56 protein-coding genes (2 of these 56 only partly in view) are annotated in these 57,671 nt (G+C 41.9%); 47 read left to right on the forward strand and 9 right to left on the reverse strand.

Annotated elements, in window-relative coordinates; translation table 11 throughout:
• The 23 genes from iolD to BMW45_RS08800 all read left to right on the forward strand — a co-directional run.
• Window positions 1-201: the end of a 3D-(3,5/4)-trihydroxycyclohexane-1,2-dione acylhydrolase (decyclizing) gene (iolD, locus tag BMW45_RS08690; RefSeq protein WP_092242311.1), read on the forward strand. It extends 1,731 nt beyond the left edge of the window; only the last 201 of its 1,932 coding nucleotides appear in the window; the start codon falls outside the window, past its left edge; it ends in the stop codon at window positions 199-201.
• A 54-nt stretch (window positions 202-255) separates the two neighbouring features.
• The gene (iolE, locus tag BMW45_RS08695; protein WP_092242314.1) at window positions 256-1,155 is read left to right on the forward strand and encodes a myo-inosose-2 dehydratase; all 900 of its coding nucleotides are present in this window, start codon (window positions 256-258) and stop codon (window positions 1,153-1,155) included.
• 29 nt (window positions 1,156-1,184) lie between these two features.
• The gene (gene iolG / locus BMW45_RS08700; RefSeq protein WP_025230220.1) at window positions 1,185-2,198 is read left to right on the forward strand and encodes an inositol 2-dehydrogenase; all 1,014 of its coding nucleotides are present in this window, start codon (window positions 1,185-1,187) and stop codon (window positions 2,196-2,198) included.
• A 220-nt stretch (window positions 2,199-2,418) separates the two neighbouring features.
• Entirely contained in the window at window positions 2,419-3,195 is a 777-nt protein-coding gene (locus BMW45_RS08705; RefSeq protein ID WP_092242317.1) for a 5-deoxy-glucuronate isomerase, read from the forward strand.
• 175 nt (window positions 3,196-3,370) lie between these two features.
• Entirely contained in the window at window positions 3,371-4,063 is a 693-nt protein-coding gene (locus BMW45_RS08710; RefSeq protein ID WP_092242320.1) for an MgtC/SapB family protein, read from the forward strand.
• Window positions 4,064-4,222: 159 nt separating this feature from the next.
• On the forward strand, window positions 4,223-5,848 hold the full coding sequence (locus BMW45_RS08715; protein ID WP_092242322.1) for an ABC transporter substrate-binding protein: 1,626 nt from the start codon (window positions 4,223-4,225) through the stop codon (window positions 5,846-5,848).
• A 123-nt stretch (window positions 5,849-5,971) separates the two neighbouring features.
• The gene (locus BMW45_RS08720) at window positions 5,972-6,925 is read left to right on the forward strand and encodes an ABC transporter permease (protein WP_025230216.1); all 954 of its coding nucleotides are present in this window, start codon (window positions 5,972-5,974) and stop codon (window positions 6,923-6,925) included.
• Window positions 6,926-6,931: 6 nt separating this feature from the next.
• Window positions 6,932-7,816 carry an ABC transporter permease gene (locus tag BMW45_RS08725; RefSeq protein ID WP_207649064.1) on the forward strand — a complete coding sequence of 295 codons (885 nt, stop codon included), beginning with the start codon at window positions 6,932-6,934 and terminating at the stop codon, window positions 7,814-7,816.
• 16 nt (window positions 7,817-7,832) lie between these two features.
• Window positions 7,833-8,852, forward strand: coding sequence for an ABC transporter ATP-binding protein (locus tag BMW45_RS08730; protein ID WP_092242325.1), 1,020 nt, complete (start codon window positions 7,833-7,835; stop codon window positions 8,850-8,852).
• 1 nt (window position 8,853) lies between these two features.
• Window positions 8,854-9,846, forward strand: coding sequence for an ABC transporter ATP-binding protein (locus BMW45_RS08735; protein WP_092242328.1), 993 nt, complete (start codon window positions 8,854-8,856; stop codon window positions 9,844-9,846).
• 185 nt (window positions 9,847-10,031) lie between these two features.
• Window positions 10,032-10,763: an amino acid ABC transporter ATP-binding protein gene (locus BMW45_RS08740; protein WP_024345981.1), complete on the forward strand. Its 732-nt coding sequence runs from the start codon at window positions 10,032-10,034 to the stop codon at window positions 10,761-10,763.
• Between the two features lie 39 nt (window positions 10,764-10,802).
• On the forward strand, window positions 10,803-11,693 hold the full coding sequence (locus BMW45_RS08745) for a transporter substrate-binding domain-containing protein (RefSeq protein ID WP_092242331.1): 891 nt from the start codon (window positions 10,803-10,805) through the stop codon (window positions 11,691-11,693).
• 24 nt (window positions 11,694-11,717) lie between these two features.
• Window positions 11,718-12,452: an amino acid ABC transporter permease gene (locus tag BMW45_RS08750; protein ID WP_092242335.1), complete on the forward strand. Its 735-nt coding sequence runs from the start codon at window positions 11,718-11,720 to the stop codon at window positions 12,450-12,452.
• The gene (locus BMW45_RS08755; protein ID WP_092242338.1) at window positions 12,446-13,108 is read left to right on the forward strand and encodes an amino acid ABC transporter permease; all 663 of its coding nucleotides are present in this window, start codon (window positions 12,446-12,448) and stop codon (window positions 13,106-13,108) included. The genes BMW45_RS08750 and BMW45_RS08755 overlap by 7 nt, the downstream gene beginning before the upstream one ends.
• A 16-nt stretch (window positions 13,109-13,124) precedes the next feature.
• Window positions 13,125-13,721 (forward strand): cytidylate kinase-like family protein, encoded by a 597-nt coding sequence (locus tag BMW45_RS08760; protein ID WP_092242340.1) that lies wholly within the window; start codon window positions 13,125-13,127, stop codon window positions 13,719-13,721.
• Window positions 13,722-13,904: 183 nt separating this feature from the next.
• Window positions 13,905-14,834, forward strand: a complete 930-nt coding sequence (locus BMW45_RS08765) for a magnesium transporter CorA family protein (protein ID WP_092242343.1) — start codon at window positions 13,905-13,907, stop codon at window positions 14,832-14,834.
• 224 nt (window positions 14,835-15,058) lie between these two features.
• Window positions 15,059-16,741 carry a DEAD/DEAH box helicase gene (locus BMW45_RS08770; RefSeq protein WP_092242346.1) on the forward strand — a complete coding sequence of 561 codons (1,683 nt, stop codon included), beginning with the start codon at window positions 15,059-15,061 and terminating at the stop codon, window positions 16,739-16,741.
• Window positions 16,683-16,997, forward strand: a complete 315-nt coding sequence (locus BMW45_RS08775; protein WP_092242349.1) for a hypothetical protein — start codon at window positions 16,683-16,685, stop codon at window positions 16,995-16,997. Before BMW45_RS08770 ends, BMW45_RS08775 begins: the two co-directional genes overlap by 59 nt.
• Window positions 16,954-18,345, forward strand: coding sequence for a 23S rRNA (uracil(1939)-C(5))-methyltransferase RlmD (rlmD, locus tag BMW45_RS08780; protein ID WP_242882956.1), 1,392 nt, complete (start codon window positions 16,954-16,956; stop codon window positions 18,343-18,345). Before BMW45_RS08775 ends, rlmD begins: the two co-directional genes overlap by 44 nt.
• Before the next feature lie 18 nt (window positions 18,346-18,363).
• Window positions 18,364-19,233: a PhzF family phenazine biosynthesis protein gene (locus tag BMW45_RS08785; protein WP_025230204.1), complete on the forward strand. Its 870-nt coding sequence runs from the start codon at window positions 18,364-18,366 to the stop codon at window positions 19,231-19,233.
• Between the two features lie 131 nt (window positions 19,234-19,364).
• Complete coding sequence (locus tag BMW45_RS08790; RefSeq protein ID WP_092242355.1) at window positions 19,365-19,814, forward strand: YaiI/YqxD family protein; 450 nt, start codon at window positions 19,365-19,367, stop codon at window positions 19,812-19,814.
• A gap of 35 nt (window positions 19,815-19,849) precedes the next feature.
• Window positions 19,850-20,413: a GNAT family N-acetyltransferase gene (locus BMW45_RS08795; protein WP_092242358.1), complete on the forward strand. Its 564-nt coding sequence runs from the start codon at window positions 19,850-19,852 to the stop codon at window positions 20,411-20,413.
• Window positions 20,414-20,492: 79 nt separating this feature from the next.
• Window positions 20,493-21,806, forward strand: coding sequence for an MFS transporter (locus BMW45_RS08800; protein ID WP_092242361.1), 1,314 nt, complete (start codon window positions 20,493-20,495; stop codon window positions 21,804-21,806).
• A gap of 156 nt (window positions 21,807-21,962) precedes the next feature.
• Here BMW45_RS08800 and BMW45_RS08805 read toward each other — a convergent pair whose 3' ends face one another.
• Entirely contained in the window at window positions 21,963-22,355 is a 393-nt protein-coding gene (locus BMW45_RS08805) for a RidA family protein (RefSeq protein ID WP_092242363.1), read from the reverse strand.
• A gap of 109 nt (window positions 22,356-22,464) precedes the next feature.
• Here BMW45_RS08805 and BMW45_RS08810 point away from each other — a divergent pair, with 109 nt between their 5' ends.
• Both BMW45_RS08810 and BMW45_RS08815 read left to right on the forward strand, forming a co-directional pair.
• Window positions 22,465-22,806, forward strand: a complete 342-nt coding sequence (locus BMW45_RS08810; protein WP_092242366.1) for a winged helix-turn-helix transcriptional regulator — start codon at window positions 22,465-22,467, stop codon at window positions 22,804-22,806.
• A 91-nt stretch (window positions 22,807-22,897) separates the two neighbouring features.
• Window positions 22,898-24,244 (forward strand): DEAD/DEAH box helicase, encoded by a 1,347-nt coding sequence (locus BMW45_RS08815; RefSeq protein WP_092242368.1) that lies wholly within the window; start codon window positions 22,898-22,900, stop codon window positions 24,242-24,244.
• Between the two features lie 127 nt (window positions 24,245-24,371).
• On the opposite strand, the gene BMW45_RS08820 is transcribed toward BMW45_RS08815, so the two are convergent.
• Window positions 24,372-24,713, reverse strand: coding sequence for a winged helix-turn-helix transcriptional regulator (locus tag BMW45_RS08820; RefSeq protein WP_054791353.1), 342 nt, complete (start codon window positions 24,711-24,713; stop codon window positions 24,372-24,374).
• A gap of 186 nt (window positions 24,714-24,899) precedes the next feature.
• Here BMW45_RS08820 and BMW45_RS08825 point away from each other — a divergent pair, with 186 nt between their 5' ends.
• Together BMW45_RS08825 and BMW45_RS08830 are read left to right on the forward strand one after the other, a co-directional pair.
• Complete coding sequence (locus BMW45_RS08825) at window positions 24,900-25,226, forward strand: cupin domain-containing protein (protein ID WP_092242370.1); 327 nt, start codon at window positions 24,900-24,902, stop codon at window positions 25,224-25,226.
• A 46-nt stretch (window positions 25,227-25,272) separates the two neighbouring features.
• Entirely contained in the window at window positions 25,273-25,653 is a 381-nt protein-coding gene (locus BMW45_RS08830) for a VOC family protein (RefSeq protein WP_092242372.1), read from the forward strand.
• A gap of 79 nt (window positions 25,654-25,732) precedes the next feature.
• On the opposite strand, the gene BMW45_RS28935 is transcribed toward BMW45_RS08830, so the two are convergent.
• Window positions 25,733-25,948 (reverse strand): hypothetical protein, encoded by a 216-nt coding sequence (locus BMW45_RS28935; protein ID WP_416388663.1) that lies wholly within the window; start codon window positions 25,946-25,948, stop codon window positions 25,733-25,735.
• 130 nt (window positions 25,949-26,078) lie between these two features.
• Between BMW45_RS28935 and BMW45_RS08840 the strand changes: the two genes are divergently transcribed.
• From BMW45_RS08840 to BMW45_RS08875, 9 genes are all read left to right on the forward strand, one after another.
• Window positions 26,079-27,407 carry an FAD-binding oxidoreductase gene (locus tag BMW45_RS08840; RefSeq protein WP_092242374.1) on the forward strand — a complete coding sequence of 443 codons (1,329 nt, stop codon included), beginning with the start codon at window positions 26,079-26,081 and terminating at the stop codon, window positions 27,405-27,407.
• A gap of 232 nt (window positions 27,408-27,639) precedes the next feature.
• Window positions 27,640-28,236 (forward strand): TetR/AcrR family transcriptional regulator, encoded by a 597-nt coding sequence (locus tag BMW45_RS08845; RefSeq protein WP_092242376.1) that lies wholly within the window; start codon window positions 27,640-27,642, stop codon window positions 28,234-28,236.
• 13 nt (window positions 28,237-28,249) lie between these two features.
• Window positions 28,250-28,783 (forward strand): GNAT family N-acetyltransferase, encoded by a 534-nt coding sequence (locus BMW45_RS08850; protein ID WP_092242378.1) that lies wholly within the window; start codon window positions 28,250-28,252, stop codon window positions 28,781-28,783.
• Window positions 28,784-28,962: 179 nt separating this feature from the next.
• Entirely contained in the window at window positions 28,963-29,433 is a 471-nt protein-coding gene (locus BMW45_RS08855) for a MarR family winged helix-turn-helix transcriptional regulator (RefSeq protein ID WP_092242382.1), read from the forward strand.
• A gap of 22 nt (window positions 29,434-29,455) precedes the next feature.
• A complete protein-coding gene (locus tag BMW45_RS08860) occupies window positions 29,456-30,808 on the forward strand; it encodes a serine hydrolase (protein ID WP_092242385.1) in 1,353 nt (450 codons plus the stop codon).
• A gap of 46 nt (window positions 30,809-30,854) precedes the next feature.
• A complete protein-coding gene (locus BMW45_RS08865; protein ID WP_166433306.1) occupies window positions 30,855-31,355 on the forward strand; it encodes a C39 family peptidase in 501 nt (166 codons plus the stop codon).
• On the forward strand, window positions 31,337-31,459 hold the full coding sequence (locus BMW45_RS28715; RefSeq protein ID WP_278320781.1) for a hypothetical protein: 123 nt from the start codon (window positions 31,337-31,339) through the stop codon (window positions 31,457-31,459). The genes BMW45_RS08865 and BMW45_RS28715 overlap by 19 nt, the downstream gene beginning before the upstream one ends.
• 71 nt (window positions 31,460-31,530) lie before the next feature.
• Window positions 31,531-32,514 (forward strand): hypothetical protein, encoded by a 984-nt coding sequence (locus BMW45_RS08870; RefSeq protein ID WP_242882958.1) that lies wholly within the window; start codon window positions 31,531-31,533, stop codon window positions 32,512-32,514.
• 217 nt (window positions 32,515-32,731) lie between these two features.
• Window positions 32,732-36,460 (forward strand): DUF11 domain-containing protein, encoded by a 3,729-nt coding sequence (locus tag BMW45_RS08875; RefSeq protein ID WP_092242393.1) that lies wholly within the window; start codon window positions 32,732-32,734, stop codon window positions 36,458-36,460.
• Between the two features lie 58 nt (window positions 36,461-36,518).
• On the opposite strand, the gene BMW45_RS08880 is transcribed toward BMW45_RS08875, so the two are convergent.
• The 4 genes from BMW45_RS08880 to BMW45_RS08895 form a co-directional block, all read right to left on the reverse strand.
• A complete protein-coding gene (locus BMW45_RS08880) occupies window positions 36,519-36,731 on the reverse strand; it encodes an acyl-CoA thioesterase family protein (protein ID WP_092242396.1) in 213 nt (70 codons plus the stop codon).
• A 37-nt stretch (window positions 36,732-36,768) separates the two neighbouring features.
• Window positions 36,769-38,184, reverse strand: a complete 1,416-nt coding sequence (locus tag BMW45_RS08885) for a PQQ-dependent sugar dehydrogenase (protein ID WP_092242399.1) — start codon at window positions 38,182-38,184, stop codon at window positions 36,769-36,771.
• A 142-nt stretch (window positions 38,185-38,326) separates the two neighbouring features.
• Window positions 38,327-39,628, reverse strand: a complete 1,302-nt coding sequence (locus BMW45_RS08890) for an aminotransferase class V-fold PLP-dependent enzyme (RefSeq protein ID WP_092242401.1) — start codon at window positions 39,626-39,628, stop codon at window positions 38,327-38,329.
• Window positions 39,629-39,717: 89 nt separating this feature from the next.
• The gene (locus BMW45_RS08895) at window positions 39,718-40,140 is read right to left on the reverse strand and encodes a MerR family transcriptional regulator (protein WP_092242404.1); all 423 of its coding nucleotides are present in this window, start codon (window positions 40,138-40,140) and stop codon (window positions 39,718-39,720) included.
• Between the two features lie 198 nt (window positions 40,141-40,338).
• Between BMW45_RS08895 and BMW45_RS08900 the strand changes: the two genes are divergently transcribed.
• The 8 genes from BMW45_RS08900 (at window position 40,339) to BMW45_RS08935 (ending at window position 52,148) form a co-directional block, all read left to right on the forward strand.
• Window positions 40,339-41,679, forward strand: coding sequence for an IS30 family transposase (locus tag BMW45_RS08900; protein WP_092240044.1), 1,341 nt, complete (start codon window positions 40,339-40,341; stop codon window positions 41,677-41,679).
• A gap of 375 nt (window positions 41,680-42,054) precedes the next feature.
• The gene (locus BMW45_RS08905; RefSeq protein ID WP_025230186.1) at window positions 42,055-42,681 is read left to right on the forward strand and encodes a flavodoxin family protein; all 627 of its coding nucleotides are present in this window, start codon (window positions 42,055-42,057) and stop codon (window positions 42,679-42,681) included.
• Between the two features lie 142 nt (window positions 42,682-42,823).
• The gene (locus BMW45_RS08910) at window positions 42,824-43,144 is read left to right on the forward strand and encodes a class I SAM-dependent methyltransferase (protein ID WP_242882960.1); all 321 of its coding nucleotides are present in this window, start codon (window positions 42,824-42,826) and stop codon (window positions 43,142-43,144) included.
• A 226-nt stretch (window positions 43,145-43,370) separates the two neighbouring features.
• Window positions 43,371-45,551 carry a HelD family protein gene (locus BMW45_RS08915; RefSeq protein ID WP_092242409.1) on the forward strand — a complete coding sequence of 727 codons (2,181 nt, stop codon included), beginning with the start codon at window positions 43,371-43,373 and terminating at the stop codon, window positions 45,549-45,551.
• 15 nt (window positions 45,552-45,566) lie between these two features.
• Complete coding sequence (locus BMW45_RS08920) at window positions 45,567-46,109, forward strand: DUF4256 domain-containing protein (RefSeq protein ID WP_092242411.1); 543 nt, start codon at window positions 45,567-45,569, stop codon at window positions 46,107-46,109.
• Between the two features lie 115 nt (window positions 46,110-46,224).
• Complete coding sequence (locus tag BMW45_RS08925) at window positions 46,225-46,932, forward strand: MBL fold metallo-hydrolase (protein WP_092242415.1); 708 nt, start codon at window positions 46,225-46,227, stop codon at window positions 46,930-46,932.
• A 589-nt stretch (window positions 46,933-47,521) separates the two neighbouring features.
• The gene (locus BMW45_RS08930; protein WP_166433307.1) at window positions 47,522-50,077 is read left to right on the forward strand and encodes a bifunctional diguanylate cyclase/phosphodiesterase; all 2,556 of its coding nucleotides are present in this window, start codon (window positions 47,522-47,524) and stop codon (window positions 50,075-50,077) included.
• 409 nt (window positions 50,078-50,486) lie between these two features.
• Complete coding sequence (locus tag BMW45_RS08935) at window positions 50,487-52,148, forward strand: GGDEF domain-containing protein (protein ID WP_242882962.1); 1,662 nt, start codon at window positions 50,487-50,489, stop codon at window positions 52,146-52,148.
• Between the two features lie 207 nt (window positions 52,149-52,355).
• Here the strand turns inward: BMW45_RS08935 and BMW45_RS08940 are convergent, their stop codons facing one another.
• Window positions 52,356-54,527 carry a glycoside hydrolase family 88/105 protein gene (locus tag BMW45_RS08940; protein WP_092242421.1) on the reverse strand — a complete coding sequence of 724 codons (2,172 nt, stop codon included), beginning with the start codon at window positions 54,525-54,527 and terminating at the stop codon, window positions 52,356-52,358.
• A gap of 302 nt (window positions 54,528-54,829) precedes the next feature.
• On the opposite strand from BMW45_RS08940, the gene BMW45_RS08945 reads away from it, so the two are divergent.
• Window positions 54,830-55,192, forward strand: a complete 363-nt coding sequence (locus BMW45_RS08945; protein ID WP_092242424.1) for a VOC family protein — start codon at window positions 54,830-54,832, stop codon at window positions 55,190-55,192.
• 51 nt (window positions 55,193-55,243) lie between these two features.
• Window positions 55,244-56,281 (forward strand): [FeFe] hydrogenase H-cluster radical SAM maturase HydE, encoded by a 1,038-nt coding sequence (gene hydE, locus BMW45_RS08950; protein ID WP_092242428.1) that lies wholly within the window; start codon window positions 55,244-55,246, stop codon window positions 56,279-56,281.
• A gap of 268 nt (window positions 56,282-56,549) precedes the next feature.
• Here hydE and BMW45_RS08955 read toward each other — a convergent pair whose 3' ends face one another.
• The gene (locus BMW45_RS08955; protein WP_092242431.1) at window positions 56,550-57,146 is read right to left on the reverse strand and encodes a hypothetical protein; all 597 of its coding nucleotides are present in this window, start codon (window positions 57,144-57,146) and stop codon (window positions 56,550-56,552) included.
• A 359-nt stretch (window positions 57,147-57,505) separates the two neighbouring features.
• Here BMW45_RS08955 and BMW45_RS08960 point away from each other — a divergent pair, with 359 nt between their 5' ends.
• A protein-coding gene (locus BMW45_RS08960) for a nucleoside triphosphate pyrophosphohydrolase (protein WP_330390717.1) crosses the window boundary here: on the forward strand, window positions 57,506-57,671 show its 5' portion. The gene runs 47 nt beyond the window's last position; only the first 166 of its 213 coding nucleotides appear in the window; it begins with the start codon at window positions 57,506-57,508; the stop codon falls past the right edge of the window.

Consider the following 57,671-nt stretch of genomic DNA (forward strand, 5'->3'; position numbering starts at 1 on the left):
AAAGAGCTGGAAGAGGCTCTGGAAGATGCCAAAAAACAGGAAAGGGCCTGCCTGTTTGATTTAAAGGTGATCCCCAAAACCATGACGGATGGTTATGAATCCTGGTGGAACGTAGGAATAGCCACAACCTCGGAAAAGAGCAGTGTGAGAGAGGCGTGGGAAAAAGTCTTAGAAGGAAGAAATGAAGCCAGAAAGTATTAATCTGCTGCAATGCCGGCGGAATAAAAAATTATATGACAGGGAAGGGATGCAAATATGTTAAACAAGGAGAAAGTGAAATTAGGAATTGCACCGATTGCATGGACCAATGATGATTTGCCGGATCTGGGGAAAGAAAACACCTTTGAACAGTGTGTCAGCGAAATGGCTCTGGCAGGCTTTACCGGTTCCGAGGTGGGCAACAAATATCCAAGAGATGTGGAAGGTTTAAAAAAGGCTTTGGACCTTCGGGGCGTAGAGATCTGCAACGCATGGTTTTCCACCTTTTTAATCAGCAGGCCCTATGAGGAGACGGAAGAAGGATTTGAAAAGCATGTGGCGTTCCTTGCATCAATGGGAGCTAAGGTTGTAGGCGTTTCCGAGCAGAGCTACAGCACACAGGGGATTTTAGACCAGCCGGTGTTTGAAGGAAAGCATGAGATGGATGACAGAGAATGGGAGCTGCTTTGTGAAGGCTTAAACCGCCTTGGAAAGCTTTCCAAAGAAAAATACGGGGTGGCTTTAACCTTCCATCATCATATGGGAACCGTTGTTCAGAGTGCTGCAGAGGTGGAACGCATGATGGCGAACACGGACCCGGAATATGTAAGCCTTTTGTTTGACAGCGGCCATTTTGCATACTGCGGTGAGGACCCGGTTGCTATGGTGGAAAAATATGTGGGACGCATCAAGCATGTTCATTTAAAAGATATCCGTTCAGAGATTGTAAAAAAAGTAAGAGAAGAAAAGTTGAGCTTCCTGGCAGGGGTACGGGCAGGTGCATTCACCATTCCAGGAGACGGCTGCGTAAACTTTGATCCTATTTTCAAGGTGCTGGAGGATGCTTCCTATGAGGGTTACATGGTAGTGGAAGCAGAACAGGATCCTGCAAAGGCAAATCCTCTGGAATATGCTATACGCGCAAGAAAATTCATTACTGAAAAAACCGGTCTTTAAGAATAAGAAAAGAGAAGGAGAAGAAAATTATGGTAACTGTAGGAATTATCGGAGCAGGAAGAATCGGAAAGGTACATACAACCAGCATCTGCAACCTTGTAAAGAACGGAAGGATCAAGACCATTGCCGATCCATTCATGAATGAGGAAACAGACAAATGGGCAAAAAGCATGGGAGTTCCTAATACTACCAAGGATTATAAGGAGATTTTAGCAGATCCGGAGATCGACGCCGTATTGATCTGCTCTTCCACCAACACCCATTCCCCCATTTCAGTTGAGGCCATTAAAGCAGGAAAGCATGTATTCTGTGAAAAACCAATTGACCACGACATTGATAAGATCAAAGAAGTGATTGAAGCCTTAGAGGGCAGTAAGATAAAATATCAGGTAGGCTTTAACCGCCGCTTTGACCACAACTTTGAGGCAGTTAGAAATGCGGTTGCAGCCGGAAGGATCGGAGAGCCTCACATCATCAAAGTGACATCCAGAGATCCAGAGCCGCCCAGCGCAGAGTATGCGGCAGTATCCGGCGGCATGTTTTTAGACATGACCATTCATGATTTTGATATGGTCCGTTATCTGGCAGGCTGTGATGCAGAGGAAATCTACGTTCAGTCCGCAGTGCTTGTGGACCCGGCCATCGGAGAAGCAGGGGATGTGGATACCGCAGTCATTACCTTAAAGATGGAGAACGGAAGCCTGGCAGTTATTGATAATTCCAGAAAGGCCGCTTATGGCTATGACCAGAGAGCAGAGGTATTCGGCTCCAAGGGAATGGTGGCAACCTCCAATGATACCGAATCCAGCGCAGTATTAAGCACTGCCGATGGCGTTACCGGTGAAAAGCCCCTTTACTTCTTCTTAGAGCGCTATATGCAGTCCTTTGCAAAGGAAGTGAACTGCTTTATTGAGGCCATTGAGAATGATACCGATACTCCTCTTGGCGTAGTGGATGGATTAAAACCTGTATTAATGGGCATTGCTGCCAAAAAGTCTGTACAGGAGCACAGACCTGTGAGAATTTCTGAAATCATGATGTAATGAACGCAAGAGAGCGAAGATGAGCTCGCTCATCGGCGCGAACGGTGAATGCCGCTTAGGGACCGAAGGTTCCTAAGATATGAACGCAAGAGAGCGAAGATGAGCTCGCTCATCGGCGCGAACGGTGAATGCCGCTTAGGGACCGAAGGTTCCTAAGATAATGAACGCAAGAGAGCGAAGATGAGCTCGCTCATCGGCGCGAAGGTCGAAAGGAGCTGCCATGAGCGAATTATTCAGTTACCCGGAATTTGATCCCAAGGGAGTAAAACTCCTCACAAATGCAGGGGATAGGGAAAATGATATGTTAATGGACATTGCCGTTTACGAGATGAAGGCAGGAGAGGAGCGGTCCTTCTCCAGCCAGTCGGATGAGATGGCGGTCCTTCTCCTTACCGGGGATATCCTGTTTTCCTGGGAAGACAGGAAGGAGCGGGGAAACCGGAGCAGCCTGACGGAAGAAGGACCCTATTGTCTTCACGTTTCAAAGGGCGTTATGGTAAACGTGGCGGCAAAAGAATACAGTCAGGTTCTGGTCCAGTGCACCAGAAATGACAGGGAGTTTGACAGCGTATTCTATAAGCCGGAAGACTGTACCAATGATATTTTCGGGGAAGGTCTTTTGGATGGTAAGATGAAGCGGACGGTCCGCACCGTCTTCGACTACAACAATGCTCCCTATTCCAATATGGTAAACGGGGAAGTGATCAATCATCAGGGAGGCTGGTCCAGCTACACCCCTCATGAGCATCCTCAGCCTGAGGTTTATTATTACCGGTTTGAACGGCCGGAAGGTTTTGGCGCCTGCTTTATCGGAGAGGATGTCTTTAAAATCAAGGATGGAAGCTGTGCTGCCATTCCCGGCGGCAGAACTCATCCCCAGGTAACCGCCCCAGGGTTTCCCATGTACTATTGTTGGATGATCCGGCACCTTCCGGATAACCCATGGACAACACGGGTAGATGATCCCAGATACAACTGGATCAAAGAATTAAAATAAATTGATCGGCTAGAAAGCGTGGTGTTTTATTCCGGATAAAACACCGCGCTTCTGTCGTTTCCTGCAGATCCGGACAAACAGATTCCCTGCAGGGCTTTTTGCAAACATGATATACTTTGGCAGCATACTTTATAAGATATTGATGGATAATTGATATCAGAAAAGAGGAGTAATCATGAGCCAGGTTTGGAAAGTGCTGGGAAGCCTTGTGGAAAGGTATGACCTTATCTACCAGACGGGTTTGTTTTTTAGAATTGTTGTTGCAGGATTTTTAGGATATTTAATCGGATATGAGAGAACGAATCGATACAAAGGAGCAGGGATGAGAACCCATGCCATTGTGGCCATGGGAGCCGCTTTAATGATGGTGATTTCCAAGTACGGGTTCCGGGATGTCCCAAATTTTGATGCTTCCAGAATCGCCTCCCAGATCGTATCAGGAATCGGTTTTCTAGGAGCAGGGGTCATCTTTGTTAAGAATCATTCCGTCAGTGGTTTAACCACTGCAGCAGGCATCTGGGCAACTGCAGGAGTGGGGATGGCAATCGGTGCAGGCGACTACTTTATGGGATGCGGAGCAGGCCTTTTTCTTATTTTCACCCAGATCCTCCTCCATGATGTACCTTTTTTGTCCAGGGAGCCATTCCAAGGAGTCTTAAAAATAACTACGAACCAATATGACATCGTTATAATAGAACTGCTTCATTATCTAAATGAGGAAAAAATCAAGGTTTTAAACATTAAAGTGGGTAAATCTAAGGATTATACCAAGGTGGAGCTTGATCTCCTTTATCCTGCGGGATACGGGAAAAATGACCTGATCGTCAAATGGTCAAATGATAAGAGGATCAATTCCATCAGTGGGTAATATAATTTTAATCACCTTAAAGCATATAGAAAAAGTAGGAAATAATTTAAAAACAGTTGCAAAAGTTCCGGAAATATGTTTATAATGAATCTGACTTTTCCGTCTGATAACCGGTCACGGTATTAGGCATAATTATAGGAAAACTGAAAGGAGAAATGTATGAAAAGATTTATGAAGAGTGCAGCATTCCTGTTAGCATCTGTCTTGGTGCTGGGAGGCCTTACTGCCTGCGGAGGAAAGGACCCGGTTGCAGAAAGTACCACAGCTGCGAATGCCAGTTCAGCAGGCGGATCTAATGACGGAGCCGGACAAACGGCTGCAGGAGGGGAAAGCACATTTACTTATGCAATTGCAGGGGATCCGGGCGCTAATGTAAATGTAATTACAACCAGCGACCGTTTCGGCCTTATGACTATTAAAATGATCTATTCCCCGTTGTATATGTACAATGCAGATGGAATCAATTATTTCCTGGCAAAGAGCATTGACACCTCCGATGACAAACTGACCTATACCATGCATCTTAGGGATGATGTAAAATGGTCTGACGGAGAGAAATTCACTGCCGATGACGTTGTATTTACCTTTGAAGCCATGGCAGATGAGAAAAACGCAGGCTGGGCATATTCTCAGCTGGTATTCCCTGAAGGAGCAGTTAAAATCGAAAAGATCGACGACTATACGGTTTCCCTCACCATGCCTTTTGTTAACTCCGCTGCAGTGGAAATGTTTTCCCAGATATTCATTATGCCAAAGCATATCTATGAAAACGTGGAGAACTTTGAAAACAATGACGTAAACACCAAGCCGGTCGGTACAGGACCTTATGTAATGGCAGAATACTCCCCAGGTTCCTATGTGAAATTCACAAAGAATGAGAGTTACTTCTTAGGTGCTCCTTCTATTGATAATTTTGTATACCGGATCATTGAAAATGAAAATACAGCGATGACAGCCATTCAGAGTGGGGAAGTAAACGCCTGGATCGGTACTCCTGCGCAGGTGGCACAGATGAACCTGGATGCAGCCAATCTGACGGTTTACCCATACCAGGAAGGCCGTGTGGGATATATGATGATAAATGCAAACCGCATAAAGGATGAAAACTTCAGGAAAGCGATCTTCTATGCACTGGATAAAAAGGCCATTGCAGACGCAGCACTCCTGGATCCCCAGTATTATGATCTTCCATGGAGCTTCATGCCTCCCAACAGCCAGTATTTTACAGAGGATGTGGAGAAATACGAACAGAATCTGGATAAATCCAAAGAGCTTCTTGCGACATCCGGCGTAACAAATCCGGAACTGACACTTGCCTATAACGCTTCCGACAGCCTCCAGTCCACCTCAGCCATCATGATACAGGAACAGCTTCAGAAGGCAGGAATTAAGGTGAACTTAACCGGCGTGGATTCGACGGCTCTCAGCCAGCAGATGAAGCAGGCTGATAATCCTTATGATATGTACTTTGGCGGATATATCATGGGCATTGACCCGGATACGTTTTCAAGTTTATTTGAATCAGGTGCACCATACAATTATATGCATTACGACTATCCTGAGATGAATGACCTTTTTGCCCAGGGCCGTAAGGAAACAGATGATGCAAAGCGTAAAGAAATCTATACAACGATCCAGCAGAAACTGCAGGATACCGCATGCTTCTATCCATTGTATTCCAATAAACGCCTTCTTGTAGTATCCAAAAATGCATCAGGGATTGAAGAGTCAAAGCTGGTTCCTGTTTATACCTTTGAAGATACTTCCAAACTACAGATGAAGTAATGATGACAGCAGATGCGTAAGCAACAGAAATGGCGGGTTGTGGATCAGCTGTGAAGAGGAAAGGGTGTTCTGCTGCTGGAATCCTGCGGCAGACACCTCTTTCTATATATAAGGAGAAACCATATGGCGAAATATATATTAAGACGGATATTGACAGCCATACCCATGGTCCTTTTAATCACAATTCTATGTTTTGCTTTGATGCATTTTGCACCGTATAATGCCATTGATGCAATGACAACACCAAAGATGTCTCCGGAAACAATTGAATTGATTAAGGCCAAATATGGGTACGACAAGCCTCTGTTCATCCAGTATTTACGCTGGCTGAACGGGATATTGAACGGGAATTTCGGATATTCCATCGTAACCAAGCAAAGCATTGCCGGGGATCTTGCTGTGAGGATTCCAAACACCATAAAACTGGTACTACCGGCCTATGGAACCGCTTATATCCTGGCAATCATACTGGGACTTTTGGCAGGCTCCCACAAGAATAAGGCAGCAGACAAAGTGATAGACGGATTCTCTTCCGTAGCGATCGCCGTTCCTTCCTTCTGGTTTTCCATGCTTTTGATTTTTGTCCTGGGTTATAAGCTTAAGCTTCTTCCCATCGTAGGAATGCATTCCGTAGGAAAGGAAGCTTCTATGGCGGATTTTCTAAGGCATTTTATTATGCCTTTTATCACCCTTACCTTTGCATTTTTACCGGCTAATGTTAAGTTTGTCCGTTCTTCCACAGTCACCCAGTTTTCTGAGGACTATGTGCTGGTTCAGCGGGCCTTTGGCGCTTCCAGAGGGGAAATTATGTTTAAGCATGTCTGTAAGAACGTCCTGCTTCCCATTATTACCAGGCTTGGCATGGCTCTTCAGCTTCTGGTAACAGGTGCCATCATTACGGAGACCGTATTTGGGTGGCCGGGTGTCGGACCTTATTTTATCAAGGCGATCCAGGGCATGGATTATCCCATCGTCATGATCGTTCTGGTTCTGTCCTCTTCCCTCGTTATTCTTGGTAACCTTCTGTCGGATATCCTATACTGTATCACGGATCCGCGAATCAGGGAAATGGGGTGACAGAAGATGATAAGAAACGAAGTGAACAAAAAGAAAAACAGATCCGTGAGAGTGGACAGCGTATTCCTGGCATTAAAGCATGATAAGGCGGCAGTCATTTCCCTGATTCTTTTGGGATTAATCATTTTATTTGCACTCATTGCGCCCCTTCTTCCTGTGGAGCCTAATGCCACCAACATTGCAAACCGACTTCAGCCTCCGTCTGCCGGACACTGGTTCGGGACCGATGAAGTTGGACGGGATTATTTTGCCAGAGTTATCTACGGCGGCCGTGTTTCCCTGCTGGTGGGATTTTTGGCCATGCTAACAAGCCTTACCATTGGCGTGGCAGTGGGAACCATTTCCGGCTTCTGCGGCGGGCTGGTGGATATGGTTCTTATGCGTATCGTAGATGTCCTGTATTCAATTCCTTGGATGATCCTGGTAACCGTTGTCAGCATCTTTTTAAGGCCAGGATTAAAGTCCATCATTCTGGTTATCGGCTTTTTTACCTGGATGGAGATTGCCAGGCTGGTGCGGGCCGAGACTCTCTCCCTTAAGGAAAGAGAATTCATCCTTTATGCGGAGTTTTCCGGCGTGGGTATCTGGAAGATCATTATTAGTCATATCATACCTTCCGTATTTCCTACGATCATTGTATCGGCGACCACAAGCATGGCCAATGCAATTATGACAGAGTCTTCCTTAAGTTTCCTGGGAGTTGGTGTCCAACAGCCGATGTCTTCCTGGGGAAGTCTTTTGCAAAATGCTCAGGGAACCATGCAGAATACCTTTTACATGGCGCTGATCCCAGGACTTTTGATCATCATTACGATATTTGCTTTTAATAAGCTGGGAAATCTGCTCCGGGTTTTCGTGGAACCTAAAATTATGAACGACGAAAAAGAGTAAAGCGAGGAAACAGGAATTGGAAGAGATAAAGAAAAACGATGATAAAATCCTGTCCGTCCAAAATGTGCATACCACCTTCCACACCCACGGGAAATCGGTAAAGGCGGTTCGCGGCGTAAGCTTTTATGCAGGCTATCAGGAAATCCTGGCCGTTGTGGGGGAATCCGGCAGCGGTAAAAGTGTTCTGATGAAATCCATCATGGGCCTGATGCCGGAGAATGCAGAGGTCACCGCGGACCAGATTTTATTTATGGATAAGAACATACTTGAAATGACACCGGAGCAGCAAAGAAAGATGAGGGGAAAAGAGATCGCCATGGTTTTCCAGGACCCCATGACGGCTTTGAACCCATTAAGAACCATTGGCTTTCATCTGACAGAGGTGCTGAAACGCCATAGGGGGATGGATAAGCGTGCTGCTCAGAAGGAAGCGGTTGCAGTTTTGGAACAGGTGGGAATCCCATCTCCCGAAAAGAGGCTCAATCAGTATCCTCATGAATTTTCCGGAGGTATGAGACAGAGGGTGTTAATTGCCATGGCCCTTTGCTGCCGGCCGAAGTTACTGATTGCAGATGAGCCGACTACGGCTCTTGATGTTACCATTCAGGCCCAGATCCTGGAACTTTTGAAAAAGCTGCAGGATGAAACGGGAATGAGTATCATACTCATCACTCATGATCTTGGAGTGGTGGCAAGCTTAAGCCGCCGGATCATGGTTATGTATGGCGGACTTATGATGGAAGAGGGGCTTACCGAAGAAATCTTTTATTCGCCTAAGCATCCCTATACCAGGGCCCTTCTTCAGGCAATTCCCAAACCTCAGACAGGGGACCGGAAGCGGCTGGAACCAATCCCGGGAATGGCTCCGTCCTTAATCGATCCCCCGGATGGCTGTCCCTTTGCTGAGCGGTGTAAATTTGCCTGTGAACAGTGTGAGAAGGGAATTCCCAAGTACCGGGTATATTCGGACACCCAGAGAGCCATGTGTATCTATTCGGCAGAGGAACTGGATGCAAGGGAAAGGAAGGTAGACTGATATGGATAACAGGAACCAGGAAATCCTGCTGGAAGCCAGGGAGGTATGTAAATATTTTCCGGCCAAGGACTTTTTCGGCCGCAAGAAGGCAGAGGTAAAGGCAGTGGACGGTGTGAATATTACTATCCGAAAAGGGGAAACCTTTGGACTGGTAGGAGAATCCGGCTGCGGGAAATCCACCTTAGGACGGACCTTAATCCGTATGTACGATCCCACCAGCGGGTCTATCCTGTTTAAGGGGCAGGATATCACCAGGGTAAAGGGCAGTAAGTTACTTCCTATCCACCGGCAGATGCAGATCATTTTCCAGGATCCCTATTCAGCTCTGGATCCTCATCACAATGTGCGGGAGATCATTGGAGAGTCCATGGCGGCGGTATCTGGCATAGCGGCAAGCGAGGTGGACGGCAGAATCGAAGAGATGCTTAAAAAGGTTGGAATGAAGCCGGATGACATGTACAAGTATGCCTATGAGTTTTCCGGAGGCCAGCGTCAGAGAATCGGAATTGCCAGGGCATTGGCAGTAGAACCGGAATTTTTACTCTGCGACGAACCGATCTCTGCCCTGGATGTTTCCATTCAGGCACAGGTAGTAAACATGCTGGAGGATTTACAGGAGGAAATGGGGCTCACTTATCTGTTTGTAGCTCATGATCTGTCCATGGTACGCCATATTTCCACACGGATCGGCGTCATGTATTTAGGCAGACTGGTGGAGATCGCAGACAGCGACGAACTGTATGAAAATCCTCTTCATCCTTATACAAAGGCGCTTCTTTCTGCTATCCCGGTAGCTGATCCCCAGCTTTCTGCAAAGTCAAAGCGGCTGATGCTTCATGGAGAACTTCCAAGCCCCATGCATGTGCCTTCCGGCTGCCATTTCCATACCAGATGCATGTATGCTGTGGAAGAATGCAGCAGGGCTGTGCCGGAGATGAAAGAGGTTTCACCCGAACATTTTGTGGCATGCTCTTGTCTGCCAATTAAAGGATAAAACGAAAATAATCCTTGACTTTTCAAATAAAACTTTTTATAATAACAACAATTAAAAAAGACTAAGCAAAGACGCTTAAGACATTCAAACTCTAAGGCGTCTTTTTGCATATTTTTAGGAAGAAATACAGAACGCCTTGTGTCCAAAAGACATAAACAAGAAATAAGAGGAAAGGGGATGGAATTATGCCAGATATGGTGAAAGTTGAAAACTTAAAGAAGAACTTCGGAGATTTAGAGGTTTTAAAGGATATAAGCCTGACAGTAAAGGAGGGCGAAAAGCTGGTCATAATCGGACCCTCCGGCTCAGGAAAGTCCACCTTTATCCGCTGCATCAACTACTTAGAGGAACCAACCAGCGGAAAGATAACCGTGGCAGGCACGGAAGTGACAAAAAAGAACCATTTGGAAATGGCTAAAAAGTATTCCTCTATGGTCTTTCAGCAATTCAATTTATATCCCCATCTGACTGTCTTAGAAAATCTGACTTTAGCACCCATTAAGCTGCAGCATGTTCCCAAGGAAGAGGCAAAGAAGAATGCCATCAAATGCCTGGAACGAGTCGGTTTAAAGGAAAAAGCGGGAAATTATCCGATCCAGCTCTCCGGCGGTCAGCAGCAGAGAGTGGCAATAGCTAGGGCTTTATGCACCAAACAGCCCTTAATACTCTTTGATGAGCCTACCTCTGCACTGGATCCTGAGATGGTTCAGGAGGTTTTAAATGTTATGGTGGAGCTGGCTCATGAGAACATCACCATGATCTGTGTGACTCATGAAATGGGCTTTGCACGCCAGGTGGCAGACCGGGTGATCTTCATGGATGGAGGCTACATCCTGGAAGAGGGAACGCCGGAACACTTTTTTGAATGTCCGGAACATGAGCGGACCAAAGCGTTTTTAAGCAAGATCCTTCATTAGGATGTTGATTAAATTATATTAATGAGGAGGGAACCAATTATGATGAAGAAAATGTTATCACTTGCCCTTGCTTTTGCGACTGTGGCATCTTTAACTGCATGCGGCGCAAAGGCTCCGGAGGCTACTACGGCTGCTCCAGCTGAGTCTACTGCAAAGGAAGGAGCGGCTGGCTCAGATGCAGCAGGCGGAAAAGCCACAGCAGACGTACAGAAAATTATTGACCGCGGAGTTTTAAAGGTTGGCTGTAAGGCAGATATTCCAAAGTTCAGCTTACAGAATACGGCTACCGGAGAATATGAAGGCTTTGAGGATGACCTGGCTTATGAGATTGCCGGCTCCATCTTCGGATGCACCGCAGATGAAGCAAAAGAAAAGAAGCTGGTAGAATTCCAGGGCGTAACCGCTAAGACAAGAGGACCTCTCTTAGAGAACGGAGAGATCGATCTGGTTATCGCTACCTTTACCATTACACCGGAAAGAAAAGAAACTTATAACTTCTCTACCCCATATTTTACCGACGCGGTAGGACTTCTGGTAAATAAGAGTTCCGGGATCGAGTCCATCGAAGATCTGGATGGCAAGATCATCGGAGTTGCCCAGTCCTCTACGACAAAGGACGGCTTTAAGAAATATGTTGATGAAAAAGGATACAAGGTAAATCCTCAGTTCCAGGAGTTTGACGGTTATCCGGCGCTGGCTCAGGCACTGGCAACCAATCAGATCGACTGCTTTTCCGTAGACCGTGCGATTCTGGCAGGCTATTTAAACGACGGCAACCAGATCTTACAGGACCGTTTCGCGGAACAGGATTATGGTGTTGCAGCAGCAAAAGAGAATGCAGGGCTTGCAGCTCTTGTTGATGATAAAGTGACTTCCATGATTTCTGACGGTTCTCTTATGAATCTTCAGGACAAATGGGGATTGCAGTAAACCCTTATGTAAAGGATAGATGACATGATAAAAGGTCTTTTTGATGCAAAACGCTGGAATGCCCTGTTTCAGGCATTTCCCGAATATTATATACCGGGCTTTCTTATGACGCTTAAAATATCACTGGTGGGGCTGGCCGTTGCGCTGGTCCTGGGAGTGATATTTGGTATGTTTTCCACGGCTAAATTTAAGCCATTAAAGATAATTTCACGAATTTATGTGGAATTCATACAGAATACGCCTCTGGCTTTGCAGGTATTGTGCTATTATTCTGTGCTGCCTATGGTATTTTCCAGCTCAGGTTTCAGGATTCCCAAGTTCGTGCTGGGCGTGATCGGGGTAGGTGTCTATCATGGCGCCTATATATCAGAGGTTTTAAGGACCGGTATCGAAGCCATACCAAAAGGCCAGTCCGAGGCAGCTTCGTCTCAGGGCTTTTCCTATCTGGATACCATGTATCATATCATTCTGCCTCAGACTATAAAGATTATTATGCCGCCTCTTGCGAATCAGGCGCTGAATCTGGTGAAGAATACCTCCATTCTGGCTATGGTGGCTGGTATGGACCTTATGTATTTTACGGATTCCTGGGGAGCTGACCGGGGATACTTTGCCCAGGCGTATTTTACAAGCGCCGTGATGTACTTTATCATCTGTTTCCCATTGGCAAGGCTGGCCCGTTATCTGGAAATCAGATCCATGCGGCTTCCCGTAGCAAAAACGCTTGATATTAAGGCAGATGAGGAGGCAGCATGTTAGAATTATTTCATCAGATATTTACACCGGCTAATGTGACTTTCATGCTGAAGGGCCTAAGAATGACGGTCATGATTGCTGTTCTAGCCACCGTTATCAGTACATTTTTCGGAACGATCCTGGCTCTTATCAGGACCTATTCATCAGGGAAATGGAAGTGGACAGGAGGGCTTGTGGCTGCCTATACGGAATTTTTCCGCTGTACACCCAATCTTTTGTGGATACTCTGGATCTATTTCACAGTAAAGGGGAATAAGGTAGGAGTATCAGTGTTTGCGATTTCCCTTTTCACCTCAGCGGTCATGGCTGAAATATTCCGGGGGGGCTTAAACTCCATTCCTAAAGGGCAGTTCGAGGGAGCCCAGTCCCAGGGATTCAGCTTTATAGAGACTCTTATATTTATCGTGCTTCCCCAAATGTATAAGAAGGTGATTCCGGCCCTGCTCAGCCAGGTGATCACCATCATCAAAGACACTTCTTTCTTAAAGATGGTGGATGTGGCGGAGTTTATGAGAAACTGCTCCGTTGTTCTTGGAAGCATATACGATGTCAGAGGCATGCTGCTTTTATTCGGTTTTGAAGCTCTCTGCTATTTTACCATCTGCTTTGCCCTTAGCTGCGCGGTGAGGGGATATCAGAAAACCATTGTGACTGGTTAGGGAGGATCATCTTGACATGAAAAAGTTTACTATCACCATTACCCGTGAATTCGGAAGCCTGGGGCGGTCCATCGCCAAGGCGCTGTCCAGAGAGCTGGGAGTGGAATTCTATGACCGTGATATTGTGGAGGAGGTCGCAAAGCAGTTGAACCTTCCTGTTTCCACGGTCAGCGATGAAGAAGAAAAGTCAAAGCAAAGCTTTTTGCCCCGCATGTTTCCTTTGGGGACTGACGAGACTTATATCCAGGATATTATTTTTGATGTTCAAAAAGGCATTATCCTGGATCTGGCCAAAAAGTCCAGCTGCATCCTGGTAGGAAGATGCTCGGATTACTTACTGGAAAAGGAAAAGAACAACATCAATATATTCATTTATGCATCTTATGAAAAAAGGCTGGAAAACTGTGTGAACACTCTTGGCATGACTGAGAGTGAGGGGAAACGAATGATCGCCTCCGTAGACAAGGCCAGAAATGCCTATCATAAGAAATACGCCGGTTATCTGCCAGGTGATCCGAAGCATAAGAATCTGATGATCGACTCCTCCCTTCTTGGAGTTACAGGAACTGCAAAGTTGATCGCTGAGATTGTGCACCAGCTGTATGGCGAATAGAATAGGAAGCTTTTGTAAATACAGGCCTTTTTGGCGAAACGCGGGTGAATGCCCGGTTTTTCGCCAAAAGGGCCTGTTTTGTTGACATGGAAGAGAACCAGGGATAAAATTGGATAAAGGAACAGGCTGGCAGGGATTGGGTGAGGAAGCCTGATAAATATACATCGGCAGGAGGAAAGAAACGTGCGTTATCGAATAAAGAAAAGGCTGGTTCCCGTGGGAACGGATGAGGTGGTTCCGGAAGAGGAGGCCCTTGTGGAGATCATGAGCAAGGAAGAATACTGGAAAGAATACCATACGAAGTATCAGGACCATTTGCTGATGAAAAGTTTGGAAAGGGCGCAGTATTGCAGGGCAGACTTATTAAAGGACTGTATCGTTGGAACCCTTGTTATTCCTGTTAAAAAGGAGCTTTTTGGCAGGCCCGTAGTGTTTGGCTATTACATGGACCAAAGCCGGCTTATACTTATTGATGACAGCGGGGAAGCGGAAAAAATACTTCATGATATGGAACGGATCCAGTACTTTGACAAGACATGTGTTTCCCATATGTTTTTTGAGTTTCTGGAGTACCAGGTAAAGGATGAGATTGAATTTTTACAGAAGTATGAGGAAAAGCTGGCAGCAATGGAAGACCGGATCATGAGCGGAAAAAGAGAGCGGAGCGATGTTCCGGGAGCCATACTAAGGGCGAGGAAAGAGCTGGCAAAGATTTCTTCCTACTATGGACAACTATTAAATATCAGCCAAACCTTGACGGAAAATTATAATGGGTTATTAAAGGATGAAGACTGTGCACTGTTCCATCTGTTTTCCGGCCGTATGGCAAGGCTTACCGAGCATGGAAAGGAATTAAGGGAATATGCCCTGCAGATCCGGGAAATGTATCAGGTGCATATAGATATGAAGCAAAACCATGTACTGTCCTTTCTCACAATGGTCACTGTGATCTTCATGCCCCTCACTCTGATCGCCGGCTGGTATGGCATGAATTTTAAAAATATGCCAGAACTTAACTGGAATTACGGCTATCAGGTCTGTGTGACAGCCAGTGTTATCATTATTCTGGTAGAGATATGGTATTTCAATAAGAACGGCTGGCTAAAAAGATAGGGATTAAGGAAATTGGTAATTATTTCCTATTGAAAAGTTGCGGGAAATTCAAGTCATTGCCCTTGACACTCAAAAAAAAATCTGCTATAGTATATCTTTGTGTGAAGCGAGAGGATGAAGGTCTGAAACGTGCCTGATGCCTCTCGTTTTGTTTGCGAAAAGTGTGTGCGAGGCCGTCGGCAACATGGGAAGCCGGTTGGCCGTAAGAAAGGAACCAAGCATTTATGGAAACAATTAGATTTGATGAATTACAGTTAGATGAAAGAATTCTGCGGGCAGTAGCAGACATGGGATTTGAAGAGGCATCTCCGATCCAGGCCCAGGCCATTCCGGTCCAGGCTGAGGGAAGGGATATCGTTGGGCAGGCTCAGACAGGAACCGGTAAAACAGCAGCCTTTGGCATCCCAATGTTGCAGAAGATTGATCCTAAGGTGAAAAAGCTACAGGCGGTTGCCCTCTGTCCTACCAGAGAGCTTGCCATTCAGGTGGCAGATGAAATCCGCAGGCTTGCAAAATACATGCACGGTGTGAAAGTCCTTCCGATTTACGGAGGACAGGACATTGTAAAACAGATCCGTTCTTTAAAAGACGGTACTCAGATCATTATCGGAACTCCTGGACGTGTTATGGACCATATGCGCAGGAAGACCGTGAAATTCGAGAACGTTCATACGGTAGTCATGGATGAAGCCGATGAGATGTTAAATATGGGATTCCTTGAGGATATGGAAACTATTTTAAGCCAGCTTCCGGATGAGCGCCAGACGGTTATGTTCTCCGCTACCATGCCGCCTGCTATCATGGAAATTGCCAGAAAGTTCCAGCAGGAGCCGGTTACCGTTAAGGTAGTAAAGAAAGAACTGACCGTTCCCAAGGTAACCCAGTATTATTATGAAGTAAAGCCTAAGAGCAAGGTAGAAGTTATGTGCCGTCTGCTTGATATGTATGCACCAAAGCTGTCCGTTGTTTTCTGTAATACCAAAAAGCAGGTAGACGAACTGGTTCAGGCTCTTCAGGGACGCGGTTACTTTGCGGAAGGACTTCATGGAGACTTAAAGCAGATCCAGCGTGACAGGGTCATGAACAGCTTCCGTAACGGCAAGACAGAGATCCTTGTGGCAACTGATGTTGCAGCCCGTGGAATCGACGTAGACGACGTAGAGGCCGTGTTTAACTACGACCTTCCCCAGGATGACGAATATTATGTTCACAGAATCGGCCGTACCGGTCGAGCAGGCCGTGAGGGTATTGCCTTCAGTTTTGTAGTGGGTAAGGAAGTTTATAAGCTTCGCGATATCCAGCGTTACTGCAAGACCAAGATCATTCCTCAGGCAATCCCTTCCTTAAATGACGTAACAGCCATTAAGGTGGATAAGGTTCTGGAAAATGTGGCTGATACCATTGGAGATACTGATTTAAGCAAGATGGTGAACATCATTGAAAAGAAGCTTTTGGAAGAGGATTATACCTCCCTTGATCTGGCAGCAGCTTTGCTGAAGATGATGATTGGCGAGGAGAATGAGGATATCATCGATACAAGAGAGCCTCGTTCTCTTGATGATCTGGAAAGCCTATATGGCGGCGGAAACCGTGGCCGCAGCAGCAGAAACGGTAATGGAAATGGCCGGGGAGGAAGATATGATTCTTCTTCTTCCAGAGAAGATATGGCCCGCCTGTTCATTAACATTGGAAAGAACCAGAATGTGAAGCCAGGAGATATTCTGGGCGCCATTGCCGGAGAGTCTGGTATGCCGGGTAAGATGGTCGGAAGCATTGATATGTATGATAAGTATACATTCGTAGAGGTGCCAAGAGAAAGTGCCGACACAGTATTACAGGCTATGAAGGATGTTAAAATCAAAGGAAAAAATATCCATATGGAAAAAGCCAACGGAAAAGGCAGATAAATTTCCGGGAGCTGGGAGAGAAAGGAAGACGGAGCGTCTTACCGGATCCACCCTGCTCCCGTTTTTTTGTCCACAGGCCGTAAAAGGTTTTCTTGCTTCTTGTGGAAAAAGAAGTTACAATAAGTTCAAGATGTGTATATGGTACCGGCTTCAAGAGGTTTTGGGCCTGGAAATGCTTCGGGCAAGGCGTGAGAATAAGCTTGGAAGCGGGTATGTGGAAACAGGAGGTTATGATGGCAGAGTGGAAGAAGAATGATCGGATAGAGGTAGTGATTGAGGATATGAGCGAAACCGGGGAAGGCATCGGTAAGACCGATGGATTTACCTGGTTTATTAAGGATACAATTATAGGAGATAAGGCCCAGGCAAAGGTGATGAAAACCAAGAAGTCCTATGGGTTTGCAAAGCTGGAGCGGATCACGGAGCCGTCTGTAAACCGTGTGACACCCAAATGTCCGGTTGCAGGGCCCTGCGGCGGCTGTCAGCTTCAGGCAATGGATTATGAGGAACAGCTTCGGTATAAAGAACGGAAGATTTATAACAATATTACCAGGATCGGCGGTTTTACTGAAGTTCCCATGCTGCCTATTATGGGGATGGACGAGCCATGGAGATATAGGAATAAGGCGCAGTTTCCATGGGGACTGGATAAGGATGGGAACATCATTGTGGGATTTTATGCGGGACGCACCCATTCGATCATAGATTGTGAGGATTGTCTTCTGGGGGTAGAGGAGAACCGGGAGGTCCTAAGTCGGATCAAGGCGCATATGGAGCGGTATCACCTTATGCCTTATGACGAAGCCACTCATAAGGGGCTGATCCGTCATACCTTGATCCGTAAAGGGTTTCGGACCGGTGAACTTATGGTCTGTCAGGTTATTAATGGAAAAAGCCTGCCTCATAGCGGGGAACTGGTGAATCGTCTACTGGAAATTCCGGGTATGACCAGTATTTCTTTTAATATCAATAAGGATAGGACCAATGTGATCTTAGGAGACCGGGTGGAAAATCTTTATGGACCAGGTTATATTACGGATTATATCGGCGATGTGAAATACCGCATTTCTCCCCTTTCCTTTTATCAGGTGAATCCGGTGCAGACGGAAAAGCTCTATGGCACTGCTCTTGAGTATGCAGGACTTACCGGAGGGGAAACGGTTTGGGATCTTTACTGCGGGATTGGAACCATCTCGCTTTTCCTAGCACAAAAGGCAAAAAAGGTGTATGGAGTAGAGATCGTGCCTCAGGCCATTGAGGATGCCAGGGAGAATGCCAGATTAAATGGATTGGATAACGTGGAGTTCTTTGTTGGGAAGGCGGAAGAAGTTCTGCCGGAGCAGTATGAGAAGAATCATGTGTTTGCGGACGTAATTGTGGTGGATCCTCCCAGAAAGGGCTGTGATGAGGCGTGCTTAAACACCATTGTGAAGATGGCGCCGAAGAGAGTGGTGTATGTGAGCTGTGATTCGGCTACATTGGCAAGAGATATGAAGTACCTGGCTGAGAGAGGGTATGAGGTGGAGAAGGTCAGAGGGTGTGACATGTTTCCTCAGGTGTTGCATACAGAAGTTGTTGTCGGATTAAGTCGTAATATACCATAAATTGGAGCTTGGAAATATATGAAAATAGACGTATACACATTAAATTCTTTTGCTAAAACAAAAGAAGGCGGAAACCCAGCAGGTGTTGTTATGAATGCAGATTCATTATCTGAGGAAGAAATGAGAAAAATTGCTGCTGTTCTTGGATTCAGTGAAACTGCTTTTGTATTACAATCAAACGCGGCAGATTTTAAAGTGAGATTCTTTACACCGAATGAAGAGGTGGACTTATGTGGTCATGCTACGATTGCCACCTTCTATGCAATGTCAAGTCTAAATTTGTTAAAACAAGGTAAGTATGAGCAAGAAACCAGAGCAGGAATACTTGGCATTGAAATTCATAACGATAATTTCGTTATGATGGATCAATCGATTCCTGTATTTTCAGAAGTTATAGATAAAGATGAAGTAGCAGATTCCTTGAACATCAGTACTTCCCAAATTTCAGCAGACTTGTTGGTTCAAGTTGTATCAACAGGGCTTCGGGATATTATGGTTCCTGTAAGAAGCATTGAGATTTTAGATGCGATCAGACCGGATATGAAAAAAGTAAAAGAAATCAGCCAGAAGTACAATACTGTTGGATACCATGTTTTTTCTTTGAAATCCTTACATGGTGCTAACGCTTATTGTAGAAACTTTGCTCCCTTATATGGTATCCCGGAGGAATCTGCCACAGGAACATCGAGCGGTGCACTTGGTTGTTATTTGTACCACTATGGAAAAATCAACGAGGAGCAAGCTTCACACATTATTTTTGAACAAGGTTATTCTATGAAAAGGCCTTCTGAAATCCGAGTGTCTTTAGCTGTAAAGGAAAATAAAATTTTTGAAGTCAAGGTCGGAGGGAGAGCGATGAATTTAACCTTAACGGAAGTCGAAATATAGAATAAGAGCAAAGCTGTGATCTGTTATGATAGAATGAGGAAAATGGAACTTGTAATATAAAGGATTTAATAGTAGAGTATATGTGGAGGTGACTGTTTGTTAAAGTATGCTGAATGAGGGGGAAGATGTAAATGAAGATTTATGTGGATGCAGACGCCTGTCCGGTAGTTAAAATCGTGGAAAAGATAGCAGAAGAGAATAAGATAGAAGTATGTCTCCTATGCGATACCAATCATGTGTTACAGTCCAATTATAGCGTGATAAAAGTTATCGGAGCAGGAGCAGATGCAGTCGATTTTGCATTGGTTAACCTGTGTAAATCTGGTGATATTGTGGTAACGCAGGATTATGGTGTAGCAGCAATGGTATTGGGAAAAGATGCTTATGCGATTCATCAATCTGGAAGATGGTATACCAATGACAACATAGATCAACTTCTTATGGAGCGGCATATGGCAAAAGCTGCAAGGAGAGCAAAATCTAAACATCATCTGAGCGGACCAAGAAAAAGAACTCTGGAAGATGACATACAGTTTGAAGAATCGTTTCGAAAATTAATCGCCCATGCTGGTGAAAGATAAGGTATTGTCTAATCCAGGCTAAGGAGGTTAATTTTATGGATAATAGAATTTTGCCGAGTGAATTTCCAGTTTTATCCACAGATCGGTTAATACTTAGAGAATTAGTTGAAGATGATGCGTTAAGGGTGTATTCTGTTCTGGCATCTGAGAAGGTTACGGAATATTTTGGAATGTTTCCCTTAATAGATGTAGAAACAGCGAAAGGTATTATCATTCGTTATAAAAATTCGTTTAACGAAGATTTCGCAATACGTTGGGGGATTGAACTAAAAGAATCAAATATAATAATTGGTACCTGTGGATTTCATAATTGGAATCATAGACACAAAAGAGCTGAAATTGGATACGAATTACATGAAGATTATTGGGATAAAGGTTATGCAAAAGAAGCAATAAAACCAATGATAGAATATGGTTTTAGCCATATGCAATTGTCAAGAATTGAAGCTATCGTATATCCTGAAAACAAGAACTCAGAAAAATTGTTAAAGAAGATAGGGTTTGATTACGAAGGCTTATTAAGGGGATATGCTTTTTTTCGAAATAAACAACAGGATTTAAATATGTTTTCACTATTAAATAATGATATATTAAAGTGATTCATGTAGGGATAACAGTGGATGTTGATTGGTAAACCTCAGGTTATCAGGATTCTATCTCGGAACCGAGGCGGGGAAAATGGAGAAACCAGTGAATACAGTACAAAAAATAAAAACTCTGCGGAAGCACCCATTAATTGAATTATTAAAAAATAACAAAGGGAATCCAAGAACTCTGATTTTGATGGAACCGCTCTGGGGTATTCCGTATAACTTGATTGCACCTTTTGCTACATTATATATGTATACGCAGGGAATAACGGACGTTCAAATCGGACTGATTCTATCGGTTGCCATGTTTGTCCAGGTGTTTTTTTCCTTCTTCGGCGGTATCATCACCGATAAGTTTGGCCGCAAGTTTACAACCATGATGGGTGATTTCTTTGGTTGGTGTGTTGCTTGTCTGATATGGTCTGTTTCGGGTAACTTTTGGTTCTTTTTAATTGCAGTTTTATTTAACAGTTTTGAGCAGATTAACCAGACTGCATGGTATTGCTTATTGATTGAAGATGCAGATTCCAAGGATTTATTAGGAATCTATACCTGGGTGAACATAGGTGGTCTAGTTGCAATCTTTTTTGCACCAATATCAGGATTGCTGATAAATTCCTTTACCGTGGTTCCGGTTGTCCGTGTTTTATATTTTGTTTTTGCTGTGAATATGCTGATTAAGGTGATTGTTACTTTTCGGTATTGTGATGAAACCCGGCAAGGTAAGATTCGTATGACTGAGACAAAAGATACCACTGTTTTACAGATGTTATATGAATACAAGGATCTGATACCCAAAGTGCTAATGGACAAAGAGATTATGAAAGTGCTTATTGTCTCTGTGATATTACATATAACGAATCTTGTCAGTACCAACTTCTTTAGCTTGTATGTAACACAGAGGTTAGGTATAGCGGACCGCTATCTGGCTTTTTTTCCTATTTTAAATGCGGCTGTGATGTTGATTTTCATGATTGGAGTACAGCACCGCTTGGAATCTGTAAAATTCCGGATACCGATGTGGATTGGTCTTGTATTGTATGCTGCATGTTCGATTCTTCTGATACTGACTCCGATCGGTGGTATGCCATTTATCATCATTTATGTCTTTGTTGCAGCAGTAGCCAGTGCCCTTGTAATGCCTCGTAAAGATGCCTTGCTCCAGCTAAATATTAATCCGAAGGAGCGTGCTCGTATTAATGCTTTGATTATGTCCTTTACCATTGCTTTTGCCTCACCATTTGGCTATTTTGCTGGCTGGTTATCAAGTATTGACCGCCGCCTGCCATTTGTGTTTACATTTTCTATTTTCATCGTAGCAATTATTATCATTGGCCGTATCCGTGATCCTGAATTCGGTAAAGATCATGGGGAAGCTGATAATCCTGTGGCTCATGGTTAACCGTTTCATCGGTAACTTTAGGATTTCTTAATCCAGGGTTGATAAATAACAGAGGTGTAAAATGAACTGCTCCCTGTCAAAAAGTAAGGGAGCGGTTCATTTTTTCTGGTGAACTCGATGCCTGATCTCCTGGCGTCTTGTAACCCTGTGAACGACTTAGCTAATATGTGCTATAGCACGAATTTCAATCAGCTGGTCAGGGAAGGCCATGCCTGACACACCGACTAGGGTGCCGGCTGGTCGATGATCACCCACATACTCCTTGAAAATACGAATGCACTTTTCAAAATGTTCTTGAGGGTCAGTCAGAAAAATCTCCATCTCTGCGATGCTCGATCTGGCAGCGCCAAATCCTGCCAGTACGCGGTCAAGATTCTCCAGCGTTTGTCTTGTCTGTATCTCGATATCGCCCTCTCCAACAAACGTGCCCTGTATATCATGGGAGAATTGACCCGAAATATATAGAGTGCCGTTAACGCAGTAGCCTTGGGCGATGCCGTGTTCGTCTTCCCATGGAAGACCGTGGTTGTAGGTATAAATATTAGCCATTATTATCTCTCCTTTACTTTAGAGTGAGCTTAGTATATACTAAGCTAAAATAAAAGAATAGTACGCACTATATTGATAGGTACTATTCGAAAGGATAGTGTATGTAAACATGGGCATGGCGGATTTTAATGGTGAAGTTAAAAATATTCAGGATACACCTTTTGGTTATACAATATCAGTGATTGGCGGTAAATGGAAAATGGTTATTATATACCTTTTAGCCGAAAATCAACCGATTCGCTTTAATGAACTGAAAAGACAATTAGGTACTATTACTTTTAAAGTATTGAGTTCTCAATTAAAAGAATTGGAGGCGGATGGACTGGTGAACCGAAAAGAGTTTCCTCAGATCCCTCCTAAAGTAGAGTACAGTCTGACAGATAAAGCAGAAACTCTATTACCCGTTTTGGAAGAGATGTGTGAGTGGGGAGGTAAAAATCGAAATAATTAAAAGTCAGCCGATCATGCCGTTCTAAATGGACTGGCTTGGTCAAGCGTCATATATAGATAAATTAAAACAATACAGATTAAAAGGAGAATTTATGCAATTTAAAGAATTAAATATTATGCCTGAAATTATTAAGGCTTTGGAAAAGGAAAATTACGATGTTCCTACACCGATACAGGAAGAGGCAATACCAGTTATATTAAGCGGCAGGGATTTACTTGGTTGTGCCCAGACTGGCACCGGAAAAACAGCTGCTTTTGCCATACCGACGATTCAGCTGCTAAGTGAAGAAAAAATGCCTCACCGGGCAAAACAAAATATAAGGGCTCTGATCGTAACACCGACGAGAGAGCTCGCTCTGCAAATTTATGAAAGTTTTAATACTTATGGGAAATTCACGGATTTAAAATGTTGTGTAGTCTTCGGGGGAGTATCTCAAAAGCCTCAGGAAGAAAGTTTAAAGCAAGGGGTAGATATACTGGTGGCAACACCAGGAAGACTATTGGCCTTAATCGATCAAAATATTATAAATATAGAACATATTAAAATATTTATATTGGACGAAGCTGACCGCATGCTGGATATGGGATTTATTCATGATGTTAAAAGGATCATTGCCAAAACACCTTTAAAAAAGCAAACATTACTTTTCTCGGCTACGATGCCGCCAGACATCGCCAAGCTGGCTAGTACGATATTAAAGACTCCTGCGAAAATAGAAATCACTCCGGTATCATCAACAGTGGATACCATCGAGCAGTATCTGTATTTTGTTGATAAATGTAATAAGAAGGATTTGCTTTTGCACATTCTAAAAGATCAAAACATAGATTCAGCGCTGGTATTTACACGAACCAAGCACGGGGCGGATCGCCTAATGAAGCAATTATCAAGAGATGGTGTGATTGCGCGGGCAATTCATGGTGATAAATCACAGGGAGCGCGTCAGAGTGCATTAAACAACTTTAAAAACAAAACATTGCGAATATTGCTTGCAACAGATATCGCGGCAAGAGGAATAGACATAGATGAACTAACCCATGTTATTAATTATGACCTGCCAGATATACCAGAGACGTATGTGCATCGTATTGGGCGAACAGGCAGGGCAGGACTTGGTGGAACAGCAATATCTTTTTGCGATTTTGATGAAAAAGGACAACTTAACGATATTGAAAAATTGATAGGGAAGAAAATAACAGAAATAAAAGATCATCCATACCCATTAAAGAACAACTTTCCGGCGATAAAGGTGGTGCAGCCAAGAAGAGATACAGCAAAAACAGCGAAATCGGGTGCATCGCCAAAGAGAGAGTCATTGCATACAGCTTCCATAGATCGTGTTTCATCTTCAAAGAAAAAGTATCGAATGACAGCAGATGGAACATTAAAAGAAAAAAGGAGTTTTAATAAAATTTCAAAGAATGACAAAAAGCGGTAGATTTGCTCTTCCGTTGTATTATAGATTTTGATGAAGTAAAGAAATATAGAAAGAGGAATGCCGGTGTTTAACTTACGCCTGCATTCCTTTTTTCAATAAAAATGAGATTTGAATGTTGGAATTAAAACTATCCATTATTTTGCTTATTCAGATTGCTTTGTTTTAGATGCTCTAATCCCCATCGATTCATTTCCTCCATAATCGGACTTAATGATTTTCCAAGTTCCGTTAGAGAATATTCGACCTTTGGCGGTACCTCTGGATAAACCTTTCTATCAATTATCCCATCGGCCTCCAACTGGCGGAGCTGTTGAGTCAGCATCTTCTGACTTATTCCGTTGATTCCTTTACTGAGTTCAATAAATCTTTGTGTACCGTTATTGAATAAATTTCTCAGAATAAGTACCTTCCATTTATGCCCGATCAGATTGACGGTATGCTCAATAGGGCATAATTTATCACACGGCATTATGATCACTCCTATCAAGTATTGTGTTTACTTACTGTTTGGTTAGTATAGCACAAAATAGTGCCTTCTTGCAAAAAGTTTGTAACGATATTATAGTGAATATACAGCAGTACCATTCAAATCAGTTGGTTTCGATTTAAATGGAGAATAATTGCTGAATACTATTTCAATAGATAGGAGTTAAATATGAAAAAAATTAATATTAACGATATTCTAGATTTTGCAGCTGATAAAAGTGCGCGTAAGGCAATTTTTAAAGAAGGCCAGTTGGATACAGGACTTTTACTATATGCCCCAGGACAAACAACACCAGATCATAAGCATTCGGATATCGATGAAGTCTTTTATGTAATTTCTGGTGAAGGTACCATTACTATAAACAATGAAGAAATGCATGTGAAGGAAAAGGATATCATTTTCTCCCCAAATGGTGAGACACACGGATTCAATAATACAAGTTCTGATAATTGGGTGGTACTGCAGATTAAAATTGAAACATCCAAAAAGGATTAAACTATAAATATAAAAATTTAAGATTCAATGCAGGAGGTATTGTTTTATGTTTACACGAATAGACCATGTTGCATTTTCGGTAAAAGACAGACAAAAGTCGATTGATTTTTATGAAAAAAACTTTGGTTTTAAAAGATATTTTGAACACGATGTTCCCGGAGTGCCGAACCTTGAGAAGGTTGTTTACCTTCAGTTAGGCGATACCGTGTTAGAGTTTGAACACTGGACAAATGAAAAGGAGAATAAGGGGTATCATTTCTGTCTCATTAGCGATGATTTTGATTCAGATTATCAAAGGCTTAAGAACGCAGGGGTCCCGGTTGTGACTGAGCCACATATTCCCGAGCCCAGAACGCAACAGGAAAAAGGCTGGAAAAGAGTTGTTTTTCAAGGCCCTGATGGCGAATTCATTGAGTTTCGAGGGTAAACATGTGATTTGCTAACAATTACTAGCTATATAATTATAGACAGTAAGAGACTTTACACCTTCAACCCCATCTTCAATTTTAGGGAAATCCATACGTTTTGTAGACATTGGCGAAAGCTTCGTAATAGCCTTCAGTGTGTCCGCTAGGAATACGGTTCAGCCTGGCAGCTCTTCCGGTAATATATCCGGTACCTCTTTCATAAATAGCTGATGGCTGTCCTTTTAACGTGACCTTTAGCTGATTCGGCTGTTCCGGCCTCCATTCAATGGACCCCTTGGTGCCGAAAATCCTTATGGTTAAGCCGTTTGCATAGCCTACAGCATAATCATATCCGTGTGGATCTTAAAATAATTGTTAAAGTCAAAACAGAAGGCATATGTTATATATAATGAATAAAAATGCTGTTTGGAGGCAAAGGATCAAAATGACGAAGCTCACTGGCCGAATTGTTCTTCCAGATGATCCATGTTATGAGATTGCCCGTAGGGATTATAATACGAGATTCTCAAAGTATCCCCTGGCTATTGTATTCTGCCAGGACACCCAGGATGCAATTAATGCGGTAAAATGGACAAGAGAGAATTGTATTTCATTACGTGCCCGCAGTGGTGGGCACAGTTATGAAGCTTTTTCTATATTGAATGATGGAATCGTCATAGATGTAAGCGAAATGGATAAAATCATTTTTGATGAAACCAATATGGAAGCAACGATCGGAGCCGGAGCCACCCTGTTGCCAATTTACGAGTTTTTATGGGATAGAGGTGTTACTATTCCGGGAGGAACATGTCCAAGCGTTGGCATTGCCGGTATTACACTGGGAGGGGGATTCGGCATGCTGACAAGAGAGATGGGCCTGCTTTGTGACAACTTAATAGCAGTCGAGATGGTCAATGCAGAGGGAGAAGTAATTTGCGCTGACCGATGCACGCATCCTGATCTTTTTTGGGCATCCCGAGGAGGCGGGGGCGGAAACTTTGGGATAGTAACGTCATTTATTTTTAAGGTTCATCCTATTTCAGATGTTGCCGTTTATAATATCACCTGGGATTGGTCGGATGCCGGAGAGGTCATCAAAGTATGGCAGTCTTGGGCGCCGTTTGTTGATGAACGGCTGACATCGATTATAGACCTATTTACCAAGGAAGACGGTCGTATTACTTCTGCCGGTGAATTTTTAGGCAATGAGGATCAACTGAGATGCTTACTAAAACCATTAATTGCCGCAGGCAATCCAATTCAGATAGATATTCAAACAATTCCATATATTGAAGCAGTAATAAAATTTGATGGTGGGCTGGGCCCTCATAAATTTAAAAACACTGGAGCTTTCGTGTATCATAGTTTACCTGATGAGGCATTAGATACCCTGCTTTGCTTTATGGAAACTTCCCCCAATAAAGATAACTCAGTTCAATTTCAGAGTCTGGCAGGGGCAGTCAGGGAGGTTCCTCCAGATGGAACGGCCTATTTCCATCGTGATGCAAACTATATCATGCAGTATATAACACGCTGGAAAGCTGATAAAGAAAAAGAGCCAAACATACATTGGGTAGAAAGTCTAAGAAGAGCCATGTTAAAATATGTAAATGGAACCTACGTCAATTGGCCTGATGTTTTTATCAAAGACTGGCCCAAGGCATATTATGGCACCAATTATCAGGAACTTATGCAAATTAAATGCAAATACGACCCGGAAAATATATTCCACTTTAAGCAGAGTATATGTCCAGACATTGACTTAAAAATATAATGATTTTTCTTTGATTACTGATATGGAGCAAAGAGATACAATGGAATAAAATTAAAAGCTATGAGATACCGTAAAAACGGTATCTCATTTTTGCCTGGACAATTTAGAGGTAATCGGCAATCTCGTATATACCAACAAAAAGATAATTTAGTAACAGTATTGACAAATTTATTTTCCTACCCTATAATAAAATAGACATATGTGTCTATTATGAAAAGGAAGGATGACTTTAATGCCGCAGGTAAGCGAAAAATATCTGGAAGCACGAAAAAATAAAATAGCAATAGCAGCGGTTAATGTTTTTGCTAAGAAAGGTTATTCCAATGCCACGATGAAAGATATCATGGATGAAGTCCAAATATCGCGGGGTGGTTTATATGCTCATTTTGAAAACATTGACACTGTTTTTCTGGCCGCGTTAAAATATGATGATTTTTTAAACATCGAATCAGCTTTAAGTCCTGATCCCAAGGAACCCTTATTTCCGCAATTAAAAGATTGGATTCAAAAAACAGTATTGTCAGTACAAGATTCAGATAGGAATTTAATACGTGCAAAGTCAGAATTTTTCCTTTCCCATAATGCTTCTGAATTTCCATATTTACAAGAAAGGCATGAAAAGCTAGCAAATGTGATTCAGTTATTCATTCATATGGGAATCGAAGCGGGAGAATTTAGAGATATAATTGATGTAAACACTTTTTCTGAATTACTTATTGCAACGATTGATGGAATCATGTTGCAGCAATATAATCAATTTTGCTCCGGTATTAATCTTTCTAAAAGGATTGATTTACTGAATACGATGATTGAGCGCATTCTATCTTAAGGAGGATCATTCAATGTTTCAAAACGAAATCATAAAACTAAGAAAATTATCACTTGATGATTACAATATTTATCATAGTTGGCGAAATGACGTAGAAGTCATGTATACCACCAGCCCCCTGCTAGACATTTACACATTAAAGGATACAGAAGAATTCATCACATCAATAATTTCTCAGCCTAATGCAAAAAGCTATATCATTGAGCATAAGGAGACGAATCAAGCGGTCGGCATTGTCTCTCTAAGTAATATTGATTATAAAAACCGCTCTGCTGAATGTATTATTGATATTGGAGCAAAAGATATGTGGGGAAAAGGCATTGGTAAAGCGGCTCTTTCTCTGATACTTGAGTATGCTTTTAGCGAACTTAACTTACATCGGGTATTCTTAAACGTGTTCTCGTTTAATGAAAGAGCAATTAAACTCTATGAGAAAATGGGATTTATGCATGAAGGAGTATTACGTCAGGCGTTCTATCGTGCCGGAGATTGGCATGACATTGTTATAATGAGCATCTTAAAAAACGAATATTTTTTTATTAGCTAAAAATAGGCCCCCGCAGGAAGTCACAGGCAAAATTGACTTTTAAAGCGGAGGCTTTTTGCTTGGGAAGTACTATTAAGCATGATATCTACTTTTTATTGATAATCTTACAATATTACTTGACAAATACGTTAGGAAACTTTATAGTTAAGGTAACTTAAATAAAAGGAAGGGGTAAAGCTTTGGTTCCGAAAACAGATCATCAGAATGAAAATGAATTGTTCCATTTAGTTACAGAAATTAATGAGATAACTTATTCCATGAATGCTCGTTTGATGAAAGAGCGTCAATCCTTATTTAATGAGGATCTGTCATCCAAGCAAATGATAATAATGGATTTGGTGAAGAAAGAATCCCAATTATCTATAAGCCAACTGGCTGAAGCAATGAATGTTACTTCAAGTGCTGTTAGCCAGATTGTCTCCAAATTAGAAAAAGAGAAATATCTATTAAGGACAATTAATCCTGATAATAGAAGAGAGATAATTGTGCAGTTAGATGAGAGAGGGCACCAATACTATTCAAAAGAAGAAGAGATTAACAGGGAAATCGTGAATCGCTTTTATTCTCGCATGAAAATGGAGGATATGGTACAATTACGTGACATTTTAGTAAAACTCAATTCAATAGTTGAAGAAGAATTATCAAGATAAGTGTTAAAAGGAAAATTATATCATGAATGAAAAAAGAGAAATACTAAATAAATTATTTACAGAAATTCAAACAAAACAATTGATGAATGGAACTGTCTTAGTGGCTCAAGACGGCGAACTATTATATAAGGGAGCTTTTGGCGAGGCTGAACTCGATTTAAAACGAAAGTTAAAAATAAATTCAATATTTAACTTAGCATCAGTATCAAAACCCGTGACTGCTTTGGGTATATTGTTATTGGTACAGGATCATAAACTTTCTCTTGATGACCCTATAGAAAAGTGGTTGCCTAATATACCTTATAAAGGAGCTACAGTAAGACAATTATTGAATCACACTTCCGGACTGCCCGATTATTTAGAGTTATTCGAACAGCACTGGGATAAATCCCAAATAGCGGTGAACCAGGATTTGTTAGAGCTACTCATTAAGTATCAGCCGGAACGGCTATTTGAGCCGAATGATCATATGGAATACAGCAATACAGGTTATGTGATGCTTGCTCTCATTATTGAAAAAGTTTCGGGGCATTCGTTTGCAGATTATATGAAAACAAATATATTTTTACCTGTTGGAATGCAGGACACAGAAGTATTCTGTCAAAGATTAACTGGACAGGTTATGGATAACTATGCCTATGGTTATGTGTTTGATGTGTACAAAGGTAAACATGTTTTGCCGGATAAATTTCCTGAAACAGATTTTGTTGTTTATCTTGATGGGATCGTTGGAGATGGTGCGCTTCATTCCACCGTTGACGATCTTCATCTGCTAGACCGGGCATTGAGAAAGGGGACACTGATTGATGACACTTTATTGAAGGAAGCCTATTCTCCGTCTTCCCCAAGACTTGATAGTCAATTTAAATATGGACTAGGATGGATTTTAGAGAATGATAAGAAAAGGGGAAGATCTGTGTGGCATAGTGGTGGTTGGCCAGGTTATGCCACTTACTTTAAAAGATACATTGATCATGATTCTACGATTATTTTTTTTAGAAACAAAGAACAGGACTTTGACTTTGAACAATCTATTTTACATGCAATTGAGAATATACTATTTGATGAATCATATGAGATCCCAAAAGTGCCAGAATTTCAAATGGCAAAAACATTAGACCCTGAGATTTTAAACAAATATGTAGGTGAGTACCGGCTGGAAGAGAATCCGGAAATGTCTGCAAAGGTTCTGATGAAAAATCAGCGGTTATTCCTTGAACTTCCAGGATCAATGAAACTTGAAATGTATGCGGTTTCAGATACTGAATTTTTCCTTCGCAGCTTATCTGTGACAGTTTATTTTGCAAATGATGGCATTTATCATCATTTGACTATTAATGATGGCAGTACCACTCAGACTGCTAGGCGTATTTAAAAAATGAGGTTAAAAACAGGTTGCAATAGAGAGGAGAAAAAATAACTTGTATAAAAATAATTTTATCAGCCAAAATGATCAAAGTTTTTATCCGGAATATGCATGTGGAATTGCCTGCCTTTCTATGTTATTAAAGTATCATCAGATCACTGGTTACGATAATTTTGAGAAGCTTGCTATAGAATTAAACTTTAATGTTTCACCAGAAGAAAAAGGATATGATAATGATGATATGAAATGTGGGACTTACCCTGAAGACATATTTAAGTATTTTACTAAAAATAATATCAACTTCAGAATGTCTTTCTATGATGACGAATGGAAGGAATCTCTGAAAAAGTCCCCGATTATGGTAATGATGACTGGTAATGAAGAAGAGTTTGGCCTTAGGAATAGTCACTGGATCTTATTAGTGAAAAGAGATAAAGATTTTTTTACGTATCTTGATCCATATGAAACAATGATATCAAATAATTATGTAAAACATATCTGGTCAGGTGATTTTAGAAAATATTATACAGGAATCGCATGTCAGGTAATCAAATAAAATTGGAGCCATGGAGTGTAAATGGACTGCTGGAAGTTGTAGACTGGAAGAACCGGACAGAAGATTTAAATAAAGATAGAAAGCTGGAAGAGATAATGATATAATATGAATTATTTTATATACGCTGGATCTTGTTTATCAACAAAGTCTAACAGTACTGCCATCGGAGGTAATTATGAATAAAAAGATGCTGTTTACAATTATAGCAACCTGTCTCCTTCTTGCAGGTTGTGGGAAAAATGCTTCTACCAATAATCTGCAACAAAATGATAACACGTCCTTGGAAACTTCTGCAGAAAATAGTGTATCCACAGAATCCCAAGAAGAGAGTATGCCCATAACGACAACTACAGCGGATACAACGGCTGCAGCAATAAATAGTATTGACTATAAACAATATCTTAAAAAGACATGGGTTAGAAATACTGATTCCGGTTTCCCTGATAATGGTGGCGTATCTATTTTAATTTCCAAAATTGGAGATGGAAAAATCCAAGGGGAGATCAGTGTAGTAGGCAGTGCCCCGGCATACAATATGGATATTGCAGAACTTGAAGGATCTGTTATAAATGATACAGCAAAGTGTCAACTTGTAAATGATTCGAGGGAAAATAAGGGAACTGTTGAACTTTTATTGAAACCTGATAATACCATTGAGGCCACGATCACAATAACCGAGAAATCCGAAGATACAGTCATGCGCCTTCCGGAAGGTACGTTTGAATTTACTCCATATAATCTTAAAAATGTAAATGGTTTTGAACTTACCAAAGATCAAACTTTTATGGTGGATTTAAATTCATGGGGCAATGTTAAATTCGTATCAGGAAAATTAACTGGTGGTAACCATATACCTGTAGAGTTTTATTTAACCAATGAAGAAGGAGATATCCTTTATAATTTCAATGCAGTTCTCCCTTATAGTGTAGATGTAAAAGCAGTTTCATTTCAGGATGTAAATAAGGATGGATTAAAGGATATAATCATAATTGTTGAAGACAACTATGACGGGGCGTCTGGAGAACCATTGGCCGCCGTTTACTTGCAAGAGGCAGATGGATCGTTTACAAATAACAATGAGCTGAACCAGGAAATAAATGATTCCGGAAACAATAAAGATATAAGTACAATAGCCAGTTACCTTTTAAGTAAATTCTAAAGATAGCAGCGTTTAAGGGGTTCCGTGATATCAAATAATATAATCAAAATGAAAACTAAGAGAACTGTAAAAAGGTTCTCTTTTTTATGCCAAAATTTAAGGAGAATAAAAGGTAAAGTTTGAGTTACGAGAGTAAGTGTTAAAGGACGGGGCTGTCACCAATAAAAGCTTGGCAGAATATTATAGTATTACAGAATTCATATAAAGGAGTGATAATATGGCAACAGTATCAGGTCAAATTATATTTGACAGAAATAGAAGTGCTACTATAGATGCTGGTGATTCTGGAATAGCAAATGTACCTGTTGTATTACAGAATATAACAACAGGTGTCAGGCTTGTAGTTCTTACGGATGCTGCAGGAAATTATGCATTTATTAATGTTCCAAATGGCAGCTATAGAATCGTAGAGGCATTTGGTACTGCGGGGGGAGTACCAACACCAGGTAATTTTGCCCTGGCAGTAGCAGGGCCAGTTCCTACAGCTGCAACACCCCCCATTAGTTTCGTCGCGAATCCCCCCGCAGGGTCAACAAACTTGGATTGTTTAACACCTAACACAATATTAATAACAGTAACAGGAGCAGATATAACCAACCAAAATATACTAAATGGCCCAGTGATTTATACACCGATTACAACGATATTAGACCCATGTACAACTGTATCCAATACTAATCTTATTACAGATGCAGATAACGGAACGTTTGGATTCTTTCCGCCAGGGACACCAGCGAATACAGGACCTGCGGTCGCACCATATCCCAATGTTACACCAGCTTTTACGTATGTAGTACCGGATCCTACTAAGTTTACACCAATTGATGGAGAATATACGATACAAAATCTTATGACAGATGCAATGAGCAATGTTATAGGGGCTTGGTGGCGTATCGCTGACCATACGACAGGAAATGAAACCGGAAGAATGATGGTAGTGAATGGGTTTAACCCAGGAGCCGTATTTTTTAGGTCTACAGTACCGGTTACACCAAATACTAATTTTTTATTCAGCACATGGATTCTTAATCTTTTTAAAGTAACAGGTTTTCCGCCAGCACAGTTAGGTGTCAGAATCCTGGATCAAAACGGTAATGTACTGTTTCAGCAAGCATTAGGAGTTGAGATTCCAGTTAATATAAACGCACCAGAGTGGAAACAAATAGGAACTGTCATTAATTCTATGAATAACACTCAAATTACAGTAGAATTCTTCAGTGAAGGAGAAGCTGTTGTAGGGAACGATTATGCAATTGATGATGTGGCTTTACAGGAAATCTTAGTACCAATATTTACCCCAGTTAAATCAAGCAGCACGTTTACTGCAAATGTGGGCGATATCGTAACGTATACAGTTAAATTAACAAATACGTGTACCAGTCCTCTGATTAATGTATTTTTTAGGGATAATGTACCAGATGGTTTATTATTCATACCTGGAAGTGTAACGGTTAATGGAGTTCCTGAGCTGGGAGTTGATCCTAATATAGGTTTTCCGCTGCCGGATATTCCAGGTGGATCCGTCACGGAAGTGACGTTTCAGGTAAGAGTTGAAGGCATTCCGAATCCGAATCCTGCTATAAATACAGCAACTATCGATTACTCATATACACCTGTTGAGGGTGGCATACCAGGTAACTTTACAGAAGAATCCAACCCAGTTCCTCTTATGGTTGAAGAATTACCAGGCGAAGCAGACATTGCTGTAGTAAAGCAAAGTGATAATCAGACTGCAGTCCCAGGGCAGTTGTTCACCTATACGATTATAGTTTCAAACTTTGGCCCAGCGGATGCAGAAAGTGTCCTTCTAACGGATAGTATTCCAACTAATATACTCAATCCACAGTTTTCAATAGATGACGGAGTGACTTTCCATCCATGGATCGGAAGCCTTAACTTAGGTACAATAGAGGCAGGAGGGGTAAGAATTGTTCTTATTAGGGGAACTGTGAGCCCAACAGCAACAGGCGTCATTACGAACACAGCAACGGTTAGCTCACCTACACCAGATCCAAATCCAGAGAATAATACTTCAACCTTAGAGACTCCGGTAGCAGTCGTCGAGGCAGACGTTGCTGTAGTAAAGCAAAGTAATCAGGTAATTGCAGTCCCAGGAGAGCCGTTTAGCTATACGATAACAGTTAATAATTTTGGCCCAAGTGCAGCAGAAAATGTACTTTTAATGGATAGTATCCCTAGTTCTATTCTTAATCCAATGTACTCAATCGATGGAGGAGTAACATTTAATCCATGGCCAGGATTTCTTAGCTTAGGAACTTTACCGGCAGGAGCAGAAAGGATTATCATAATTAAAGGAACTGTAAGCCCTGACGCAACAGGCGTGATTTCCAATACAGCAATCGTTAGCTCCACGACACCAGATCCAAATCCAGAGAATAATACTTCAACGTTAGAAATCCCAGTATCAGCTGTCGAGGCAGACGTTGCTGTAGAAAAACAAAGTAATCAGGCAGTTGCTATACCGGGAGAGCCATTTAGCTATACAATTATAGTTAATAACTTTGGTCCGAATGCTGCAGAGAATGTTCTTCTAATGGACAGTATACCAAGCTCTATTCTTAATCCAATGTACTCAATCGATGGAGGAGTAACATTTAATCCATGGCCGGGATTTCTTAATTTAGGAACATTACCGGCAGGAGCAGAAAGAGTTATCATAATAAGAGGAACTGTAAGCCCTGACGCAACAGGCGTGATTTCCAATACAGCAATCGTTAGCTCCACGACACCAGATCCAAATCCGGAGAATAACACTTCAACGCTAGAAACTCCAGTATCAGCTGTCGAAGCAGATATTGCTGTAGAAAAACAAAGCAATCAGGCGATTGCGATACCAGGAGAGTCGCTTAGCTATACAATTGTAGTGAATAACTTTGGTCCAAATGCTGCAGAGGATGTTCTTTTGATGGATAGTATACCAAGTTCTATTCTTAATCCAGAGTACTCAATCGATGGAGGAGTAACATTTAATCCATGGCCAGGATTTCTTAATTTAGGAACATTACTGGCAGGAGCGGAAAGAATTATCATAATAAGAGGAACTGTAAGCCCAACGGCAGCAGGCATTATTATAAATACAGCAACAGTAAGCTCCCCTACACCAGACCCAAATCCGGAGAACAATACTTCAACGACAGAGACGCCAATATTAGCTCCAGCACAGGCAGATGTTTCAATTACAAAAACTGCAAGCCCCAATCCAGTGGCTCCAGGAGAAATGATAACCTTCACTCTAGTAGTATCCAATGCAGGACCAAATACTGCAGAAAATGTGATTGTAAATGATAATATTTCAGCAAGCATTACAGGACCGGTATTTTCAGTCGATGGAGGGGCAACCTTTAATCCATGGCTGGGCTCCCTTAATATAGGGGCATTGCCGGCTGGAGAATCAAGAACCATTATCATTAGAGGTACAGTAGCAGAATCAGCTTCAGGCTGTATTAATAATACGGCAATTGCAATCTCAGCAACACCGGATCCTAATCTGTTTAACAACGTAGCATCAATATGTGTAGCAGTAGCGGCAGCTGAAGAAACAGAAGCAGACGTTTCTGTGAAGAAATTTGCAAATAAGAAAGAGGCTTGCTGTGGAGAGCTGGTGGTGTTTACAATCGTGGTTTCAAATGCAGGCCCGGCAGATGCTCATAATGTTGTTTTAACCGATAGCCTGGCAAACATTCTTAAAAAACCGATGTTTTCACTGGACGATGGTTTTGCTTTCCAGCCATGGCCGGGAAGTGTTAACTTAGGCACAATACCAGAAGGCACATCAAGAGTCGTTCTTATAAAAGGATGCATACGGCAGACATGTTCTTGTAAAATAATTAATACAGCACAAGTCAGTTCAACAACGCAAGATCCAGATCTTAACAATAATACCGCGACAGCTTGTATACAAATTTTAAAATGTTGTGACGATTGATCTTGCTGCTCTTCCTGTTAAGATGCAGTGGATGAAATAAGTTCATACCGCCAGCCGTTCATTGGTTGGCGGTATTTTTATGCTCAGCATTTGAGCCATATGAAACCTGTTCAGATTCACAGAGGGAGGTTAACAAATCATATAATTCCGGCAGAGACTTCTTTAAAGAAACCGGACGCTTCTTATTAGAGTCATAATAGCAATGTGTGCTTTCTCCGATTGTTCTTAATTTGCCGGTGGCTGCATCCGTCATTTGATACTGGACCGTCATGTATATCTCCTTCTTATTGGTATTTAACTAAATCTATTCATGGAATAATTTCAAAAACAGTACCTTGGTAATGATCCGCTACTTTCATAGATCCATAGACTCCTAAATACAGCCTGGTTTGATCCAGATTAGTTCCCAAGCTAACAAAATAAGCTGATTTAGAACCGAAATCATAATCAATATCAATCACACTAAAATCCTGAAGTTTACAATCTGCCCTTACTGTGGTATAGGATAAAGCCCCTCTGACAGGCGGCGGAGCTTCTTCATTCCTGGCAAGATCAGTGAACACAACACTCCCTTTTAAATCTGGGATTTCATTTCCCATGTATGGTTGGACTCCGGTAAGCGCAGTTGCCCCAAACTTATCGGACCGGGGATCTTGGTGAAAATAACTGATAAGAGGCGGTAAGCGTTTTACCGATGTTGTTATTGTTTCATCGTAATAAGCAATTATTTTATCATTCAAAGCTGGATTTACAGTGCAGTTACTTACTACTGAAGTAGGCAGGGCGCCCTCCCAACCACGCCAGCCAAAGTTAATAAACCCTTCTTGCTCAGGCTCGGTATTCATCATAGAAGATTGGATAAGCTTAGTGACCGGTATGGGTTTATAATCTACAAAAGAAAAAATCGATTCTACCACATCCTGTCCCACATTCCCAACGTATTTGACATATTGACTGTTAAACCTTTGAAATGAAATTCCTGTAATATTGCGGACACCTTTGGCAATAACCGTAAGCGTCTCCTGAAAGGAGACAGGAAGTTCCTGAAAGCGTGTAATTACGGGTGGGTTATCATTCAATGTATTCACCGCAACATCAATTTCAATTATTTTACCGGCAATTTCCATATCATCCTGGCTTAAATTAAATGGATCGAAGCCTGCGCCGCCATCTCCGGTTGTTAAAACAAGTTTTCCTGTTTCTGGTGAAAAATTTAAGCTGTTGACACCATTATGATTTAGAAACGGTCGTCTTATACTAAGTAATGTACGGCGTTTTTGAGGTTGGGCATTGGATTGATAGATCCACTCTTCAACGGTGTCAATGTGATTATATTGCGTTTCCCTATTTGTCCACTTTAAGTTTAAGGTTGCTGGGTCACATGGGTCAGGCTTAAAAGATGATGGAAGAGCACCTGGGCCTTGCGATCCGGCAACTGAGTAATGAAGGTAAAACAGGCCATTCTTATAAAAGTCGGGATGAAACGCTAATCCCAGTAGTCCACGTTCATCATATCCGCCGGAAGAACCCCCCAGTTCTAAAACTCTCGGGCGAATATCTAAAAAAGTTTCTATAGCTCCGTCTCCGATGTAAAAGATTTCTCCGATCTGGGTTGCAATAAATAATCGTTCTGCATTATCACCCGGAAGTATGGCTGTTTTTAAAACTGTGGGTAAATTTATATTACCAACTAATGGCTGTAAATGAACCTTAACCTTAACCAATGTCCAAACCCCATTCTAATCATTTTTTTATAAAATATGAATAGAACTATTATATTAGTACAAGATTTAACATCTGGAAAATACCCGTTTTATTTCCGATGAAAAACAATTAAAAAAGTTCGCCGGTACTGATTTGTCAGGATCATAGAAATGACTGATACGACGCAAATGAGATAGATGGATTACTAATGGAGAGCAATGCATCAGCCAGGCGGTCGATATCTTCGTAATTATTAAACAAACCAATGGACGCCCTGACAATGCCGTATCCTTCCCCGCTTTGATAGAGAGAAAATGCCTGATCATCCGTAAGCCCAAGCAGATCTTGAACATATAGATTAGCTCCATTTGTACCTGGCGCGATATCAATGCCGAACCCAAATCCTAGATGACTGGCAAGTGTCCGGTATGGCATATAATTAAGATTAAATGCCGCAAACGGGGTTCGTGTATTCCTGTATACGTCACCATAGAGAGTCAGCCCCGGGATTTGACTTAAACGGCTAATCAGGTACCTGTACAGCCCTAGTTCCCATACCTCAACATTTTTCATTCCGATCCCGTTTAGAAAACGGATTGTCGCACCCATTGAGATGATGCCAAGGAAGTCGGGGTACCCTGCCTCATATCGTTCAGGAGAACCCTTATATATGATATTTGAACTGCTTACGAATTCAGTAATACCGGATCCGTATATCAGTGGTTTATATTGATCTAAAAATGCCCGGTCTCCTACCAGAACACCGCCGGATTGCCCAGTATAAAATTTATGGCCGTCAAAGGACACAAAATCAATATGGGAGGCATCGCCGTGAGGCTTCATGGTAAAGCTTTTGTGCTGCACAAGCTGAACTGCATCAACGAATATTCTGGCTCCATACTGATGGGCCATTGCAGCCATGTCATAAAATGGGGGAATAATGCCTGTTACATTGGAAGCCCCTGTTACGGCTACTAATTTTATTTGTCCTCTGTATTGTTCAAGCTTGGCGGCATAGTCGTTCATATCTACGTCACCCTCTGGCGTAATTCTGACAGCCACTGTCTTCATCCTTTCCCGGAAGGGCAGATAGTTGGCCATATGTTCCATTCTTGTCGTAAGGATAATCTGGTCCGGGTCGTGCTCATAATATACCTGGCTGAGAATGTTGATGGCTGAGGTAGTATTCGCGGTGTATATAACAGTATCCAGCGAAGCGTCGGCACCGATAAAATCCGTCACGATATCTCTGACCTCATTATATTTTTCTGTGAGTTGGGCTGATAAAGCGTTGGGTTCATTACCATACGAATAAATAGGAAGGATTTTGTACAGCTCCTGAATGGCTGGTTTGGCAACAAGAGGTGTTGCTGCATTATTTAAATACACTCTGCTTGTAACACCAAAGTCAGTGTTTATTGGGGTATCGGTTCCATAAAAACAACTTCGCAGATTAGATATCATAAAGATTGATCTCCTTAGATATATACTGTATTATCATATGTTTTTTATGGAAGAAATGACACCTGATGGGGAGCCTGCTAAAACGCAGTCTATAATTCTAATTCATCATCGATATATTCGCAGCAGGTTGGAATTGGTGAGTTCGTATCGTAGGCCTGGCAGGCATCATGGTAATAATCCAGCTTTCGATCAATCAAACGAAGATGTTTTTTTAGATCATCGATTTGCTTTAAAATATCTTCTTTATGATTTTCTAACATATCGTTACGGGTATGAAGGGTTTGGTTGCCTTCATTTTGCCAGTCCGTAAATTGCTTTATTTTCTTAATTGGCATTCCGGTATTCTTAAGGCAGCATATAAGAAAAAGCATTTCCATATCATCCTTTGTAAAAATACGGTTGCCTGATTTATCTCTTTTTACGTTAGAGAGCAGCCCTTCACGGTCATAGTATCGTAAGGTATAGATTGTCAGATTCATTTTTTTTGCGGCTTGCGCTATGGTATAGTTCACATTTATCACCTCAAATAGTTTTATACAGCTATTATATAGCTTACACTTAGCTCCAGGTCAAGGATAATTATGAAAAATATTGTTAAATGTTAAAGTGAATTCGTGATTCACCTATTAAATTCGTGTTAGAGGATTTTAGTCTTACACGATATATGGTATGGTAAAGATGGTGGATTCCTCCGATAAAGGAGGTCTATTATGCCCAAGAAAAAAGTATATGACCAGAAGCATCTTTCTACCAGTCAACGTATCCATATCGAAAAGGGCTTGAATGAGGGACTTTCCTTCGCTGCCATTGCAAGGAAGCTGGATAAACATCCAAGCACCATCACAAAAGAAGTGAAGAAATACCGCACTTTTCAGCCTTATGACGCTGATCCCCAAAAGCCGTCCCGGTGTGCTCTGTTCAAAGAATGTACCATGCGGTTCCTCTGTGATGAAAAGGATTGTGTGAAAATGTGCAAATCCTGTTTTGATGTAAAACTGCAGGTTGTTAAATGTTCTTATCTTTGTCCTGAATACAAAGAACCACAATGTCCTTCCGTCCGAAAAGCTCCTTATGTCTGCAATAGCTGCCCTAAAAGCAAACGGTGTAATAAGCATAAAGCATTCTATATCGCCCAAAATGCGGATAAGTCATATCAGGAACTGCTTGTATCCTGCCGTTTAGGCATCAACCAAAATCCTGCCGATATCGCAATGCTGGATGATTTAATTTCACCTTTGTTAAAGCAGGGTCAATCCTTGGCCCATATCTATGCCTTTCATGGGCATGAGATTCCCTGTAGTCGTAAAACTCTTTACAGTTACATTGAGCAGGGTGTATTTACCGCCAGGAATATAGATCTAAGGCGTAAAGTGCGTTATAAATGTAAACCAAGGAAAACAGGTACAAGGATAAGCCTTGCTGCTAAGGAATTTCGTATTGGCAGAACCTATGAAGATTTTCAGAAATACATACAGGAAAATCCTATGATTCCGATTGTGGAAATGGACACAGTGGAAGGTGGACGAGATAACAGCAAACAGGCCTTTATGACGATGTTCTTTCGGAACTGCTCTCTTATGCTGATTTTTGTTTTGGAAGAAAAGACCCAGGATCATGTCATTGGAGTATTTGATCAGTTGACGAAAAAGCTTGGTATAGAAACCTTTCGGGAACTGTTTCCGGTTATTCTTACCGACAATGGAACTGAATTCCAGTTCCCTTCCCGTCTGGAGTGTGATAGAAATGGCCAAATCCGCACAAAGATTTTTTACTGTAATCCGAACAGTTCCTGGCAGAAAGGCATGATAGAAAAGAATCATGAATATATACGTTATGTGATTCCCAAAGGCGAAAGTCTGGATCCATACACACAGGCTGATGCCATAAAACTAATGAACCACATCAATAGCGAAGCGAGGGACAGCCTGAACAGTTGCACTCCGTTCAGGCTGTCCCAGCTTCTTTTGAATAACAAGCTCCATAAACTCCTTAAGCTCAGGGAAATCCCTGCAGATGAGGTCTCACTGAAGCCTTCCTTATTCAAAAAATAAACCTATATACAAGACGGAATCCACTGCCGAATTTAATCCTGCACGAAAAAGGTATGTGGAATTTAGTCTTGCACGCTAAGCCAGATGCCTGTTTACCATGCTTGCACTCATGGAAACAGACCTCTATAAATGCATTATAACGCTATTTAAGTAACCCGTAAACTGGTAAAACATGATTTCAGTCCTGCAAAATCAAGGGAGTAGAAAAATCACGAATTTACCTTCTCACTTAACGATTATGAAAAATATCGTATCTAAATTGTCATATGATAAGTCATAATGTTGTAAAATGTTATAATTTTAATTTAGACTATTGACCTACATCTAAGTGTTGGGTCTATACTTTCCGTATATCAAAGAAAGGAGTGTGGATTTATGAAAGTAATAGCAATTAATGGCAGTCCACGTAAAAACGGTAATACAAATCAGGCACTTAAGATCATGGCAGATGAGTTGGAGCAGCAGGGGATAGAAGTTGAAATCATTCAAATTGGTCATCTGGATATCCACGGGTGCATTCACTGCGGATACTGTTGGACTTCCGAAGACAATCATTGTGTTTTTAAAGATGATATTGTCAATGAAACTGCAAAAAAGCTGCGGGAGGCAGACGGTTTCATCCTTGGATCCCCGACTTATTATGCAGGAATAGCAGGAACAATGAAAGCCTTTCTGGATAGGGTATTTTTCACAAGTTCAGGTTACTTCAAATATAAAGTTGCAACTTCCATTTCCGTTGTTAGACGTGCTGGCGGTGTGGATGTAGTTCATCAGCTTAATAACTATCTTAATTTAGCCGAGACTGTTATACCGCCGTCCCAATACTGGACAGTAGCGTATGGCATGGATAAAGGAGAAGTTATACAGGACGAGGAAGGAATCCAGACCATCCGCAAAAACGCCAGGTCAATGGCCTGGCTGCTTAAGATCATTGATGCAGGAAAAGAGAACATACCTGTTCCAAAAGAAGAAGACCATGTTATGACTAACTTTATACGATAGGAAAGACGGTTGAGATTTTCGATAATTTTGCTAGAATCATGCGGGATAAAGGCTGGAATAATGTAAACAGCTTCATGAAAGCAGGGATTACAAAAGGAAATGTATTGGAGATTGGCCCAGGTCCCGGGTATGTGGGTCTTGAGTGGCTAAAAAAATTTCCAATGGATCGCTTCATGAATGGGAAGACCCCGTAAAGGTTTTTAATGAAATAAACAGAGTCTTAAAACCCCAAGGGCTTTTATGCATCACCGACATGCGCCGAGATGTGAACTCTCTGATCAAGTGGTTTATTTATTTCTCAACCAGTCCAAAGGAAATCCGTCCGGGATTTTTAACTTCTTTCAATGCCTCGTATACGGCCGATGAAATAACGAACTTACTTGGTCAGTCAATGCTTAAAAATACTGCTGTCAGCATGGAGTTTTTCGGTTTATGCATAACAGGAAAGAAAGCCGCTTTATAACAGCAGCGTTATACAGGCTGTGGCCTGCTTTTTATAAAATATAGCATATATAAAAGAAAGGTGATTGTGCGTCTGCGCAATCACCTTTCTCTCTTCACCTTTATTATAACACATACAGCCGGCAACAACAAGACTGTTTTTCTGATACGGGTTGTGCTAGACTATTTTGAATAACGGTTTAGGAAATGAGTTTTCTGCCGATTCTATAAGAGAGGTGGTATTTGTTATGGAAGATAACCGGACGGAATTAGAATTTGAAAAGAGCAGGTTAGAACAAACCATTGCTTTAGCGAAAAAGCAGCTGGATCAAGCGAGAGAGCGCAATGTAGAGAATAAGTCGGCCATAATTTCTGCCAAGAAAGAGCTGCGCGAGAATACATCTCACTCCATAGCAAGTCTATGGAGCAGCGAAGGTTTTGAAGCCCTTGCTGCCTTAAACCAGTATGCAAATCCGATCACAGATAAAATCGCCGATTATGAAGCGGTAGAAAACAAAATCCTGTTGCTGGAGAAAATGATCCAATCCCCTTATTTTGCCCGGATTGATTTCAAGTTCGATGATGAAGATGAATTCGAAAATATCTACATCGGGCGCACCTCATTAAAGAAAGATGAGACAAATGAATTTTTCATTTATGACTGGAGATCACCCATAGCAAGCGTCTTTTACCGGTTTGTATTGGGGCAGGTATTTTATGATGCCCCTGGCGGAAGGATCACAGGAGAGGTTAATTTAAAGCGCCAGTATGAAATCAGCAAAGGGGAGCTGGAGTATTATTTCGATGCAGATGTGCAGATTGTGGACGAATTTTTAAGGAAGCTGCTGTCCCAGAATACTTCTCCTAAGATGAAAACGATTGTAGAAACCATTCAAAGGGAACAGGACATTGTTATCCGGGATATGGAAAATGACTTAATGATGGTACAGGGCGTGGCAGGAAGCGGCAAGACGTCCATTGCTCTTCACAGGGCAGCCTACCTGATGTACCAGGGCCTTTCCTCAAAGCTGACCGCTGATAATATTTTGATTATTTCACCAAACTCATTGTTTGAGCAGTATATTTCCAATGTATTGCCTGAGCTTGGAGAAGAACATGTTGTATCAGTGGTATTTGAAGATATCATTGCTTCTGTACTGAAGAATGAGCAAGTACAGTCGAGAAACCAATTTTTGGAAAACCTGATCTCAAATACTCAATACAGGGATATTATAAAAAGCAGCATTGAATTTAAAACATCCCGCCAGTTTTTGGAGATAATGGATCGGTTCATTGATGACCTGCCCCACAAATGGATGAACTTTGAGGATATCTGCTATGGCGGTGAGTGTATCATAAGTGGAGAGATGATAAAAGAGAAAGTACTATCCGGAATTAACGAAACTCCTTTGGGTTTGAGATTAAAGCTGATAGGGGAATATATTTTGGAACTGATCAGCGAGTCTAAGAAATACCGCTTAAAACAATCAGAGAAAATCCTGATGAATGAAGAAATGTTAAAATTCATGGAACTTGATATTAAGGATGTTTATAGAAAGCTGTTCCATGACAAAGAATATTTTTACAGTCTGGCAAAAGGAATAGAGCTTCCCGGCTGCATGGACCACATTTTAACTTTCACCCAGGAAAATTTAGATACCAATATGCTATACTATGATGATGCAACGGTTCTCACTTATTTGAATTTAAAAATATACGGTATCAAAAAATATAAGACCATTAAGCAAGTAGTAATTGATGAAGCACAGGATTACTATCCTCTCCATTTTGAAATTTTTCACCTGCTGTTTTCAAAAGCGAAATTTACAATCCTGGGAGATATCAACCAGACCCTGGAAAAGAGGGAAGACTTATCCCTGTACCAATTGATCGGAAAAATCTTCAATAAGAAAAAATCTTCTCTTGTCACTATGGATAAAAGCTTCCGGTGTACAAATGAGATTTTAAATTACGGATTAAAATTCCTTGAACAAAGTACAGAGATAAAGAGTTTCAACCGAAAAGGAGATGAGCCCCAGTTATATGCGGCGAAGGATCAATCATCGTATCATGACTTGATTGTATCAGAAGTGAATTCCTGCCTGGAAATGGGGTACCAGTCAATCGGATTAATCTGTAAAACTGAAAAAAGCGCCCGTTTCCTCTTTGAGTGCTTAAAGGACAAAGCTGATGTCCAGTTAATAAAAAGTGAAAGCACAACAGATTTACAAGGCGTTTTCATTATACCGGTCTATATGTCCAAAGGGCTTGAGTTTGATGCTGTTTTAATATGTGATGCTGATGCTGGGACTTACTGCAGCCAGGATGATAAGAAGCTATTATACATTGCCTGTACAAGGGCGCTGCATAGACTCAACTTATTCTGCAAGGGTGAATCAAGTCCGTTATTGGACGAAAGGAAACCGTAAGGGAGGAAAACATCCATGTCAAATGAAGAACTGCTAAGTATACTGAAAAACCGATTTTTTGAAAATATGAACCGCCATAAAGGTCTTGAGTGGGATCAGGTGCAGGAAAGGCTGGAAGAAAACGCTGATAAACTCCGGTCACTTCATGAAATGGAAAGAACCGGTGGAGAACCTGATGTTGTTGCATTGGCTGAAACAAGGGATGAATATGTCTTTTATGACTGTTCTGCAGAAAGTCCAAGTGGCCGCAGAAATATTTGTTATGATCGTGAAGGCCAGGAGGAGAGAGAAAGGAAAGGCGTGTATCCGGAGGGCAATGCCGTTGGTATGGCGGCTGCCATGGGCATAGAACTTTTAACGGAGGAACAATACCGGGAGCTTCAGAAATGGGGGAATTTCGATAGGAAGACATCAAGCTGGGTAAAGACTCCATCTGATATCAGAAAACTTGGAGGTGCTGTCTTTGCTGATTTTCGCTACGGTCATGCTTTCCTATATCACAACAGTGCGCACAGCTTTTATGGCAGCAGGGGATTTCGGGGCTGCTTGAAGGTGTGAATTTGTGGGTATTGTAGTTAATTTAAAATAACGTACGGAAGAATTACGGAGGCAATAAGTTATATAATCATTACCAGTCTGCAATCCGCTAGAAAATTTTGTGAGGAAAAGTAAAATGAATCAAATAATTATGTTAGATATAAATTTTCAATATCAGAATGAAATCCGGACATTTCATCCAGTTTTATTATTAAGCGCTAATGATGTTGTTCTAGTGGACTGCGGATATCCCGGTTTCCTGCCTTTATTAGAGGAAGAGATGAAATCAAAGGGGATTAATCCTGGTTCCTTAACAAAGGTATTGATCACTCACCATGACGACGACCACATGGGAGCTCTATTTGAAATAAAGGAAAAATATCCTGATATTAAGGTTGTGGCAGGTCGCACGGAAAGCGGGTATATCTCCGGTGAGAAAAAATCGCTGCGCTTGTTACAGGCGGAAGAAATGTTGAATGTAATGCCGGAAGAACAAAAGCCTTTTGGAATTCAATTCTGTGAATCCTTAAGAAGAGTCAAACCTGTTTCCGTTGACATAGAGGTTAAGGACGGGGAACATTTTGACTGGGCCGGCGGCTGTGAGATCATAGAGACTCCGGGGCATATGCCTGGACATATTTCCTTATATCTAAAGGAAAGCAGTTCCGTTATTACAGGAGATGCCGCAGTTATTGAGGGCAATCAACTGGTCATTGCAAATCCGCAGTATACCCTGGATATTGAGGCGGCCAAAGCTTCCCTTCATAAACTGATATCTCTGGATGCAGACCGCTATTATTGCTATCATGGAGGGTTATTTGAAAATTTGAAGGAACAAGCATGAATACCAGCCGGAGGTTATGGAGTGGAAAAACTCCAAGTACGTCAGTAAAGAGCAGTTGTATGTAATCTGCCGGATAGCGACGCCATATATATGGTTAATAAATAGAATTCAGAGATCAAGGGGCTTAGTTTATTGGAGGTATCTATAACCAGTAAACTAAGCCCTTTTTGTATAACAAGTGGAGATAAAAGATGTGTTACTGATATAACATAAATATGCATTTTAATGCTTGACATGTTACTATTTGTTGAAATATGTCGGTTTTTATGGTAAATTATAGGGAATTAAGATATTATGACGGAATACTTTAAGTGAAAATGAGCTGGTAAAAATGGGACAATTGGAAAGGAAAATGGATGCAAAAAAAGGTCAATCAACAGTACTGTTTTTCGGAAAGTCTAAGCTTAAATATACTACATAATTGATTATGTGGAAAAAGATAATCTGCTGTATTCTTTATTCATGGCAGATTATTTTTGTATACTACAATGGTAAATTGTATTTTAATAATTTAAAGTACACAACTAATTAAAGACAATCAATGAAATAACTGGTTATGGAGAAACAAACCAGTACCGAGGTGGCAGTAATGAGAAATAAGTATTCCAGATATATAGCCGTACAGACGGTCATTATGCTTATCATTTTCATGACGATTGTTTTCGTTCTTTTGCGTTCCCAGAAGTCAGAAGACAATTATGTTCTTTCAAGCATTGGACAATCTGTATCCTATTCTGTTCAGCAGCATATTGCCATAACAGAGGGCGTATTAACCTCCCTTGCTTATAATTATGACATTGATGATGAAATCGATAAGCATAAATTTAATATTTTGTCATCCAAATATATGGAGAAAAACCCGGACATCCTTTATATCCAGCATAAAGATAAGGATACGATCACAGATATGGTATATCCTGATGCCTATGATTATACCATAGGCGCCTCCTTGCTTGGACGTCCGGAGGTGGAGGAATCCCTTGAAAAATCGATTAAAAACAGGATTATAACGGTCAATGATCCCTTTATCCTGAAGGGGACTCAGAATTTGCTGGGGCTGGTCATACGGTATCCTCTTTATAAGAACGATCAGTTTAACGGATTTTTTGTTGTGGTTTTTAACTTCAATACCTATATGGACAGGGTGATCAGAGAGGCGGTACCAAATACCTACCACATCAGTATCTATAATAATAAAGGAGGGCTCATCTGGGGGGATTCCCCCTGGATGGACAGAAATTCCTACATAGTCCAGATACCGGTCATGGATACTTACTGGACATTGAAACTGTCAAAGGAAGGAAACAGTATCAATACCAACGGAGCGGTCATAGGGTTTATCTCGGTGCTGGTGCTGTTCCTTATGGGAGTACTCATCTATGTGCAGATGGGTCTCTTTAAAAAGGATGAAAACATCCAGCATCTTGCCAACCTTCACAAGGAACTGGAAAGGCTGAAGGAAAGCTACACCCTGGCTCTTGACAGTGCGAATGATGCGCTCTGGGAATGGAATCTCATAACCGATGAGATCATTACTTCCGATAAATGGATCGATATTACCGGAAATGCCCCGAAAGGACATGGACTCCGGGGGATATTACAGGAAGAAACCATTCATCAGGAGGATTATCAGGCAGTGCTGGCTGAATTTGACTCTTGTTTAAAGGGAGAGTCCCGGGAGTTTCACCGGGAATACCGTATTAAAAATAAGGATGGCAGCTATACCTGGGTCTTAAATAAGGGAAAGGTTTATTTTGACGGTGAAGGCCTTCCTGGTAAGCTTGCAGGTGCAGTGTCCAATATTGAAGAACGGAAGCATAGAGAATCGAAGATGGAATACATGGCATTTTATGATATGCTGACAGGATTGCCTAATAAGGTGCAGTTTATGGGTACCCTTGAGGACACATTAAGATGCATTGGAGAGGGGCTATGCAGATATTCCATCCTTATGATTGATCTGGATAATTTCAAGATCCATAATGATTTACTTGGACTTGATTTCTGCGACCAGCTGCTTAAGCAGGTAGGTAACCGGCTGACACAGATACTGGGGCAGGAAAATATGGTAGCAAGGTTCGGCGGGGATGAGTTTTTAATTCTCATCAGGAATCATCAGGACGTCAAAGAGGTGGAAATGATTTGCCAGAACATTCTTAGCATCTTTGACTCTCCCTTTGTGCTGATGGAAAAGTCCGTTTATTTATCTGTCAGCATAGGTGTTGTCCATGGTCTTGAAGCCGGCCAGACAGCAAATAATGTGCTTCGGAACGCCGATACGGCTCTTAACAAGGCCAAGGAAAGCGGAAAAAACCAGTACTGCATTTACGATGCACAGATGCATGATGAAATTATCAGAAAATCCGATGTGGAGGCATGTATCAGGGAAGCCTTAGCAAAAGATAATCTTCTCATTTATTATCAGCTGCAGCAGGATTTATCAAATGATGAAATAAGAGGAGTGGAGGCTCTGGCAAGGCTTAATTCGGAAGAACTGGGTATGATCCTGCCTTTTGAGTTCATAGGGGTTGCCGAATATACAGGACTAATTATTCCTCTTGGTAGCTGGATATTAAAAAATGCATGTAAACAGGGAAAATCATGGATTGACAGCGGCTGTAAAATCGGAAGACTGTCCGTAAATATCTCTGTACATCAGCTGCGTAATGAGAATTTCTATGATCTGGTTGAGGGGATTCTGAAAGAGACACAGTTTCCGGTAAACCAGCTGGAGCTGGAAATCACGGAAAGTGTCCTCCTGGAGCTTTCCCAGGACAATATCGAAATCCTTAAAAAATTGCGGTCCCTTGGGGTCAGCATTGCGCTGGATGACTTTGGTACAGGGTATTCCTCTCTTAATTATTTAACGGTTCTCCCTATTGATATATTGAAAATTGACAAGTCATTTTTAAGAAGAGCTCTTGAAAGCGAGACAGAGCATCGGGTGATAAAAAGCATCACTGAGCTGGCCCATGGCCTGAACTTAAAGGTGGTTTGTGAAGGAGTGGAATCGGCGGAACAAAGAGAGATTCTTAAGGAGATGGGATGCGATTATATCCAGGGGTATTATTTTGCAAAGCCTGGTGATGCAAAAAGTATTGAAAAGTGGTTTCAAAAATGTGGAAGGCGGAACAAAGATTACTAATGAAACGGCCGGTGTGGTCAGATACAAACTGAAAACGAAAGCCTGATTAACACAGGTTTATGGGGCCGGAAGGCCCCTTTTCCTTTCTTATGACGAGTCGGCAACGGCAGATATTCAGATCATACAGGGGAGGCAGAATGTGGCCGGGAGCTGCTATAGTTAATTGTCGGATTTGCAGAAAAGTGTAAAATATGACAGAACATGATAGGAAAAAATGGATTTATCCTATAAAATATTAAAATGGAAAAAGTTCATAGATTGATGTCTAAAGATAAGGGACGATTAAGTACTAAGGCGGGACATTTTAACGTATTTAAAAATATCAGCAGTATGCAGTAGCTATACAAAGATGAAGCAGGTTGAATTTTAAATTTTTTAATATAACATACATGATACCTGGAGGTGGGATATGGGATTTGAAAGTTTTGAGTTTCATACAGATAAAGAAAACTTAAATGACATGTACATCAGGGCAGTACAGGAAGAGTATTCAAAGATCGATGAAAGCTGGCTTAAGCTTCATTATAAGACCTCCGTTGTCCTGGTTATTTTTTCTTTATTGGTTGAGATTGCAATGGGAGTGATTCTGGTTAATTCGGATATGCTGTCAACAACGGTATACAGATATTTTATGAAATTTTTAATCATTCCCAGTGGAATAAACTTCATTTGTATTGCTATCGAAACACTGATCATGAAATCAAAACGTTTTTCCCGGAAACATAAAATTTATTCGGTTTCACTTATCTTTGTGGGGATCGGTTTTGTTCTTTTTACAGTGCACAACACATTCACAGCTACTTACTATATTTTTGCAATCGCCATCATGCTGACTGCAATCTATGCGGACTATCGCGTAACCTGGGCTGCGGCTCTAATGAGCATTGTTTCCATTATGATTTCCGAGCTTTTCTTGAAATGGGATACAGATAAGATCAGTATTTTTGAAAATACTCACCGATTGGGGGATTTTTTGATATCACTTTTCGTATTGATTGCTTTTTCCATTGCCTGTATGGCTGTGATCCGGTTTGAACGCAGAAAAAACAGCGCTGCCATACAAAAGGAGATAGAACGGCAGCTTTTACAGAAGAGCGTCAATATGGATGAAATGACCGGAATATACAACCGGAAGGCATTCCGGGATAGAATGAAATATGTGGAAGATAAAGCATCTGATCAGAGCTATATTCTTGCTATAGTAGATATTGACAAATTTAAAAATATAAATGATACATGGGGACATCACGTGGGAGACCGCTGCCTGATAGAATTTGCTAAAATCTTAAAAGAATTTCATGAAGATATGACTGCCTTTCGTTACGGAGGCGATGAGTTCTGCTTATTGTTCCATGATAAAAGCATGGAAGAAGCGGAATCCATATGCAGTGAGATCAAGACCAGGGTGAATCGTCTGATTTTTGCGGATTATCCCAAGCTGATGCTGACGGCCAGCTTTGGGCTTGCGGCAATATCGGACCAGGTTGATACGGTAAGGCTTTTTATTCATGCCGACCACGCCCTGTATGAGGCAAAAAGGGTTCGCAATGCGATCCGTGTCTATTCACTTTCTGCAGCTGGAGCAGAGACTATATTTAGGTACAACAGAAAGAGCCAGGAGGTTTCAGAAATGCAGGAATACGAAGCTCTCATGGATAAAATAAAAGTTTTTGAAAAGACATATGATGTCATGCGGATTGTAGACCCCTTGAAAAAGAGGGTGATTGAAGTCAGAGGTAATGAATGTTTAACGTCAGATACCATATGTCATGATTACTGGGAAAGAGGTCATTTATGTGATAACTGTATTTCCATGAGAGCCTTTAAAGAGGATGACACTTTCTTTAAAATGGAATATAAAAATAACAATGTTTTTATGATCACGGCTGTTCCTGTAAAGATAAAAGGTATTTCCTTGGTGGTGGAACTGCTGAAAAACATTTCAAACAGCATGCTTATCGAGGAAAAGGATGCTGACAGAGACGTTAAGATTTTAACAATGGTAGACTTTTTTCAGACAGGTGGCAGTAAGGGATTCCCTGACTCAGCAGTACAGCAGCAAAGGGTGTGATTAAGCTGGTGGGCCAGCATTTTACAGAGAAAAGGATTGTAACCGAACGTCTGGGTATTTAAGATAAAATTGGTCCAGAATTACTGGTAACTGTAGGGGCTAACGGATAAAGAACATCAGAGGGCATAGTCTGTGATGTAACATGCTCCCCTTATGGCAGACCGTTTAATTGGAAAAGCTGTCTGCCATAAGGGGAGCATATATTATTTATTCAGAGATATGGTTATGTCGGAGAAAATCGTCAAGCATTAGCTTTTCGACTCCCGCCAAAATAGCGATTCCAATTCCATGAGGGTCGTTGAAACGCCATCCAAGCTGCTGGTAATAAGAGCGGCTGAAGGAACAGCCGGAACCCTGGCAGACACCGTAAAGATCGCCCTTCCGGTTGATTACCCTTTGCTTCATTCCTCTCCATGCCCGCTGTATGGATAAAACGCTTTCCCGGCACAGCTCCGGGCTTAAAATCCCCAGGCGGATTCCCCGGGAAAGAGCACAGATGAACATGGAAGTGGAGGAAGCCTCTTCATAGGTGGAAGGGTCGTCCAGGATCTGATGCCACAGGCCGTTTACATCCTGCACCCGCAAAATGCCTTCCGCCATCTCATGGAAGAATCCGGCCACAGCCTTATAGTCCGGGTGATCTTCAGGAAGAACCAGAAGCAACTCTGATAATGCCAGCACCACCCAGCCGTTTCCCCGGCTCCAGGGGATTTTATTCATTTTCTTATACTCCAGATCCACAATATGGGACATCAGATTCTGACCCGGCATAAAGAAGTACTGCTTGAATAGCTTCGCCTGGCGGCAAGCTTCTGTTAAGTATTCCTCTTTTTCACTTAACTGGTAGTAACGGCATAAAAATGGGATGCTCATGTACATATCATCGATCCACATGGTGTTGTCGTTTCTTGAGAACACCTGATCCTTTTCCCTTCGCTGGCGGTTTTTCATAAAATCAGCAATCACATCCGCCAGGGCATGGGCTTCTTTTGAAGGACACCGCCGGTTGGCTTCCAGCAAAAAGGAGCCAAAGGAGCCGCAGTCATCCAACTCGGTCAGCCAGCAAAGCTGGGTGTTCACTCCCGGATATCCGAATACCGATTTATCATAAATGGAATAATCATACGCCGCCGCTGTCATCCGGGCATACTCCTGTACATATTCCAGCCAGTCCGGACGATTGAGATATTCCCCTGCTTTTAACATGCCGTAAAGGGTCACGCCGCAGGGATAGGTCCATTTTCCGTATAATTCCTGCTCCGCGAATATCCTCACAAAGGAATCCGGCAGGTCTGCCTGCCAGTAGCAGGTGCCATTTGCTCCGGAATACACTCTATCCATGCCTGTCAAATGGCTGATGGGTGGAATTTCCTCTTCAAAAAGACCGGTATAGATCCATTCACCCTCATATCCTTTTACCCCGGTGCTAAGAGGAAGGGTACCGCCGGCAACCTGAAATTCAACTGACAGACCTGTATCGTGACCTGCTTTCTTTTTGCAAATTAGTATTACCTCATATCTTCCTCTGGGCAGTGAGATTTCCTTTTCAAAAGCCCCTTCCAGCCATTCTAAGTATAGACCCCCGTTGATATAGACTCTAAGCGGCTGACTGGAGCTGCCTTTGATCATGACCTTGCCGGAATCCCCATGGAAGAAACTGCTTTTAGCAGCAGCAGTTCCCTGACTGTCCAGACCGAAAATACGGGATAACGGGCAGGAGGAGACAGGCGATTCATACTCCTGCCTTGGAAACCAGAAAAGCCCCTCAAAAGTACCGTCAATCAGAGCAGAGGTATCCGCTGTCTCCCGGCCAATGGGAGGGCAATAGACAAAACCTGCCTGTCCCTTTCTTTCGGCCAAAGGCACCGTAAAATGGGAAGGCTGCCATTGAGGCTGTGCATGGCGGAGAGAGAGGCCGAAACCGATCTCCGTTTTTTCGGTTTCCAAAAGAAAATGGTTAAGGCCTGTTTCAAGGGGAATGGAACATGTGCAGCAGGATTTCAAGCCTTCCTGAGGGGGGAGTGAGTGAAACACTTTTTCTCCATTTACCCATAAAACAGTCGGTCCGCAGCATTGGATCTGAAACTGGGAGACAGTTTGGCTGTGGCTGTATAAATCTCCTGCTCCATAGCAGACCTCTCCAACGGCGGCCTGGGGAAAGCGGCTGCCGAAATCGAATTGATACCAGCCTTTTGTATTGCAGGTAATGCCGGATGTGAAATCCAGCCGGTACTGATAAGGCGCCTGGGGGTTGTGCCCGATAAAACGGTTGGCCAACAGTGCAATTACTTCACGATCCCGCTCTCCATATACGTGGAAGGCGCTATCTTCCCAATGGAAGTAATTACTATCGCAGACTTTGTTGCTTTCGTATTTCATAAGGGGTTCCTCCTGTTAAGAATTTCGTTCCATAAAAAGTTTCCTGGATTCTATATTCATATTATAATAGATTAAAGTATTACAAATCTTATGTAATCGGGACTTTTTTTGATAAAATCATACTTTTGGCTACTTACATGAAGATTGGAATCAAACGGAAAAAAATGTTTTAAAATTGTCTTTAACTATTATATAGAAAATGATAGAATAAACATGTCATTCTGGTATGATTAAGCGCAGATAACCTTTTTGCACAGGCTAATATAAAATACGATAAAATGATTAAAACAGGAGGAATTATTATGAAGTTTTGCTGGAGCACTTTAAACGTCAGGAATTTAGAAGAATCAATCAAATTTTATGAGGAGATCATCGGTCTGAGGGTGACCAGAAGATTCCCCGCCGGTCCTGGTACTGAAATTGCATTTTTAGGCGATGGGGAAACACAAATTGAATTGATATGCGGCGGGGACAGGGAAATTCATGTGGGAGATGATATCAGCTGGGGGTTTGAAGTGAAATCCCTTGATCAGACCCTTTCTCTGGCAAAGGAAAAAGGCGTGGTTCTTTTAGGAGAGCCGGTGCAGCCAAATCCCCATGTGAGGTTTGCCTTTATAAAAGATCCTAATGGTATGAGAGTACAGCTTATAGAAACTCTGGGGTAATGAACGGAAAAACCAGGCAGCAGCGGACACTACAGAGCAAGGAGAAAGAAAATGAAGCATTTAATTGATAAGCTGTATGAAACTCATAACCTGGATAAGGACGAGTTCATCTACCTGCTGGAAAATTATAATAAAGAAGACAGTGAATATTTATTTTCCCTGGCAAGGACCTACAGTCAGGATCATTATGAGAAGGAAGTTTATATCAGGGGACTGATTGAATTTACGAATTACTGCAAAAATGACTGCTATTACTGCGGTATAAGAAGAGGCAATAAAAATGCCAGCCGGTACCGGTTAAGCAAGGAAGAGATCCTTTCCTGCTGCGAGTCCGGGTATGGACTCGGCTTTCGGACCTTTGTGCTTCAGGGTGGAGAAGACCCTGCATTTACAGATGAGGTCATGGTGGATATTGTTAAAACCATCCGGGAGGAATATCCGGATTGTGCCATCACCCTTTCCATAGGGGAAAAAACCTATGACCAGTATTTGAAATATTATGAAGCGGGAGCAAACCGCTATCTCCTCCGCCATGAAACAGCGGATGAGGAACATTATTCCCGCCTTCATCCGGACTCTCTGTCCTTAGAAAACCGGAAGGAATGCTTAAGGGATTTAAAAAAGATCGGCTATCAGGTGGGAACTGGATTCATGGTAGGTTCCCCCTACCAGACCGCCAAGTGTCTGGCTGAAGATTTGGAGTTTATAAAAGAACTGTCCCCACAGATGGTGGGCATTGGGCCTTTTATTCCTCATAAGGACACCCCCTTTGCCGATTTTCCTGCAGGAAGTGTTGATCTCACCCTGTTTCTCATAGGGATCTTAAGGTTGATGCTGCCAAATGCACTACTGCCTTCCACCACAGCACTAGGGACCCTTGACCCCAAGGGAAGGGAAAAAGGGATCCTGTCAGGAGCCAATGTTCTGATGCCTAATTTATCACCCATTGGCGTCCGGAAGAAATATGAATTATATGACAACAAGATCTGTACCGGAGAGGAAGCTGCAGAATGTAATGTCTGTCTGAGAAACCGTGTTGCCTCCATTGGTTATAACGTGGTAGAAAAAAGAGGCGATTATAAAGAATGAGCCGGAGATAGGCATGGTAAAGTACTTTGACAAAAGGGTACGGTCCGGTCTGTGGGGAACCAGTAGGAATTGATCGCAATTATAATAGGCAGAGCAGCAAAGACAATGGAATCTGCATTGTATTCCATGACAATGGCCCATTCTCCTGCCGGAAATGTTCATTCTCTGGAGGATAAGGAGATATTTGATTATTAATTCCTGATTGAAATTATAAAACCGCTTATTATACCTGTGAAGATAATAAGCGGTTTTTTCTATCTCAGCAAGTTTAAACCAGTTGAATGCGATAAGCTGTGGACTGTGGAGGTATGCTGGCAGTCTGGAAGTTGGCATGCTCGACCCTCACCAGCTGTCCAGGCTGAAGGGAGCTGAATCGAATAGGATTATTATTCTGATCCAGGATTTCTGTAGCGCGGGAGACAACAAATCTCATCTGGTCCATCTCATCATCGGGATTGCCGGTAACGAGGAAGCCATTTGCAACATCTACGGAAACGATCCAGTCTGTCGTTGTGCGGTAAGCAGGCATTTGCACGAAAGCTACGATCCGGAAAGCCTTTGTTTGAGGGGGAATGCTCCTTGTCATGGCAGCGGAGAATTCGGCATTTATCCACATCCCCTTCCTGATAGTGCACAGGCTGATAGAGTCGCCAAATTGATTGATTAAGATTGTGTCCCAATCAACGTTCAATTGCAAGAGTTCAATATTGATCATTTCATTTCGGCCGGGAGCTGCGTAGGAAACCAGGACATAACCAGTTCTGCTGTTGGAAGTAAAAACATCCTCTACAAGTGCGTTTTCAATGCGCAGGATGCTCCCGACCTGGCTGATGGTTCCTCTCCTGCCTGAAGTGGTATCATTCATATAAATCCCCTAAATAGCATGTGAATTAATTAATATTATATGCTTATGCTGTAAAATATTACTCTATATGTACTAAGAAGCAATAATCTTTGCTCACAGCGTGGAACCAGGGGCCGTAAAGAAAAGTTCATGAATTTTACCAGTGATTATTGCCGGGAACAAGCGACATTTTTTTATGAATGTGATATACTGTTTTTAAAGTGTATCTTTCGAAAAGCATTGGACCGTTAAATTGATTAACTGGAAAGAAGGGATTTTCCATTAAAAGGTACGATAAGTTAGTCAGGGACAGGATACCTGAAATAATTGAAGAAAAAGGTAAAAGGACGGTATGCCGTATTCTGTCTGATGAAGAATATATGATGAAGCTGGAAGAAAAGCTTAACGAAGAGGTAAAGGAATATTTAGAAGATAAGAGCCTGGAAGAGATGGCAGATGTGCTGGAAGTGTTATATTCTCTTTGCAGTGCAAGAGGATATACAAAGGCGGAACTGGAGGCAGAGCGGGGAAAAAAGGCGAAAGACA

Source organism: Lacrimispora sphenoides (assembly GCF_900105215.1).
Classification (GTDB): Bacteria; Bacillota; Clostridia; order Lachnospirales; family Lachnospiraceae; genus Lacrimispora; species Lacrimispora sphenoides_A.

Coding starts and splice junctions, on each gene's coding strand:
- BMW45_RS08840 (WP_092242374.1), top strand. CDS start 26,079: ATGACGAAGCTCACTGGCCGAATTGTTCTTCCAGATGATCCATGTTAT.
- rlmD (WP_242882956.1), top strand. CDS start 16,954: ATGTGGAAACAGGAGGTTATGATGGCAGAGTGGAAGAAGAATGATCGG.
- BMW45_RS08705 (WP_092242317.1), top strand. CDS start 2,419: ATGAGCGAATTATTCAGTTACCCGGAATTTGATCCCAAGGGAGTAAAA.
- BMW45_RS08725 (WP_207649064.1), top strand. CDS start 6,932: ATGATAAGAAACGAAGTGAACAAAAAGAAAAACAGATCCGTGAGAGTG.
- BMW45_RS08940 (WP_092242421.1), bottom strand. CDS start 54,527: ATGAAATACGAAAGCAACAAAGTCTGCGATAGTAATTACTTCCATTGG.
- BMW45_RS08875 (WP_092242393.1), top strand. CDS start 32,732: ATGGCAACAGTATCAGGTCAAATTATATTTGACAGAAATAGAAGTGCT.
- BMW45_RS08775 (WP_092242349.1), top strand. CDS start 16,683: ATGTTAAAATCAAAGGAAAAAATATCCATATGGAAAAAGCCAACGGAA.
- BMW45_RS08890 (WP_092242401.1), bottom strand. CDS start 39,628: ATGATATCTAATCTGCGAAGTTGTTTTTATGGAACCGATACCCCAATA.
- BMW45_RS28715 (WP_278320781.1), top strand. CDS start 31,337: ATGTCAGGTAATCAAATAAAATTGGAGCCATGGAGTGTAAATGGACTG.
- BMW45_RS08825 (WP_092242370.1), top strand. CDS start 24,900: ATGAAAAAAATTAATATTAACGATATTCTAGATTTTGCAGCTGATAAA.
- BMW45_RS08955 (WP_092242431.1), bottom strand. CDS start 57,146: ATGAATGATACCACTTCAGGCAGGAGAGGAACCATCAGCCAGGTCGGG.
- BMW45_RS08935 (WP_242882962.1), top strand. CDS start 50,487: ATGGGATTTGAAAGTTTTGAGTTTCATACAGATAAAGAAAACTTAAAT.
- BMW45_RS08810 (WP_092242366.1), top strand. CDS start 22,465: ATGGGCATGGCGGATTTTAATGGTGAAGTTAAAAATATTCAGGATACA.
- hydE (WP_092242428.1), top strand. CDS start 55,244: ATGAAGCATTTAATTGATAAGCTGTATGAAACTCATAACCTGGATAAG.
- BMW45_RS08710 (WP_092242320.1), top strand. CDS start 3,371: ATGAGCCAGGTTTGGAAAGTGCTGGGAAGCCTTGTGGAAAGGTATGAC.
- BMW45_RS08905 (WP_025230186.1), top strand. CDS start 42,055: ATGAAAGTAATAGCAATTAATGGCAGTCCACGTAAAAACGGTAATACA.
- BMW45_RS08850 (WP_092242378.1), top strand. CDS start 28,250: ATGTTTCAAAACGAAATCATAAAACTAAGAAAATTATCACTTGATGAT.
- BMW45_RS08860 (WP_092242385.1), top strand. CDS start 29,456: ATGAATGAAAAAAGAGAAATACTAAATAAATTATTTACAGAAATTCAA.
- BMW45_RS08795 (WP_092242358.1), top strand. CDS start 19,850: ATGGATAATAGAATTTTGCCGAGTGAATTTCCAGTTTTATCCACAGAT.
- BMW45_RS08745 (WP_092242331.1), top strand. CDS start 10,803: ATGATGAAGAAAATGTTATCACTTGCCCTTGCTTTTGCGACTGTGGCA.
- BMW45_RS08870 (WP_242882958.1), top strand. CDS start 31,531: ATGAATAAAAAGATGCTGTTTACAATTATAGCAACCTGTCTCCTTCTT.
- BMW45_RS08715 (WP_092242322.1), top strand. CDS start 4,223: ATGAAAAGATTTATGAAGAGTGCAGCATTCCTGTTAGCATCTGTCTTG.
- BMW45_RS08845 (WP_092242376.1), top strand. CDS start 27,640: ATGCCGCAGGTAAGCGAAAAATATCTGGAAGCACGAAAAAATAAAATA.
- iolG (WP_025230220.1), top strand. CDS start 1,185: ATGGTAACTGTAGGAATTATCGGAGCAGGAAGAATCGGAAAGGTACAT.
- BMW45_RS08735 (WP_092242328.1), top strand. CDS start 8,854: ATGGATAACAGGAACCAGGAAATCCTGCTGGAAGCCAGGGAGGTATGT.
- BMW45_RS08880 (WP_092242396.1), bottom strand. CDS start 36,731: ATGACGGTCCAGTATCAAATGACGGATGCAGCCACCGGCAAATTAAGA.
- BMW45_RS08740 (WP_024345981.1), top strand. CDS start 10,032: ATGCCAGATATGGTGAAAGTTGAAAACTTAAAGAAGAACTTCGGAGAT.
- BMW45_RS08830 (WP_092242372.1), top strand. CDS start 25,273: ATGTTTACACGAATAGACCATGTTGCATTTTCGGTAAAAGACAGACAA.
- BMW45_RS08925 (WP_092242415.1), top strand. CDS start 46,225: ATGAATCAAATAATTATGTTAGATATAAATTTTCAATATCAGAATGAA.
- BMW45_RS08800 (WP_092242361.1), top strand. CDS start 20,493: ATGGAGAAACCAGTGAATACAGTACAAAAAATAAAAACTCTGCGGAAG.
- BMW45_RS08790 (WP_092242355.1), top strand. CDS start 19,365: ATGAAGATTTATGTGGATGCAGACGCCTGTCCGGTAGTTAAAATCGTG.
- BMW45_RS08760 (WP_092242340.1), top strand. CDS start 13,125: ATGAAAAAGTTTACTATCACCATTACCCGTGAATTCGGAAGCCTGGGG.
- iolE (WP_092242314.1), top strand. CDS start 256: ATGTTAAACAAGGAGAAAGTGAAATTAGGAATTGCACCGATTGCATGG.
- BMW45_RS08930 (WP_166433307.1), top strand. CDS start 47,522: ATGAGAAATAAGTATTCCAGATATATAGCCGTACAGACGGTCATTATG.
- BMW45_RS08820 (WP_054791353.1), bottom strand. CDS start 24,713: ATGCCGTGTGATAAATTATGCCCTATTGAGCATACCGTCAATCTGATC.
- BMW45_RS08755 (WP_092242338.1), top strand. CDS start 12,446: ATGTTAGAATTATTTCATCAGATATTTACACCGGCTAATGTGACTTTC.
- BMW45_RS08750 (WP_092242335.1), top strand. CDS start 11,718: ATGATAAAAGGTCTTTTTGATGCAAAACGCTGGAATGCCCTGTTTCAG.
- BMW45_RS08920 (WP_092242411.1), top strand. CDS start 45,567: ATGTCAAATGAAGAACTGCTAAGTATACTGAAAAACCGATTTTTTGAA.
- BMW45_RS08945 (WP_092242424.1), top strand. CDS start 54,830: ATGAAGTTTTGCTGGAGCACTTTAAACGTCAGGAATTTAGAAGAATCA.
- BMW45_RS08900 (WP_092240044.1), top strand. CDS start 40,339: ATGCCCAAGAAAAAAGTATATGACCAGAAGCATCTTTCTACCAGTCAA.
- BMW45_RS08785 (WP_025230204.1), top strand. CDS start 18,364: ATGAAAATAGACGTATACACATTAAATTCTTTTGCTAAAACAAAAGAA.
- BMW45_RS08770 (WP_092242346.1), top strand. CDS start 15,059: ATGGAAACAATTAGATTTGATGAATTACAGTTAGATGAAAGAATTCTG.
- BMW45_RS08720 (WP_025230216.1), top strand. CDS start 5,972: ATGGCGAAATATATATTAAGACGGATATTGACAGCCATACCCATGGTC.
- BMW45_RS08915 (WP_092242409.1), top strand. CDS start 43,371: ATGGAAGATAACCGGACGGAATTAGAATTTGAAAAGAGCAGGTTAGAA.
- BMW45_RS08815 (WP_092242368.1), top strand. CDS start 22,898: ATGCAATTTAAAGAATTAAATATTATGCCTGAAATTATTAAGGCTTTG.
- BMW45_RS08805 (WP_092242363.1), bottom strand. CDS start 22,355: ATGGCTAATATTTATACCTACAACCACGGTCTTCCATGGGAAGACGAA.